Origin of the sequence: Selenomonas dianae (assembly GCF_030644225.1) — a bacterium.
Classification (GTDB): Bacteria; Bacillota; Negativicutes; order Selenomonadales; family Selenomonadaceae; genus Centipeda; species Centipeda dianae.
Genome location: NZ_CP128650.1, coordinates 435,344 through 492,548, shown reverse-complemented (window position 1 = coordinate 492,548; position 57,205 = coordinate 435,344). Strand labels below are relative to the sequence as shown.

Sequence of the window (57,205 nt, the reverse complement as noted above, 5' to 3'; positions counted from 1 at the left end):
TAGCCGAGCCCTATCACACATACATTTTTCATTTATTGTGCCTCTTCCCCTGCTTTCTCCTCAAATAATGCCTCAAACTGATCCACCACATGACGAATATCATATTGCTCTAAATCAACATGATATTGTGCACTGTAGTCCCCTTTCAGAAATGCTTGAAAGACTTCTGGTCGAAACGTCTGGCGGTTAAAGCTCAAGATAGGCCTCCGACTCATGGCATAGTCAATCAGCTTACTTGGTCGTTGTGTTGCATTATCATTATCAAAGTTAATGACGAAATCCATCTTTGCCATTGCGCGAATTAGATCTTCACGATCAACAGGAGGCATAACAATCAACCGATCTTTTAATCGCACCTGATATTTCACTAGTAGTGATTGTGTAAACGGCTCATCCAGCGCATATACAATAAAACGATAATCCCCCTGTATCATCATAAGATATTCGAAAAAAAACTCCGGATTACGTATCTGTTCATAAAAGACTCCCGCATAACAGAACGTTGGTATAAGATTTTCTTGATACATACCAACAGAAATATCGATCATATGAAAACCTTGAGGAATCACTCTAATCTTCCCTTGCGAAACAGCCTCTTGATATGCTTTCTGAGCATGCTCAAACGGAATAGTAACATAATCAAAAGACTTTAGCACCCACCGTTCAAACCACTTCAAATACAAAGCTTTTGCAAAGGAAGAATTATGATACAGGGGATCTCCACAGTCAGCAATGAGTCGAATTTCTAATGAAAACAGCTTCGCAAATAAGGAAACAGCAACCAAATTATAAAAGGGGTAGCTGATAACTACCACTGCATCGTAATGATTTAACATTCTCTTTTCCAATAGTAATCTAAACAAATATATTGAATAAAGAATATTGCTAGGTGAGTCGCCTAAAAAATAGCTTGATATTTTCCTGATATACTTTTTCAAGCGAGAATATTGTTTTGTACCAGCCTTTTTTTTATCATAATTCCCGCCATAGGATACAAGATGATACCCCCACAGATCGCTATCACTACATTTAATCCCCTCAGGAGCTACCAAATCTACGCATAAGCCTCTTTCACAGAATCCTCGCAACAGTTCATAAGAACGAAACGCTCTTGGATTTCGGAGAGGTGGATAGGACCTTGTTATCATTAAAATCTTCATCTGACATGACCATCTCTTGCTATAACACACCAAACAAAAGCAAAAAGCACCCAATAAGACATAAGTCGAAAAGCATCAATATTGAAGGCGAACAAACTCGTTCCAACCAAGGTCACAAAAAGATTCTTTTTGACAATCAGCTGAAAGGATAGTTTTTCTATCCCTACTGAACGTAAAAGACCAGAAAATAAAGAGATATAATATAGCACCCAAGCAAAAAAGCCAAGCAATCCTGTTTCAGCCAGTAGGCGAGAATACAGCCCATGTGTAGATACCAGTCCGCTCTGGGCAATATATTCCTGTATCCATATATGAATTTCAGGACTCGCATACGCCCATAGAGGGTAATAATTTACAAGATATAAGCCAGCCGTACCAAAACCAACTCCATAAACAGGATAGTCAAGAAAAAGCTGCAGGGCAGCAAACTGAGAACCTAATCGTGCATCATTTGAACTACTAAAACTCCCTGCATTTCCACCTAAAAGAGACCCAAAAACGGCAAAGATGTCAACATTGACAAAATCACCATAGATTACGCCCCCGCCCACCCCTAAAAGGATAAGGCTGCCCCCATAAAGAGCTATCCAAAAAAATTTTTTCTGAAGCTCTCTTCTAAACAACAATAAATAGACAATCATTTCAACAAGAAAGATAAAATAGGCTGTCCTTGATATGCTCATAATATTTAATAAAGTAAAGTAGATCCACCCAAGAACGACAAGAATTCTATACCGACTTTTCGCAAGAAAAATCAACGAAAACAACCATGGCATTAGAATCCCGGAATACATACCAAAATATGAAGCTTCAACAGCTACAGATCTCACGCGCCCATAAGTTAAAAGTATATTTTGACTATCACTTTCACGAAATAAGGAGTCCAAAAACGATAGAACATCACCAAAGACACTTTGTCCGACAAGACTTCCCAATTCAAATATAGAGTATATACCTGCAACAAAAAAAGACAATATCAGATACTTATACAAGAATCGAAACACGTCACCATCATAGCATCTAAGCCAATTATATGTATAGAGAGAAATAGCTACATAAACACAAATAGATACCATCTGCATAAACCATATATATACCCCTGTTCTGTCTCCATAGGTGATCCCCCATAACTCCACAAAGTTTAGCAATCCTGATAAAATAACAGCAAGCACAAAAAACCATAGACATACCACAGACCTGATACGAGGGATATATACTTTTCTTCCATAACAAAGACAACTAAGTCCCCAGATAAAGACTCCAGCCATAAGTGGATAAAAACTTAGTTCTTTTCCCAACCAACCTAAATTTGCTATTCCTTTAATCGATGTAATAAAGGGAAAGAAAAGTATCGCCATACCTATGCAGATAGAGTGATATCGAATTTCGATTTTATCCATTTATCCTCCTCTATTCACATAGTGTCAGCACTTTGATAGAAGTGCCTTTAACAAATGATATGGCGTGAAAGTGACAACTAATGCAGCCAATTTATCCTTTTTTCGCAAATCTGTACTTTGCATAATGTCACACAGATTTTTACTAATGAGATATCTTCCTTTTTCGTATAGGACTCTCCCTTCTGCATATAAAGAGAGCGCCATACACCCAACGAGAAGTGTTTTCCAATAACCAGCTTTAGAGCAAGCAATACCAGAGCGTAAAAAACGATTGTACCTTTTATGTGCAATAACAAAAGATTGTCTGATGAAAGCCGCCGGTTTTCTTTGATGCGTCAAGCTAGTTGATCGATATGCATAGTAATACAGACTATAAGGAATAAAATAAATCGTTTTTAGTTTGACAGAAAATCTCGTAAAAAAATCATAGTCCTCATAATACTTCAACGAAGAGCTAAACGGAACACTTTTGACTATTGAAGATTTAAGAATATGCGTACATAAATAACTTTTAATATATCGATCGCAAGAGAGTTCATATAGATATTTCTCTATTTTTATATAACCATCAAAGGGCAATGGTTGAGGAACAGGTTTTTCGTCAGTAATCTTGGTTAGCCCAATCACAACACAATCTGGCTCCGTAAACAGAGCCTCAAAGATCTTGTTTTTCCATCGCATATCAACGTAATCATCTGGGTCACACCATGCGATATAATCTCCGGAAGATTTCTGCAAGCCTAAACTTCTGGCTGAACCAACACCTCCGTTTTCCTTATGAAATACTTTAATTTCCTTATATTTTAAAGCATAATCATCACAAATTTTCCCGCTACCATCGGTGGATCCATCATCTATACAAATCAACTCCAGATCATCTAGGCCTTGTTGTATAAAAGAAATTAAGCAACGTTCAATATATGCTCTTACGTTATATACAGGAAGAATAACACTTATCTTAAGTTTCTTTTGTTGCTCGTTTTCCATTCCAAAACTTACGTTTGAGGAAAATACCACCTTTTTTCACCCAATTCTGTCGTTCCATAAAGCGCACTTGTACTTCTTCGTAAGGAATATTGTTTGTTTCAAGCCAAACATCTAAAAGAAGTTCAGACAAATACCCATATATTCTTGCCTCGACAGGATCATAATGTGAGATGTCTGTCCTCCGCTCAACTTCACTTAATATATGGAAGAGCCATCTGCAATACCCATCGAGCAAATCTTTTCTCATTACAAGCATATTGAACATATGCGCCCAAGTTCGTTCCATTACATTATTAAACGAAACGATATATTTCGGGTATAATTCAGTTATAACCATCTCTGTCATATATAAATCTTTAGCGTAATGTGAGTGATTATAATGACTACGAATCGTTTCGATATAGTAACGTCTTTTTCTCGGAACAAGCACGGGGTGCTGTACCAAGAGCTCTTCAAAATCTCTCTTTTTAAAAACAGCTTCTCGGGCATTCCCCCAACGGTTTTTTACAAAATATCTTCTATAATGACACAGACCAATATACTCTGCTGCTAGATTTTTCCATGCCCAATAGAGACCAGTGAGTTCACAATAATTTGCATTCTTTTGACTGATATTATCTCCCGTATCGTCACCTTGATAACCAAGATCTTCTTTTCCCGCATGACCTACATGAAGAGGCAAGTACACCTTATCATCCGGCATCCAATATTTTTTATGTGTAGCCACAATGATTTTTACATCCAATCTATTTCCCTCCGTACATGAATTGATTCAATACGCACCTTTTCCCGTAAACACAATCTTTGCCGTCTTAAATAAATACATCAAATCAAGCCAAATTGACCAGTTTCGCACATACCATGTATCCATAGCAACACGCCCCGCAAAGCTAACATCGTTGCGCCCACTCGTTTGCCAAAATCCAGTAATTCCAGGGACAGTAAGTGTAATTGTCGAGAGATATTCACCAATATCGTCTCTTTCCCTTGGAAGATAAGGGCGGGGACCGACAAGGCTCATATCCCCCTTGATCACATTCAGAATCTGTGGAAGTTCATCCAGACTATACTTACGAATCCATCTCCCGAGCTTCGTAACACGGGGATCATAGTCGCGAAGCTTTGCAAATGTATTCCACTCTTCTTGCGCTGCGGGATGCTCAGCAAGATACTCTCTCATAATCTCGCCGGCATTCGTATACATGGATCGAAACTTATAGCAAGTAAATGTTTTCCCATTCTTACCAATGCGTTGACCATTGAAAAACGCAGGACCCTTCGAATCAATCTTAATACAAATCGCAATAACAAGTAGAATGGGAAGAATAGGAATACACAGGAAGCCTCCCACAAAGGTATCAAAAACTCGTTTGAATGCTCGGTTTCTGCGACGTGCAAGGTTGTTTCGGAGGGACAACATCATAATCTGCTCATTGAACAATGTCTGTGCTTCCACGTTGTAGAGTGGAACACCGATGAGATCCGGAACGAAAATTATATCCCTTACATAAGGCTGTATGTTTTCTAAGAGTGCTTGGAGCTTCTCCTTTTCCATTCCCGGCACTGTGACGATGACAGTCTTAACATAGGTGTCACGCACAATTTTTGCCGCATCGTCCAATGTTCCCATCAGGAGAAATTTCCGAGGCAATATTTCTGAAATGGGGGCATCGTCCAATATGCCGACAATTTTATAGCGATAACCAAGATCAGAATTGAATGAACGGAGCACCAACTCCGCCGTCTTCCCCGCACCAATCAGGATAACAGGTTTCATCAGCAGATTTGTTGTCTTTAGAACCTTCAACAGGACATATCGAGCAGCATAAATATTAAACAGTGCAAGTACACCAAAGAGAACAACGTAGAGACGTGAGGCAAGCATGCTCGCCTCCATGAAGTAAAGAGCTAGGATACAAGTAATGAGCGCATAGAGCACTGCATAGAAGATCTGACGTACCGTCTCCAAAATCGGCTGCATCTTCGTATAGGTCTGTGAGATAGCAAGAAATGCAATGAAAACAAGGGGAATCCAAAAGTAAAGATAAGCGTCGGAAACGTGATAGGATGTCCCCATCAAGAGACCATAGATATCATGCAGACCAAATGCCATTTTCTCTGCGAGAAGTATGGCAAAATAGTCAAAACAGATAAAAAGGAGCGGTGCACATATTCTGCGTATGCGAGCCGAAATCCGAGTTTCCGTATGCATGAATATGCTCCCCTCCTTTTTGTATTATGCTTCGCGACGATAAGCAAGCAAACTGTACCCCATCGCAAGAAGGACACCTACCACTAAGCCGATTGCAGTAATCAGCTTCTTACGCGGGGCAACAGGCTTCTCGATATCGGGCAAATTTGCCGCATCGATGATCTGGATGTCCATACTCTCCATCGCCGCCTGAATCTTGTTCTGTTCATATTGCTTAACAAGATTCAGATAAACTTCATTCTTGATCTTCGAGTCACGGCTGAGACGCATATACTCCATGACATCATCCGGAAATGTACCAAGCTCCTCTTCCTTCTTCGCCTGCTGCTTTTTCAGAGCGCTCTCACTTGCCGTTGCAACAGCAAGGTTGACCGCAGCAAGCGCACGGTTGCTAAGAAGTTGCGATTGTGTCGGATTCAGCGTGGTCGCATTGGATTCAACACTTGCAATGACCTCGGCATTGAGACTGTTCTGCAACTGCTCAAGTTCCTTGCGTGCCTGTTGAACGCTGGGGTGAAGATCCGTATAGTTCTGTTCAAGGCCGACAATCTGAACACGCTTTGCAACAATCTGATCGCGAATCTTCTGCACGGTTGAATTGTCCGAGATACTATACGCCTTGCTTGCAGATTTTTGTTCACCAAGCTTCTCGTTCGCCGCATCAAGAGATGCTTGCGCCGTCTTCGCCGCCACCTCGACTTCGCCGATTGCCTTATCGTACGCCGCCATCTGCTCAATTGCCGCCTTCGCTTGATCATCAGGACTGTAGAGTTTGTGCTCGCGACTGAACTGTGCCAGCTTCGCTTCCGCATCCTCAGCCTCATGCTTGGCGGTTCCAATGCGATCATCGAGGAACTTCATGAGCAGAGACTGCGTCTGCTGGTTCATATCAGTCTGCATGAGAAGGAAATTGTCGACGACCGCCTGTGAGATGTACTGCGCTTCCTCAGGGCTTTTTCCGCGTGCGGCAACCTCAATCAGGTTTGTTCCCTTTGTATTGCGGATATCAAGATACCCCTTTACAAACTTCTTCGCATCAGGTTTCTGATCCTCTTCAAAATCAAGCGAATCAATGATTGGATCAAGTACGGTGCGCGTTTTCATCAACTCAATGTAATTCATTGTTGGCGAGGAAACATTCCCTCCACCTACTCCAAGTGCAGCCATAGCAGCGGCAGCTCCTGAAATGTCAACCTTTGTCGCACTTCGTGTCTGAACAAGGGTCGTGGACTCATACTGCTTCGGCAGAAGCAGGGAAATCACGAAAGCGACGATGGTACAAATACCGACAATGCTAAAAACGACAGGCTTGTGCTGTCCCATCACCCGAAAAAGGTGCGAGAGGTCGATTGAGTCCTCATTTCGTTCCATATTCTTCACTCTCCCACTTAGTTCGTCACAGCCTTATACATCGTCCACACGTTGATATACGGCAAAACATCTTCGTCAAACTTGATGCCATTCGAGCGCGGCACGTAGACGATGTCACCATCCTGCAAGACGACGTTCTGTGTGAGGTCATGTTTCTTAATGTAATTCTTGATATTGAGCTGCTTATAGTACATGGTATCACCTACGACGCGGAGCACTTGAACCTGTGTACTGCGTCCGCGTCGTGTCACACCGCCGGCAGAGGCGATCGCAGCATAAACGTTGAGATTATCGACCCCGAGATTATGGATGCCCGGTGTGCCAACCTCCCCCATGACATAGACCTTGCGCGGACCGTAGGCCTTCATCAGGAGTGACAGATCCGGAACGCGCAGATATTCGCTCATACGCTCGATGAGGACTTGCTTCGCCTCGTCAAGGGTCATTCCTGCGAGTTTCACCGAGCCGACGTAGGGCAGCTGGGCATAGCCGTCCGGACCGATCATAACATCGCTCATGCCGGCACCGCCCGGGAGTCCGATGACCTGAACGTCGATCACATCGTATTTGGTCAGACGGTAGGTCTCAAGCAGACGGTCGGGCTTGAGCGTCGCGACCTTGAAATCGCCGCCCTCGACCACATGTGTCGGCATATCGCTCGCCGCCTCTGTGCAGACAGGCGTATTGCCTGCAGCGTATGCGGGCATATCCGGCAGCCCTGCGCACCCGATCAGCGCACATACACCGACAGCCGCGAAACTTTTCTTCCCTATCATGAATGTCTGACTCCTTTTTTATAAGTTCATCCAAATTATACAAAAGCCAAAGTTCCTGTCAAGTTATACACCGTTCAAAAGAAAGCCATTGTCTTTAAGAGGAACACCCATCCAAAAATGGTGAAGCACGCAAGTGCGCTGCTGTAGACGACGCAGTTGCCCGCAAGTTCCGCATCCGCCTGCATCTGCTGCGCCATGGCAAAGCCGGCGACGGCACAGGGCGTGGCGAACACGGCGATGAGTGTCACGAGCTCGACACCGCGAAAGCCCAGCATGATCGCAAGCGAAAGCACGATGGCAGGCACAATGATGAGCCGCGAGGCGACCGAAAAGATGAGCTGGCGCAGATGTGCGTGATAGCTCCCACCGTGAAAGGATGCACCGAGGATGATGAGCGCAACGGGCGTAGTCGCCGCCGCAATCTGCGCGACGGGCTTCAGCACAGGCGCAGGAATCGGCAGCTCTACGAGACGGCACAGTGCCCCCGTAATCGCCCCTAGGATCATGGGATTCATAAGTACGCTGCGCAGGGTCGGCAGGAGGTCAAATCGTCCGCCGCGAAAGGTCTCAAGCACGAGTACGCCGAGTACATTGTAGAGCGGAACGATGGCAGCGATCATCATGGTCGGAATCGCAATCGCCGCATCACCGAAGATATTGCTGACGAGCGGGATGCCCATGAGGACGTAATTGCCGCGAAAGGCCGCCTGGATCATCGGACCACGCCGCGCATTGTCCGGCTCAATGCGGCAGACAATGCCCGTAAAGACAAGTGCTGTGAGCAGCACACCGCCCGCACCAAAGAGCATGAGCCCCGGCTGGAACGCCGTCCCCGGATCGGAGACGTAGATGTTGTAGAACATCATGAAGAAAAAGAACACCCGGAACACCATGCGGTTCATATGCCGAAGTTCTTCCTCACTGAGAAGACGCGAACGCTTCACAAACACGCCGACCGCCATCAGACAAAAGAGGGGAACGACGCCGCCGAGCGCGACAAAAAAATTGCTGAGCACAAAAAAAGCCTCCCCACCCATTCTTCTGTATTATAGCAGGAAAGAGGAGGAGAGGCAACGCATAAAAGCACTTGCACGAAAGTCGGTAAATTCGTTGTATTTTATTCACAGATCCGCATCTGCTGTTCACGAAATGTGACGATGGTGAGATCAAAAGCACGGGCGAGTTCGCGTGCACGGTCATAACGCTGACCGACTCCCTCGGGGACGTGTGCATCCGAGCCGATGGTGACACAGCTTCCACCGAGTTCGCGGTAGCGTCGGTAGATGGGGGCAAGTTCCTTGATGCCGCGCGGTGTGCCGAGGCGGCGCGTGTTGATCTCGATGGCGGTGTCCGTCTCAACGAGGGCACGCAGAACTGCATCAATATCCTCACTAAATTCACCGTACGAAAGCTCGGGATTGTCGAACGGCGCGTTGCGTGCGATGAAGTCAATATGTGCGAGCGTGTTGATGAACGGATGCGCATAGATCTCATCGCGCATGACAGTGAAGTATTCGTGATACATCTCCCGTTTCTCGCGCCCCTCGAACGTCTCGGGGTAGTAAAGATCCTTGTACTCCAAAAAGTGAATCGAACCGATCACTTGGTCAAACGGAACACGCCGCAGGAATGCGGCATTTTTTTCGCGTGCACTCGCCATCATCCCCATCTCGACACCGAGCGAGAGCTTTCCGCCCGCACGCAGCGGCTCATATGCCGCCCAATACGCTTCGGGGTCAAAGGTGAACTCCTCCACGCCGTCCACGACATAGTCATAGTCGAGATGCTCGGTAAAGACGAGCCCAAGCCCCTGCCGCCCCGCCTCACGCAGAGCATCCTGCGCCTTCATCTCCGAGTCGGCAGAGAACTCCGTGTGGATATGGCTGTCAAAGTACATCGTTATTCCTCCTGCCGCTCCAACGAGCCGACCGCATCGGACAGCCGCGCAAAATCCGCAAGCGAGAGCTGCTCGCCGCGCATATTCTCCGCGATGCTCGCCGCCAGAAGCCCCGCGCGGCTCATCTCCTTTGAAAGACCTGCCCCCGTGAGCGCGTTGAGCAGGGTCTTGCGCCGCTGACCGAACGCAGCACGGACGAGACGGAAGAAGAGCTTTTCGTCGGCGGGCTGAACCGTCGGCACATCCTGCACATGACAGGCGATGACGGCACTCGTCACCTCGGGCGCAGGCAGGAAGGAGCGCGGCGGCACATCCATCACCATGCGCGGCACGGTGAAATACTGCACAGCGACGGAGAGTGCTCCGTAGTCCTTCGAGCCGGGACGCGCCGTCATACGGACAGCGACTTCCTTTTGCACCATTGTCACCAGACGCTCAATTGGCAGTCTCTGCTCAAGCAGTGTCATGATGATCGGCGTTGTGATGTAGTAGGGCAGATTCGCAACGACCTTGAATCGCTCCCCCGCACGAAATCCGAGTGTTTCCATGATATTCAGCTTCAGGATGTCGCCTGGCACAATCGTTACATTGTCATAGCCCTTCAGCGTCTCGGCGAGTACGGCGGGCAGCTTCTTGTCCAGCTCGACGGCGACAACGCGTGCCCCCGTCTCGGCAAGCCCCTGCGTCAGCGTCCCGATGCCGGGTCCGATCTCAAGCACGGTATCGGCGGGCGAGAGTTCCGCCGCATCAACAATGCCCTGCACCACGCCCCTGTCCACGAGAAAGTTTTGCCCGAGACGCTTGCTTGCACGCAGGTGAAAGGCGTTCAGGATGTGGCGCGTGACCTTCGGATCGGCAATGACGGGAATACTTGCGTTCATCATAACTCCTCTATTGCGGATATAAATTCCTCGCGGGTAATCCCGTAGGTGTTCAGACGACGGAGAAATGTCTTCGCATTGGCAAATCCGAGCCCAAGGGAGCGTCCGAGGCGTGCACGCCGTGCGGCAGCATCCTCCGTGCCCGTCAGCCCGTGCGCCATCATATCCGCCATTGAGAAAATCTCTGCGGGAGTATCCATCGGTGTCCGCACCTTTTCCAGCGCGGCGCGGATCGCGGCAGGGCTTGCCTGCTCGATGCCGATGTCGCCATCGCCGAGATTCGTCGCATCCTCAACGGGAACAAAGGCGTGGCGCGCATGTGGGAACAGCTCCGTCAACCGTGCCCGAATGCGCTCCCCCACGGTATCGGGATCGGTGAGGATGATGATGCCGCGCTTCTCGTACGCGGCGCGGATGTTCTTGATCGCCGCACTGCGCAGGCGAAAGCCGTCCGTGATGATGCAGTCTGCTTCGACTGCCCGCCGTACCGCCCGCACATCCATCTTCCCCTCGACAATGATGACTTCTTTAATCACAGCCGTTTCACAACTTCCCCATACAGTTTCTCATGGATCTCCGCAATCGGCAGCGGCTCTCCATCCATACTTGACGGAATCCGCACCCAGCCGTATCGCTGCGCGAGAAGGACGTAGGCATCGTGGGCGCGTGCGAGATAGGCGGCATCACGCTCGTGGATGTCGGGCGTGCTTCCCTGCTCCTTCGCACGCAGGGCGATCAGCCGCTCCGCCGCACGCGGCTCCATATCGAGGAAGAACACGGCATCGGGCACGGGCAGCCCCATCTTGCGGAACTCAAGATCATAGAGCCAGTCGAGATAGGCGTCGCGTTCCACCGCATCCGTGAGCTTCACCGCCTGATGCACCATGTTCGACGTGGTGTAGCGGTCAGCAAGGATAACTGCCCCCGCCTCATAGTCCCGCCCCCACTTCATGCGGTAGGAAGCGTAACGGTCAACGGCAAAGAATGTCGATGCCGCGTAGGCATTCACATCGTCCACACGTGCGCCGAAGTCCCCGCGCAGATACATCCGCACGAGCATGGAGGAGTCCGCCGCGTAGTCGGGAAATGTGACAGGCACAACACGATGCCCCTCGCGCACAAGCCGCTCCGCGAGAAGCCGTGCCTGCGTCTCCTTGCCCGAGCCGTCCCCCGCCTCGATGATAAAGAGTTTTCCGTTTGCCATATCAGCCTTTCGCAATCACCATGAGTGTTCCGAGCGACGCATCCGCCGCCCCGACAACACGCGCCCCGACCGCCTTCATCGCACGCAGATACGCGAGCGTCGCGCCGTCGATCACATCGCCCGGTGCGAGCACGGGAATCCCCGGCGGGTAGAACACGATCGTTTCCGCTGCGACCCGTCCCTCAGCCGCCCCGAGATTGACATGCTCGCTGCGTGCAAAATACGCATCGCGCGGCGCGAGTGCCGTCTCCGGAATCGGAGGCAGTGTGAGAAACGTAGCCGCCCCGCGCGAAATGCACATCGGCGCATTTTCTTCTGCCATCCCCCGCAATGCCGCCAAAATCCGCGCCGTCTCCCGCTCCCCGTCCGCATAGGAGAGAAGCAGGAGCACATTCCGCGCGTCGGCAAGCTCGCACGCGATGTTACGCCGTCGCAGTTCCTCCTCCGCCGCAAAGCCCGAAAGCCCGAGTCCCGTCACCTGCACCGTAATCTTCAGCGGATCGAGTGCCGCCATCCCGTCCGCACCCATGTACTCTGCACCGAACGCCCAGAGCCCTTCGATCTCGTTGATCCTCGCCCGCAGTTCCTCTGCCGCACAGATGGCGGCGGAGAGGCGTTCCCGCCCCTCCGCCGCCATCTGCGCACGCGCGAGATCGAGCGAGGCGAGCAGGATCTCGTTTGGGCTGGTCGACTGAAGGATGCCCGATGCCGCACGTATCCGCGCTGTTGGCACACATCCGCCGCGTGCGAGCAGCATTGAGGTCTGTGTCAGCGAGCCGAGCAGCTTGTGTGTGCTCTCTGCCGAGAGATCCGCCCCCGCCGCCATCGCCGACGGCGGCAGTTCATCGGAAAACGCAAAGTGCGCCCCGTGCGCCGCATCCACGAGGAGGAGTTTCCCCTGTGCATGGAGGAAAGCCGCGATTGCCGCCAACTCCGCCGCGACGCCGTAGTACGTCGGATAGACGAGGAGCGCAGCGCGTGCCTCGGTGTGCTCGCACACGGCACGTTCCACGGTACGCAGTGACACCCCCATCGCAATCCCGAGCCGTGTGTCGATCTCCGGCTGCATATAGACGGGACGTACCCCCGTAAGAACCATCGCCCCCACAACCGAGCGATGTACATTGCGCGGCACAAGGATCACATCCCCCGGTGCAAGCGCAGCGAGCAGCATTGTGTGAACCGCTCCCGTCGTCCCATTCACCATGAAAAACGCCGCATCCGCGCCGTACGCCTCCGCCGCCCGTTCCTCCGCCGCGCGGATACAGCCCGTCGGCGCATGGAGATCGTCGAGCTCCGATGAGAGCGAGACATCCGCACGCAGCCCCTCCTCCGTAAAGAAGCGGTAGAGCAGAGGATACGCCCCGCGCCCGCCCTTGTGTCCCGGCGTGTGGCAGGGCAGCACGCCCAGCCCCGCATAGCGGAGCAGAGCCTCGGCGAGCGGCGCGTTCAATCCCCCTCCATCATGCGATTCTGCACGCGCAGATGCACCTTCGTCCCCTTGCCCGGCTCGGAGAGGATCTGGATCGCCGCGCCGATGATCTTCGCGCGCTCCTCCATGCCGATCACACCGAAGTGCCGCCCGCGCAGACGACGCTGCGTTTCCATATCGAGTGCATCCGGCTCCTCCTTTTCCTCCGGCACACGGTTCGTATCGAATCCGACGCCGTCGTCCGCAATGAGCACCGTCAGAGCCTGTGCCGTATAGTGCATACGCACGCGCACCTTGTCCGTCTTGGCATGTTGGACGACATTGTTCAACGCTTCCTGCACAATGCGGAAAATTGCAATTTCCACGTGTTTCGGCAGCGCATAATGCGTCCCCTCAAGGCTGAACGTCCCACGCAGCTTCCCGCGCTCACCAAACAGACGGATGAGCTGCTCCACCGCCTGCGGAAGCCCCAGATCATCCAGAGCCATCGGCCGCATATCAAAGATGATCTGCCGCACACTCGTCAGACATTTACGGATCTCGCCGCGCAGATCCACAAGCGTATGCTTTGCCTCCGCCATATCCGTATCCATCAGCCGCTCGGTGATCGTCGTCATAAAGAGTACATTTGCCAGATCCTGCGCAGGTCCATCGTGGATCTCGCGTGAGATGCGGTAGCGTTCCTCCTCGGTCGCCTTGATGATGCGCGCACCGACGAACTTGTCCTTCTGTACCGCCTCGATCTTCCAGAGTACGCCGCTGACCTGTGTACTGAGATAGCTGAGTACCGAGCCGATGGAGAGCGCCATATGCTCCGCGCGTGCCACAACATTGTAGAGATAGCGCAGACGGATCTCCAGCTTGTCGCGCTCCACGCGCATCGTCTGCTCCTTCTCGCGCTCGATCGCGAGGTTGATCTGGATGATGGATACCGCCTCATAGCTGGAACGGATCTCATCCTCCGTGTGCTCCATGAAGTTGCGGCTCACCTCCGCGAGCCGCTGCCGCGCCTTCTGCTCCTCTGCCTCAAGCGCATCTACACGGTCGATTGTTTCCATGACCTTCTTCTTCAACTCTGCCAGACGATCACGCGCATCGTCCACCTCCACGCGTGTATTCTGATAGATGTCAAAGATCTGCGTCTTGTTGTCCTCGATCGTATCAATTGTATTGGTCAGCAGCCTGCGCAGCTGCCCCTCCTCGAACCCCTCAATGATCTGTTCGTCCATCTGCCTGTCGCTCCGCCGCCGTCTCTCTACTGTCCGCATCCTGTCCTCCTGCATTGTATCCATGCTCATTGTACCCCATTTCAGGGCAAAAGTCACGCAGACTTGCATTTTCCGAAAAAAATCGGTAAAATGACCAAATGGAGAGTAATACAGTCCTACACAGATAAGACGAAAGCACAGGTGAACGCAATGAGCATCTTCTCACGCTTCCTGCCGAAGCGCAAACCGCCCGAGGTCAAGAACAACATCCCGAAGGAGAAAGAGAACATCCGCAAGACCTTCGGCATATACTGCAAGAAGCACCACAGCCCGAAGGAGGGCAAGCTCTGCCCCTCCTGCACGGCGCTCCTCGCAACTGTCTTTACCAAGATGGATCGCTGCCCCTACGGCATCACAAAGCCCATCTGTGACCGATGCGACCGTCCGTGCTTCGGTCCGAAGGCGACACAGGAGTTCCTCACCATCATGAACAGTACGCAGCGCGGCATGTTCCTGCGCCACCCGATCATGACGATCAAGCACAAGCTGGCGAGCATGGGGGTCGACTACGCGAAGTACCAACAGGAAAAAAAGGTCAGCGACAAGACAAAGGCGAAGGAAAAAGCGGCAAAGGCGCGCGCAAAGAACAAAGAGAAAAAGAAGTGACGACACAAAAAAACCTCTCGTATGAAACGGGAGGTTTTTTCATGTGCAAATTTATGCGAGACTCTTGACATAGTCCTTGAGCTCATCCGCTGCACGCGTCACGCGCGAGAGGTTCGCCGTGATCTCCTCGGTCGATGCCGCCTGTTCCTTGCTGATGGAGCCGGTCGTCTCAATGGACTTCGAGATGTCCTCAACGGCGCGGTTCATCTCGTTCAGCGTCACCTGAATGCGCTCCGTCGCCTCACGCGACTGCTCGGCGAGCTTGCGCACCTCCTCTGCGACAACAGCGAACCCGCGTCCCTGCTCACCTGCACGCGCCGCCTCAATCGCAGCGTTCAGCCCGAGCAGATTCGTCTGCCCCGCGATGTTCGTGATGAAGTCGATGACCTTGATCGTGTCGGCGTTGCGCTCCTGGAGAAACTTCGCCTGCTTGACGGACTCCTGTCCTGCGCTGGCAAGCTCCGTCGCGCTCTTTGCAACCTGCTCGATCGCCTCGTAGACCGTCTGCGTCGAAGTTGCAATCTGCTCAATCGCCGAGAGCAGCCGCTCGTGGTCAATCTTTGTGTCTTCTGCCATGTTTTCTTCCTCCCTGATCCATCCGGGTGTGAATAATTTCGTATGTGCTGTTCGCTATATTTCCTATTCAACGCCTCGGGAAAAAACCCTTCTTTCGATGAAAATTTTATCCCATCGAAATCACTTCTCCGGCATAAGAATGATGTTCACCGGCAGATTGGAGGCCCCGGGCGGCGAATACTCGAATGACACCGGCTGCGTCCCCGCATACGTCCCGAGATCGGCAAGCTCCGTGTACGGAGTCAGCAGCAGCATCCCCTCTGTACGCGCCTGTACGACGTTCGGCGTCTCCGGCGGCGTCTGATCGCCAAAGTAGGGGCGCACCGCAGGTGTCTGAATGAGCATCCGGCGCCCCCCGCTCTCCGCACGCACGGCACCCGCATAAACACCGCCCAGCGGGCTCAGGAAATACCGTGTGTTCCCACGTCCTGCCGTCGGGATAGACAGATGGTAGAGGATGCCGTAGTTGCCGTAGTTCACGACGGGTGTTCCATCCGTCGCATCGACACCACGCCGGTAGGTGTCATGAATGTTGTCACCGATGGGGAAGTAAACCGCGCCGTCCACGTCGGGACGATAGACTTTCTGTGACGTAACGACGCGGTTCATCCCGCGGAACGTCCCGCGCAGGGCAATCTCGTCACGCGGCAGGACATGGGCAATGCGCAGGAACGCAAAGGGATCGACATCCGCCCCGTACATGATGACCGAGACGCGCACGGGGGCATTCGCGTGAAAATCATAGACCCCGTACACCAGCTGTCCCGGCAGGAGCACCGTTTCGCTCATCGCGGGCACGAGGAGACGCGGACGCTCCTTCGTCACATAGATGCGCTCGTTCATCTCGCGCGTGTCAAAATAGCCGAGCTGCGTCTCCTTGCCGACATGCAGATAGTCCGTACTTGGCGCACCTGCCGCCCCGCGCGTCACCGTAACGGCAGCGAGATCCGCCGCCGTCTCAAGCACGACGGCGACCTTCTTCGGCTGCGCCGTATCGTTCAAGTGGTAGTAAAGAACACGAGCATCCCCCACCACGGTATCGCGGTAGAGAATGCCCGTCTCCTTGACGTACTCCGGGCTGTCCGAGAAGAGCAGCGTACCGCCCGTGTCGTAGGACTCCACCTCCCAGCGGCGCATAAGCTGTGATGTCCCATGTGAAAAGATGCGGTTTTTCGGCGGTTCTTCCGCACGGAGGATGTTTGCCACACGGGTGCGTATATCTGCCTGCGCCGCGCCGCGTTCCCGCACAATCGTTGTGCCGCCGTCATGCTTTGCCGCATACGTATGTCCTGCCGCACAGATGAGTGTGAGCGCTGCAGCCGCTATTTTCTGAAAGAATCCCATTTTCATATATGTTCGCTTACATTCCCTTCGATTTTATCCAATGGTGTGCAGCTTTGCCCGCAGCTGCGCGATTCCCTCCTGTACCCCCTCGGGCAGCTGCGCGAGGCGTGTTTCCAACCGTGCGGCAAGATCCGCCTTGAGGAGGCGCAACCGAAACTCTGTGATGCCGAAGTGCGGCGGCGGGATATTGACGCGGTGCAGGAGATATGGATTCGTTGTGAGCGTGTTCAGCCCCGCCTCCCCTGTCACCGCCGTCAGATAGTCCTCCTCGGCGAGCATGGCGACAACAGCGTCATCATAGGCGCCGTTCGGATAGGAGAAGCTGTAGATGGTCTTCATCCCGCGCCACTCCATGAGGAGCTTGGAAAGACGCAGCTCGTCGCGCTGCTCGTCGCGCGTGAGCGTCGTGAGCGGCAGATGGTTCGCCGTGTGGCTGCCGATCTCCATGCCGCTGTGCTCCAGATCAAACAGATCCTCCCATGTGAGATAGCCCGGTTTTCCAATGGCGTTCGTCACCATGTAGAACACAGCTTTCATGCCGCGCTCTTCGAGCATGGGCAAAACAACGCGCCGATTGTCCTCGTAGCCGTCGTCAAACGAGAGGATGATCGGCTTGTCGGGGAGCTGCTGCTTGCCCTTGCGCGCGCGTGCATAGTCCTGCGGCGTGATGGTCGTGTACCCCTCCTCCGCGAGGTAGTCCAACTGCTGTGCAAAATCGGCGGGCGGCACAACGTAGCGGTGCTCCTCCGGCGGCGCATCCTCCTTCACCATGTGATATTCCAAGATGGGAAACCCTGCAGACGGCTCCGCCGTCAAAATCCATCCGGCAACTGCCGCCGACAGGAGTATGGGCAGCGGCAGCCCCTTTGAGAGCCGCCGTGCAATTCCTCTGATCAAATCTCTATACCTCCTCTGCAACCCTGCAGATCTTCTTCAAACGATGACTCATACCCGACTTGCTGATGTGGCAAAGCGCGGCAAGCTCCGCCATGCTGATCTCCGGATGGGCGCAACGCATCTGCGCCGTTTCACGCAGATCAGCAGGCAGCGTGGCAAGCCGCCCCGCCGCCCGAAGGCGCTCGATCGCCGCCAGCTGATTTGCCGCCGCATCCACGGCGCGTTGGAGATTTGCCGTTTCCACGTTAACGATGCGGTTCACCTGTGCGCGCACCTCCTTGAGGTTGCGTGCGACCTCGATCTTCTCCGCCGCCTCCTCCGCGCCGATGAGCGCGAGGAAATCCATGACCGCATCCCCCTCCTTGAGATAGACGACATAGGTATCCCGTCGGTCGGTCAGACCGACGGGGAAGTGCAGACGGCGCAGGAGAGTATGGAGGGCGCGCCCCTGCTCCGGACGTTTTGCCGTGATCTCCAGATGACAGCTTGCCTCGGGGCGGTTGACACTCCCGCCGCTGAGGAACGCCCCGCGCAGATACGCCGCACGGCAGCACTTTTTCCGCAGGAGTGTCGGATCTGTCCCCACAGGCGCACCGCCCGCGAGCAGACCGAGACGCGTGAGGAGCGGCGCAACTCCCTCCCCCGCAGCGATGTTGACGATGTAGGTACGGCGGCGCAGCTGCGGCGTGCGCTCCATCGCGACCGAAGTTGCAAGCGATGCGTCCATCGCACGCAGGAGACGGATCACGCGGCGCGCAACTGCCGCACTCGCTGTCTCGAACCGCAGGCCCATGCCATGTTCACCGTCCGTAACCATGGACGCCCCCATACGCAGGAGTGCCGCGAGCTCCGCCGTCCGGCAGCAATCGCGCTCCGTGTCCGTACGCGAGAGCGCATTTTTCACATCCGAGGCAAACGAGGACATCTCATCGCACCCGAAAATCGTAAATCATGCGCATGATGTTGCGGCTGAGTTTGTCCGGATCGTGACGCACCGCATCGGTCTGGTTGATGATGTCCGCCGCGACGAAACCAATGCCGAGTGCGTTGATGGACTCCTCGTCCACCACGACAGGGGCAACCCCCTCTGCGGCATACTTTGCACGAAGTTTGTCCGAGATCGGTGCATTGTTGACGAGCATAAAGTCGATTGCCCCGCGACCCGCGTGTTTGATGATCGCCTCTGCGTGCATGGCGGCGGTATAGCCGTCCGTTTCGCCGGGCTGTGTCATCACATTACAGATGTAAATCTTGAGGGCGCGGCTTCGCCGAAGCTCCTCCGCGACGCCATTCACGAGAAGGTTCGGCATGATGCTCGTGTAGAGACTGCCGGGACCCAGGATGATCGCGTCCGCCGTACGGATCGCCTCCAATGCGGACGGCACAGGCACAACGTCCTGCGGATAAAGACGTACGCGGCGGATGCGCCCCGCCGCCTCCGGGATGCGCGACTCGCCCTCGACCACCGTACCATCCTCAAGAATCGCATCAAGCCGGACGGACTGCTTCGAGGCGGGGAGCACGCGTCCCTTGACGGCGAGTACCTTCGAGGACTCGCGTAGCGCCGTCTCCATATCGCCCGTAACCTCCGCCATCGCCGCAAGAAAGAGGTTTCCGAAACTGTGTCCCGCGAGGTTGCTCTGCCCCTCGAAGCGGTACTGGAAGAGCTTTTCCATCAGCGGCTCGGTATCGGCGAGTGCCACAAGACAGTTGCGCAGATCGCCCGGCGGGATGATGCCGAGCTCCGCACGCAACCGTCCCGACGAACCGCCGTCGTCCGCAACGGTCACCACCGCCGTCACATTGCTCGTCAGTTCCTTGATGCCGCGCAGGAGAACGGAAAGCCCATGTCCGCCGCCGATCACAGTGACGGCGGGGCCGCGGCTGAGGCGTGTCTTTTCATAGACGAGATCCACGAGGCGTGCCGATGTCCCCTCGGGCATGAGCGCCGTGATGACGGATCGGATGATGTGCCGCGTCGCCACGAGCATCAGCCCGCTGCCGAGAAGTGCGACCGCAACGCCCGCAATCACGGTAAAGCCGTAGTCATAGCTGCCCTGCCATGTATAGACGAAGCGAAAAATAGCCTCCTCGATGCTGTCAATGTATTTGTAATTGAAAATAAGTGCTACGCCAAGCCCGACACAGAGCGTTCCGACGGCAAAGACAAAGAGCCATCGCTTGAACCCCATGCCGGGATAGAGCCATTTCATGAGATGCATCCGCTATCCCTCACTCACGTGTTCCTGCACCTCGTTTTTCATGAGGTCGCGGTGCTCCAGATGTGCCTCATAGCCGCCCCTGATGCGGTCATAGAGATGCTTTGCGATGAATACGCTGCGGTGCATCCCGCCCGTACACCCAATGGCGATGACGAGCTGACTTTTGCCCTCCTTTACATACTGCGGCAGGAGGAAGTCGATCAGACCGTCGAGGTACTGCTCGAATTTCTGTGTCACGTCATACGACTCAATGTAGGACGCAACCTGCGGCACCGTTCCGCTCTTGCTGCGCAGGGCATCCACATAGAACGGATTCGGCAGAAAACGCACGTCAAAGACGAGATCGGCATCCAGCGGAATGCCGTACTTGAACCCGAATGAGAGGATGTTGACGTTCATCTCCGCATCCCCGCCCGGCGTGTCGTAGTGCTGTCGGATGATGTCGCGCAGCTCCGCCTTGCGCAGGTGCGAGGTGTCGATCAGCTGCGAGGCACGCGCACGCACAGGGGCAAGCTGCCGGCGTTCGCGCGTCACCCCCTCCGAGATGCGTGCGTCGGGTGCAAGCGGGTGCGGACGGCGCGTCTCCTTGTAGCGACGGATGATGACATCGTCGGATGCCTCGATGAAAAGCAGCTCGTAGGAGGCATTTCCCGCATCCAGTTCCCCGAGAATCCGTACGAAATCATCGAAGAACTCGCGGCTGCGCGTGTCCACCACAATCGCCGCGCGGCTGATCTGCCCGTGGGTCTCACGGCAGAGGTCAATGAACTTCGGGATAAAGACCGGCGGCAGATTATCCACACAGAAATACCCCAGATCCTCCATATAGCGTGCGGCAAGCGACTTGCCGCCGCCCGAGAGCCCCGTCACAATCACGGGGCGGAACTTCTCCGCCGACCGTTTCACATCAGCCATAGTGTCACCTCACAGTACAAATTTCTCGATCGCGAGCGCGATCCCGTTCGCATCGTTCGATGCCGTCACATAGCGGGCGCGCTCCTTTGCCTCCGGAAGCCCGTTCTCGGGAACGACAGAGAACGCTCCCATCTCCAGCATCTCAAAGTCATTGTCCGCATCTCCCGCCACCATCACCTCATCGAGGGTGAGCCCCATCGCGTCCGCGAGCGCCCGCACGCCGACCGCCTTGTTGATGCCGGGCGGATTGATGTCAACGCTCGTCCCCGTATTCTGCTGCGGGACAAGCTGACCGGCGAAGTGCTCCCGCACCTCACGCACATAGGATTCCACCCCGTTTGTCAGTTCACGCAGGACGAACTGCGGCACGTTCTCCGTATAGCGCAGGTAGTTGCCGCCGACCTCGTGTACCTGAAAATTTGCCGTCGTACGGTAGGCGGTAAAATACTCTGCGCGGTACTCCGGCGCATAGATGTCCGATCCTCTGTACCAGTTCACGTACCAGCCGCGCTCGTACGCAAACGTCAGAAACTCGGCGGTCAATGCAGGGTCGAAATAGCGGGCAAAGACAGGCTCTTCCTCCGCTGTCCCGACATAGCCGCCGTTGCAGCAGATCACGGGCGCATCCGAGGCGAGAAGGCGGGCGAAGTACAGCGCCGAGCGCAGCATACGCCCCGTCGCAATCGTCACCGTGACGCCACGTGCCATCGCACGCGCGATGATGTCCTTCGTGCGCGTTGTGATCTTCTTATCCGAAGTCAGAAGCGTCCCGTCCAGATCGAGCGCAATGAGTTTGATCGCCATTCCGTTCCCCCTTCATCGGCACGGGCGCATCCGCCCCCATGCCGAGCACATAGTGATAGATCGCTGCCGCAAGCCCGTTCTCCTCACAGGTCAGCGTCTCGTAGTCCGTCACCTCTTTCACCGCGGGGAACGCGTTGCCCATCGCGATGCTCCTGCCCGCCGCCTGCAGCATCGGCAGATCGTTGTACGCATCGCCGATTGCCATCGTCTCCTCGATTGCGATGCCGAGCTTTGCCGCGAGGGAGCGCAGTGCCGATGCCTTCGAGATTCCCTTCGGCACAACCTCAATCAGGCGCTCCGCCGAACGCATCACATCCACCTGCGTACCAAATGCCGTACGCACCGCCGCCACACGCTCCTCAGCGGACTCCCCCTCCGTCGTTATAAGGAGCAGCTTACAGTTGCCCGCCGTATGCACAAACAGCCCGTCCCATCCGACCGCCTTCCCCGCGAGCTTCTGAGAGTTCTCGTAAAAGCGGGACTCATCGCACGCCTCCACATAGCGCAGCACACCGCCGCTGTAGCTCTGGATGTACCAACCGCGCGCCTTGCAGAACGCGATGATGTCGTGCGCGAGCGCAGGATCGACCGTGTGCTCCTCGTAGACGCGTCCGCTCGGACTTTTAATCAGCCCACCATTGTACGAGATGATCGGCACATCCACGCCAAGTGCCTCGGCAACGGGCAGCGTCGCCTCGAACATGCGCCCCGTCGCGATTGTCACCGTAACGCCCGCCTCCACCGCGCAGCGCACAGCGGCGATATTCTCCGCCGAAACCACATTCCCATCCGGCAGCATCGTCCCGTCCAAATCCGATACGAATAATTTGATCGCCATATGATCCCCCTGTTTCCCAAAATGCTGACAAATCCCATTCCCCTATGTTATAATAGCCCGGAAAACACGATCGAAAGGAGGGGCATCTTGCAAAACGTATTCCGCAACTTTCTCATCCTCATCGGTATGCTCCTCATCCTCACGGGCATCTTCGGGCTCTCCTACACCTACCGGATCGACCATCGCACGGCACGCAGCCTCTCCGCGTATGCGCGCATCGACTTTCAGGCATCCTACACGGGCGAGGGACGACTTGAGGGGGCAACCCTCGCGCTGTGGGACTACCGCTTTGACGAGGCGAAGCTCCTGCCCGATGTCGTTCTCTACACGGACGGCGCCGCATGGGAGATGAAGGCGGCAGTCAAATATACGCCGCATCCCGTCCCCGATGCCGACAACCCCTACAAGAACGAAAACAAATTCTTCGTCGAGCTCCCGCGTGCGAGCCTTCCCGCCGTCCGCAAGGCGACGGGCATCCGCGTCCGCTTCTACTACGACAACGGTCAGACCATCGATCTGCCGCTCAGCGAACCCGACCTTGCCTACTGGCAGCGCGAACTCGGGAAAGGCATCTGACCGATGCATATGCATCTCTGCTTGAGACATTGTAACACCTCCACCGAAATTTTTCCAGTCACCGCATTCTTGATCTCACTCCCATTTCCGCTATGGCGAAATTCCCATATACACTTGAAATGCTTTTCTATCAATGCTATAATGATCATGAATCAGAGGTGCGCATGCGCCAACCAAATAGAAAAGCCTCGGGGAGTGATGACCCCGAGGCTTTTTTGTGCGCTGATGAGACGCACCCGGCTGATGCCACAGCGGAGGCTGCTTCTACCTCCTCAGCCTCTGCACAATCAGTGCGCCAAGAACACTCCCGACAACACTGATGAGCAGCGAAAGCAACAAATCAGAGATGTGCACGTCACCAACCTCCCTCCCGTGCCTGATTGACCGGATGAGAGCCGTGGCAAGGGGATTATATCACATAGGTAAAGGAAACATCAATGAAGAAAAACGACTTCGTCCTCATCGGCGCACTGCTCCTCCTCTGTGGGATCGGTGCCATATTTTTTTTCACACACACGGACAGTGACGTGCGTCATGCCGTTATCACACAGAACAATGTGCAGCTCTACGACATCCCGCTCACGGGACACACGGGTACGGAGAACATCGTCATTGCGAATGAGCACGGGGCGAACACGATCCGCATCGAGGATGAAAGCATTGCCGTCGTCGATGCGGACTGCCCCGACCTCGTCTGCGTCAAGACGGGCAAGGCATCAAAAAAAGGCGATGTGATCGCCTGTCTGCCGCACAAACTCCTGATCGAAGTAAAGTGATATGACGATACACCGCATGACGCGCATTGCGCTGCTTACCGCGCTCTCCCTCATCCTCTTTGTACTTGAGGGATTCCTCCCTCTGCCGCTGCCCGTCCCCGGCGCAAAGCTCGGGCTCGCCGCCATCGTCACACTCATCGCACTTCATCTCCTGCCGACGCGCGACGCTGCACTGATGCTCACGGTGCGCATCCTCCTCTCCTCGTTCTTCGGTGGAGGTATCGCGCCCATGCTCTACAGTCTCGCAGGTGGTGCGGCGAGTTTTGCCGCGATGGTGCTGCTGAAAAAATACACGCAGCTGTCCATCGTCGGCATCAGTGCAGCGGGCGGATTCCTGCACAACATGGCGCAGCTCCTCGTTGCCGCCGCCGTCATGCAGACCTCCGCCCTCTTTTCCTACGCTCCCGTACTCGGCTTCGTCGGTATTCTGACGGGCATCGGCATCGGCATCGCTGCACAGACAATTTTACGGAAGCACTGATAAATTCAGCCGCGCCATCTTGACGCATCTTTTTTGCCCGCACTGTGTCGGCAAATCCTCCACATAGCTTTGGCTATGCGTCCGGTTTGCCTCCTTGTTCGGACGAAAAATCTACGCCAATCTGACGGACTTCATTTTATCAGCGATTCCTTTACAGAAAATTTACGATAAATATTCTCAATTTCATGTTTTTATGCTATACTTCTATTAGCTGATTTTTCTTTCTTCTATGTCAATTTAAGGAGGACAATCCAAATGGAGTATCGTATCGAACACGATTCCCTCGGTGAGGTCAAAGTTCCGGCGGACAAGTACTGGGCGGCACAGACGGAGCGCAGCTTCGAGAACTTCCCCATCGGCATTGAGAAGATGCCCGCCGAGATCATCCACGCGTTCGGCATTCTGAAGAAATCCGCCGCGATTGCAAACAACAAACTCGGCAAGCTCGACGAAAAGCGGATGAATGCCATCAAGGCAGCATGCGATGAGATCATCGCCGGCAAGCTCGCAGAGCACTTCCCCCTCGCGGTCTGGCAAACGGGCAGCGGAACGCAGTCGAACATGAACGTCAACGAGGTGATCGCGAACCGCGGCAACGAAATCGCGGGAGAGAAGATCCTGCACCCGAACGATCACTCCAATATGTCGCAGAGCTCGAACGACACGTTCCCGACGGCGATGCACATCGCAGCGGTCATTGCCATTGAGGACGGGCTCTTTCCGAGCATCGACCTCCTCGCCGATACCTTCCGCCGCCTAATGAAGGAGAACGAGGGCATCGTCAAGACGGGGCGCACCCACCTGCAGGATGCCGTCCCCATCTCGTTTTCGCAGGAAATCAGCGGCTGGCTCGCGATGCTTGAGCAGTCGAAGAAGCAGCTGCAGGCGGCGCTGCCCTTCCTCCACGAGCTCGCCCTCGGCGGCACTGCTGTCGGCACGGGACTCAACACGCCGAAAGGCTTTGATGTCGCCGTCGCACAGGCGGCAAGCGAGCTGACGGGCAAAAGCTTCGTCACCGCCCCGAACAAGTTCCACGCGCTCACGAGCAAGGATGCGATCGTCTTTGCACACGGCGGTCTCAAGGGGCTCGCCGCAAACATGATGAAGATCGCGAATGACATCCGCTGGCTCGCCGCAGGTCCGCGCTGCGGTCTCGGCGAAATCACAATCCCCGCGAACGAGCCGGGCAGCTCCATCATGCCGGGCAAGGTCAACCCGACCCAGTGCGAATCCGTCACGATGGTTGCCGTACAGGTCATGGGCAACGATGCCGCCATCGGCATTGCCGCCTCACAGGGCAACTTCGAACTGAACGTGTTCATGCCCGTCATGATCTACGACTTCCTCCAGTCCGCACGCCTCCTCACCGACTCCCTCCGCTCGTTCAACGACCGCTGCGTCACGGGCATCACGGCGAACCGTGAGAAGATGCACGAGAACCTCCATCGCTCGCTGATGCTCGTCACGGCTCTGAACCCGTACATCGGCTACGAGAATGCGGCAAAGACCGCACACAAGGCATTCGACGAGAACATCAGCCTCAAGGAGGCGTGCGTCGCCCTCGGCTTCCTCACCGCCGAGAAATTCGACGAGGTATTCCATCCCGAACAGATGGTGTAAAGCCGACGTTCACTCATACTATAAAGGACTGCTGCAAAAAGCGGCAGTCCTTTATAGTTCTCTTAAACTGCTAAAAAGCCCGGATTGAAAATATTTCTTTCCATTGTCAAAAAATGTTATAATAACATCCATAAAACAGGTTTCAACAGAAATGGAGCATACCATGCAGAACACATCCTATCAAAACCTCATCATCGGCTTTGGCAAGGCGGGCAAGACGCTCGCGGGCTTTCTCGCGAAGAAGGGCGAGACGGTCGCCCTCGTCGAGCGGTCAAAAGAACGCTACGGCGGCACCTGCATCAACGTCGCCTGCATCCCATCGAAATCGCTGGAGTACAGTGCGCGGCTCTCGGCAACGGCGGGCGGCGACTTCGCGGCAAAGGCGGAGCGCTATCGTGTGGCGATTGCAGAGAAACGCCGCCTCACAGCGATGCTGCGTGAAAAGAACTACGCCAAGGTGACGGGTGCGGGTGCTGTCGTCATTGACGGGGAGGCATCGTTTGTCGATGCGCATACCGTACGCATTGTCGGCGCGGACGGAGAGCAGACCGTCACGGCGGAGCGCATTTTCATCAATACGGGTGCACTGCCCTTCATCCCATCAATCGAGGGTGTGGCAGAGAGCACGCACGTCTACACGAGCGAGACGATGATGGAGCTGGACGAGCTGCCCGAAAAGCTCGTCATCATCGGCGGCGGCTACATCGGGCTGGAGTTTGCGTCATACTACGCCAACTTCGGCTCGTCCGTCGCCGTCGTGCAGGACGGCGATGCCTTCATCCCGCGTGAAGACGCGGAGATCGCCGCACGCGTCCTACAGCATACAAATAATCGCGGCATCCATATCCTAATGGGGACGAAGGTACAGCGCATCGAGGACAGTGCCGGCGGTGCGAACGTCGTCGTGCAGACGGCGGACGGGGAGAAGCGGCTCGCAGCGAACGCCATCCTCATTGCAACGGGCCGCCGTCCGAACATCGAAGGGCTGAACCTTGCAGCGGCGGGCATTGCTGTGACGGAGCGCGGCGCGGTCGCCGTTGACGAGCACCTGCGCACGAACATACCGCACATATGGGCGATGGGCGATGTCGCGGGCGGCCTGCAGTTCACCTACATCTCCCTCGACGATTTCCGCATTGTAAAGGATCAGCTCGCGGGCAGCGGAACGCGCACAACAGCAAATCGCGGAGCCGTCCCCTACTCCGTCTTTCTCGATCCGCCGCTCTCGCGCGTCGGCATGACGGAGGCACAGGCGGAGGCGGCAGGCTTTGACGTACGCATCCTCCGCCTGGAGGTCGCCGCCATCCCAAAGGCACAGGTCTACAAGAAGCCCGCCGGCATTCTCAAGGCGGTTGTGGATGCAAAGACAGACACCATCCTCGGTGCTCATTTCTTCTGTCCCGAGTCGCAGGAGATGATCAACCTCATGAAAATGGCAATCGACCACGGCATCACTGCCGCCGTGCTCGGCTCTGCCATCTACACCCACCCGACCATGACCGAGGCACTCAACGATCTGTTCAGCTGAAAGGGAAACGACGATGACATTCGCGCATAAAACGGTACGGTATATGTTCGCCGTCCTATTCGTCCCGCTGCTCTTCCTCGGCGCGGTAGCCGAAGCTGCACCCGAGGCAGCCCCCATACATCCGACTGGAACCACCCCGTCCGAGCACACCGAAATTCAGCAGCTGATGATGGAGTTCCGCCACCCTGTCGCAGACGGCACACTCATGCGCATGATCTGGCGGATTGACGGTCTTGCCAAGGACGCGCTCTCGGCGGAGGAAATCGCAGAACAGGAACTCGATCCGAACGCGCTCATCCCATGCCTCGCGGAATTTGTCGCCAAGGAGTTCACAAACGGGCGCACATTGGACATCCGCGAGCATTATGTCCCGTGGACACCCGCACTGGAGGCGAGCCTCCGCGCACACATCGCCGAACAAAACCTCGCCGCCGAGAACGACTACGGCGCACGCGCGGAGACGGTGACGAATCCCGCCTACAACATCCGCATCGCCTATGCGGATGGACGCAGTCTCTATATCACCTCCGAGGGGCAGTCGGTGAACGAACATGAGGCGGGCATCGAGGACGCCCTGCTGAACTGGGCGGACGATGCCTTTGCCGAAAACAGAACATAGACACAGCAAAAAGAGGACTTGGACTTCTCCGACAGAGGAAATCCAAGCCCTCTTTTTAGGTTCTGCATCAAATGTTACGGAGATATGTGCTCCACGCAAACACTTAAGGAAGTGGTTGACCGTACGCCGCTCAGAACGCCCAGTTGATCGAAAGGCCGCCCGTAACGCCCTGCCGTTTGCCCTGCCATCCGGTGAGATTCAAATCACAGCGGAGGCGGCTGTTTGCCTTTGGCGTAAAGCGCCAGCCAAGCTCAAAGAGTGTACTGCCGCCCCGAAGCGACGGGCTCGGGGTGCTGTCCCCCTGCACGACTGCACGCGCATCGCCGTCAAACTCGTACTCCCACGCAAGCCCCGCATAGATCTGACGGTACGCCGCCGCGCCATGTGTGTAGCGCGTGCCGATGCGCAGACGGTGCGAGTTCACCGCATCGAAGTCATACGTCTCACCGGAGCTCAGATGTGCCGTTGTCCCCGCCGTATGTGTATACGCATAGCGCACATACGCGCTGACCGTATCCGCCGCGCGGACACGGAACTCCTTACCTGCGCCGACGTGTACGGCATAGTAGGCGTTCGACGTATCATAGGACGCAACGCCACGGTAGTCGCTCCGTGTCCTGCCAATGCGCAGCGATCCATCGATCCACCTGCCCGCCGCCATTTCGTATTTCGCCATGAGCCCCGTACCGAGGTAGCTCGTCCTGCCGCTGCCGTGCGTGCCGTCGTCGAGATAGGAGTCGTAGCTGCCGCGCCCGTATTCAATCAGAGGACCAAAGGTCAGCGTCCCCGTCCGCAGCGCATTCGCACGCGCCCAACCGAGACCGATATTCCAGCCTCTCATATCGACATGGGAGCCGGTGTTGTGACGAAGTGCGCCCGCGCCCGTGCCCGCCCAAAGTCCGTAGGGAGCTGCACCGGGCGTTGCCGCCGCGTGTGCCGCCTCCTTCTTCGCTGCATCCATGCCCGCTCCTGCGGCAAAATCTCCGCCGGCGTTCAAAAATGCACTTGCACCTGTACGTGTTTCGACAGGGGACTTGGACTGCTCGGTCATGCGTGTCTGCGCCACCGTGCCGACGAGCGCATTCCCCTCGGACACGACCTCAAACGTATAGCTGCGTGAGATGCCGTCCGTTCCCTGTAGTGTCACATGGTCACTGCCTGTAACCCTGCCGCTCATATTCTCCATGAGCGTAATCTTGTCCCCCGGCGCAAACTTCTTCGCCGCTCCGTCGCGGTGAAAATCAAGATCCATCCCCGCGATATTCTTGTCGCCCCCCACCGCCGTCAGGCGCAGCAAGGGATGTGCGCCGCGCGTCGGTGCGGACCCCGTGTCAAACCGGATTTTCTGAATACCGTCAAAGTCACCGATCTCCGTCGTCCGCGTGCCATAGGAAACAGCGAGAGTATTGCCTGTACCATGCGCCGTGCCGCCTGTGACCATGCCCGTGACCTTCGCATTGCGGAGGCTGACGGTGTTATCATTCGTCACCGCACCATATCCGCCCGTAACCGATCCTGTAACGGTCACATCGCTGAGAGAGACGGTGTTGTCCGTCGCCTTGCCGCCCGTGACATCCGTATAGCCGCCATAGACCGTGCCGCTGACGGCTGCACTGCCGCTGATCGCAACACTGTTTCGTGTGCTGTCGCCGCGCCGCTCAGCCGCAGCCGTCGAGCCCGCACCGCTCGTCCATCCACCGTAGATGTTCGTATGCGTGCCGCTGTCAATGGTGATGCGGTTCTCCGTCGTCGTATTGCCCGCACGGGAGATGCCGCCGTAGGCATCCGCTCCATCAAAGACGGGGGATGTAACCCCGGCAAACTGCCAGCCTTCGTAGCGGATGTCGGTGATCTTACTGCCGGTCTTATGAACAGAGATGTTCTTCTCCGTCGTCGCATCCGTCTCGGACTTCAATACACCGCCCGTATAGCCCGTGAGGTTGATGCCGTTCGCGTTCCTGAGGAGCGTCACACCGCCGCGGACGGTGCTGCCCGTCGCGTCGACAGCGCTCTTGTCGAGCGTCGTCGCCGCGCTGCCCGTGAGCTCCAGCATCGCTGCGCCCGCAGTGACGTTGGCGGCATCGAATTTGACTTTCTGGAAGCCCGCGATGTTCCGTGCCTTGTTCGTCCCCTTGACATTCAGCGTGTTGCCCGTGCCGTCCGCCGCTGTGCCGCCTGTGACTGCGCCGCTGACGGTCGCGCCGCCTGCGAGGTTGACGGTATTGTTATGCGTTGCCGCACCCGCGCCGCCCGTGACGGAGCTGACCGCAGCGTTGGCGAGGGTGACAATGTTCCCCGATGCCATGCCCGTGGATGCGCCGCCCGTAACATCACCCGCGTTCGCCCGAATGGTGACTATGTTGCCCGATGCTTCCCCTTCGGCCGCACCGCCGACGATGTACGCAGCAAGGTTTTTCTCGACGGTGACGCTGTTGCGCTCTGCTTTGCCGCCCGCGACACCCGTATAGCCGCCGTAGACCGTTCCGCTGACGTCTGCACTGCCATTCACCGTGACACTGTTCTGCGTGCTGTTGCCGCGCCGCTCTGCTGCAGCCGTCGAGCCCGAACCGCTCGTCCATCCGCCATAGATGTTCGTATGTGTGCCGCTGTCGATGGTGATACTGTTCTTCGCCGTTGTATTGCCGATCACAGAGCGTCCGCCCCATGTGTCCGTTCCTTCGGACTCAGCGACCGTCGCACCCTTGAAGATCAGCCGCGTATAGTCGAGTTTCTTCTCCGTGCTGTCCAGACGGAGCGTCATCTCTGCGGTATCGCCCGTTATTGTCGCGGATTTTATGCCGTCCTTGATGATAATTTTGCCGCGTTCTCTCTCGATCAGCGTCCCCGACTTCGTCTGCGGCGATCCATAGACCCCGATGTCGTTCAGGCTCGCTATCTTCAAATCCGTCGACTTGCGCAGGACGAGTTTCGGCTGAATCGCCTCCTTGAAATAGAAATTGAGCTTCTCGAAACCACCGACATAGTCCGCCTCTGCACGTGTCTTGACATTGAGCGTATTGCCGGACGAGGTCGCACCGTATTTTCCACGCGCCACCCAGACAAACTTGGAAACATTCACTGGCGCAGCATGTTCCCCGTCGCCGAGGTTGACCACGTTATTCGTCAGCACACTCCTGCTGTTCTCGGAGGAGAATGCGGCATATACCTCGCCCTCAATCGTGCCGCCCGCAATGGTGACAATGTTCCCTGTCAGCGTTCCTTTACCGCGCACAAAACCCCCGATGATGTTCTTTTTAATAATTCCACCGTTGATTGTAACGCGATTCCCCTCGACCCTGCCGGTGGAATTGCTTTTTTCAATTGCGCCGCCATAGACCGCGTCCTTGAGCGTTCCGTCGTTGATCGTAACCGTATTTTCCGTCACGTTGCCCGTCGATTTGACTTCGTCGATGACACCGCCCTTGATCTTGCCGTCAATCGTTCCCCCGTGGACGACGACTTCATTCTTGTGGACGTTCCCACGTGCCTTTGCTTTTTTGGAATATCCGCCGTAGATGTGCGATGTCGTTCCGCGATACACCGTGACGGAGTTCCCCTCCGCACTGCCCGTCTCGCTGCCAACAAAGCCGCCCGCCATCGTTGCACCGACCTCGCCCGAACGAAATACGAGCTTGTTGCGGTTTGCGTTGCCGCCGTTCTGTGCAACACCGCCATACCCCACCAGGACTTTGGAGTTCACGATCGTCAGTGTATTTCCTTCCGCATTTCCTGTACCGAGCGCAGCACCGCCATAGACAGCGTTGTTCTCATAATCATAGTTCTCGATGGTGAGCGTATTCCCCGACGCATCCGCGCTGCCTGTGCCAACATCGCCCGCAGCACCTGTGGTGAGCGGTCGCGGCACATTCTTGACCGGCGGATGTGCGGGGTCGATTGTCACATCCGCTGCATAGGTATACGGCGCGAACGCTCCGCCGACCAGTGCCATCGCAGCAAAGAATGCCAGTTTTTTGGATTTGTTCCCCTTGAACAACGAATCATCCTCCTATGTCCATTACAATAAGTGTTTTAGGACAATACTACCATATTTCTTGCAAAAAAGAAATATTTTTTCATAATGATAAGGGCATCACGTCCCAGCAGCGTGATGCCCTTATCATTATTTTCAATCATGCCTCTTTGCGGTCAAACGGCACCTGTCCGAGCATGAGATCGGGGTTGTTCTCGCGAATCCAGCCGAGCGCCCACTCGTTGCTCACGAGGAGGACGGGGTTGCCGCAGCGGTCGCGGACGAACATACCGCGATCCGCGCCGCGCAGATCGGCGGGCATGATCGTGCGCCCGTCGGGATACGCGAGCCAGCGTGCCGTCTCGAACGGCTGCATCTGCATCGTGATCTCGGTATTGTACTCGTTCCTCAGACGGTACTCAAGTACCTCGAACTGGAGCGTACCGACCGTGCCGACGATGTAGCTGTCGAGCCCCGCGCCGACCTGCTCAAAGAGCTGGATTGCGCCCTCCTGCGTGAGCTGTTCGATGCCCTTGACGAACTGCTTGCGCTTCATCGTGTCCTTCGCCGCAACGCGTGCGAAGCGTTCGGGCGGGAACACGGGGAAGTCCTCGAATTTGAACTTGTGCGCGGGGTCGCAGAGGGTATCCCCGATGCCGAACACCCCCGGGTCGAAGAGTCCGACGATGTCGCCGGGATACGCTGTGTCGATGATTTGGCGATCCTGCGCGAGGAACTGCTGCGGCTGCGCGAGCTTCACGAGCTTGCCCGTCGGCGCGTGCCACACACTCATGTTGCGGTCGAACTTGCCCGACGAGATGCGGATGAACGCAAGGCGGTCGCGGTGCGCGGGGTTCATATTCGCCTGTATCTTGAACACAAAACCCGAAAATTTTTCATCGTCCGGCTCGATCACACCGTCGGAGGACATACGTGGCGCAGGGGTTGGCGCGAGCCGAATGTACTCCTCAAGGAAGTTCTGCACGCCGAAGTTCGTCATCGCCGAGCCGAAGAACATAGGCGTGAGTTCGCCCGCATCCACCGCCGCACGGTCGAACACCTCGCCCGCGTCGCGCAGCAGCTCGATGTCGTCAAAGAGTGCGGCGGCAACGTCCTCCCCGACGCGCTCCTTCCATGCGGGATCGTCCGGCGCGAACACCTCGGAGACGCGCGTTTCCTGTCCGTGCGTCACATCCTCGGCAAAGAGTTCGATGCGGTTCTTCTCGCGGTCATACACGCCGCGATACGTCCCATCCGTGCCGATCGGCCAGTTCATCGGATAGGAACGGATGCCCAGAACATTTTCGAGCTCATCCATCAGATCGAGCGGTGCCTTGCCGAAGCGGTCAAGCTTGTTGACAAAGGTAAAGATGGGGATGCCGCGCTGCCGACAGACGCGGAACAGTTTGCGCGTCTGCGCCTCAACGCCCTTCGCCGCGTCGATGATCATGACAGCACTGTCCACCGCCATGAGCGTACGGTAGGTGTCCTCGCTGAAGTCCTGATGCCCGGGGGTATCAAGAATGTTGATGCGATAGCCGTCATAGTCGAACTGGAGCACGGAGGACGTGACGGAGATGCCGCGCTGCTTTTCGATCTCCATCCAGTCCGATACGGCGTGCCGCTGGGTCTTGCGCGACTTGATCGAGCCGGCGAGGTGAATCGCCCCGCCGTAGAGGAGCAATTTCTCGGTCAGCGTCGTCTTGCCCGCGTCCGGATGTGAGATGATGGCAAATGTGCGCCGTTTTGCGATTTCGCGCGCGAGTTCTGCTTTCAATTCTGCCATAGTCTCCCCTATTTCAACGTCAATGATACGGGGCAGTGATCGCTCCCGAATACATCTGCATGGATCTCTGCCGCCGCAATGCGATCCTTCAGCTCCTCCGAGACGAGGAAGTAGTCGATGCGCCATCCCGCGTTCGTCTCGCGCGCATGGCGCAGGTACGACCACCACGTATATGCGCCCGTCTTGTCCGGGTACAGTGCGCGGAAGGTATCGACAAATCCCGCGGCAAGGAGCTCCGTGAACTTGCCGCGTTCCTCGTCGGTAAAGCCCGCGTTCTTGCGGTTGCTCTTGGGGTTCTTGAGGTCGATCTCCGTGTGTGCGACGTTGAGGTCGCCGCAGACGACAACGGGTTTTTTCGCACGCAGATCAAGCAGGAACGCACGAAAGGCATCCTCCCAGACCATGCGGTAGTCGAGGCGTGCGAGCGCGTTCTTCGAGTTCGGCGTGTAGACGGTGACGAGATACAGATCCTCAAACTCCATCGTGATGACGCGCCCCTCGTGGTCGTGTTCCTCGGTGCCAATTCCATAGTTCACCGAGAGCGGCTTGATCCGCGTAAAGATCGCCGTGCCGGAGTATCCCTTTTTCTCCGCACTGTAAAAATACTGGTCGTAGCCGGGCAGATCGAGGATCGCCTGCCCCTCCTGCATCTTCGTTTCCTGCAAACAAAAGGCATCTGCGTCAAGCTGCCGAAAGGCGTCCATGAATCCTTTTTTGAGCGCAGCACGCAGTCCATTGACGTTCCATGATACAAAACGCATATTGTTCCTCCGTCAGAGCGTCTTATACTGTGAAATCGGCCAAAACACAAGGAGCGCCTTACCCTTGATGAGATCGTACGGCACAAAGCCGACATCGGCGAAGCGGCTGTCCTCGGAGTTGTTGCGGTTGTCACCCATGACGAAGATGCGTCCCTCGGGCACGGTCGATTTCGGGTACTCGCTGCGCGTCTTTTCGAGAATGTAGTCCTCCGTCAGAATCTGATCATTGACGAGCACGCGTCCCTCGCGGATCTCGACCGTATCGCCCGGCGTCGCGATCACGCGCTTGATAAAGTCGCGGCTCGGGTCGCGCGGGTACTGAAAGACAAGGACTTCCCCCTTCTCGGGCGGACGGAACCGATAGATGAATTTATTGACGACGAGACGCTCCTCCGATTCGAGCGTCGGGCGCATCGACGGGCCGTCCACAACGTAGAGTTCCACGATAAAGGTGCGAATGAACATGGCGAGCGCAACGGCAACGACGATGGAAACCACCCAATCCTTGATCTCCTCGGCGGTGGATCTTTCCTTTTCCATAAACTCCTCCTCTCATATGACGAATACAGCAAAAATAGGGACTGCCGCAGCAGTCCCTATCCATCGTACAGTTAGCGCTTTTCCCGAATACGAGCCGCCTTGCCCGTAAGTCCGCGCAGATAGTAGAGCTTCGCACGGCGGACGATACCGCGGCGCGTCACCTCAATCTTTGCAATGCGCGGGGAGTGTACGGGGAAGAGACGCTCCACGCCGACACCGGACGCGATGCGGCGCACCGTAAACGTCTCACGAACGCCCGACCCCTGACGCGCGATGACCACGCCCTCGAACACCTGAATGCGCTCACGCGTGCCCTCGACGATGCGCGCATGAACGCGAACCGTATCGCCCGGCGCAAACTTCGGGATGTCGGAGCGAAGCTGCTCCTTCTCAAGGATCTCGATGATATTCATATGTTTTCCTCCTTCGCTCGGACGTTCATAGCCGGCTCATGCCGCCCAGCGGACCATCCACACACATACCCAGTGACTATAGCATAAGATCACGCTTCGCGCAAGAAAAATTTTTCCTCAGCGCCCCCGAATCCCCGTCGCCGCATCCTCCGAGGTCTCACCCGCAAGCGGCTTTTCCTTCGGCTTCGGACGGCGCTTTGGCATATGTGCCTTCCAATCCGGCTCACAGGTGATGCGGTTGCGCCCGTTTTCCTTGGATCGGTAGAGCCCCGTGTCCGCACGCTTTACCATGTGCTCCGCCGTATCCGTTTCCGTGCCGTACCAGACCGCCACGCCGCCGCTGCACGTCACCTGATCCGAGGGGTGGATGTGCGCCTCGGACACCGCTTCGCGGATCTCGTTCGCGAACGCCTCCGCCTCCGCCCCGTCGTAGTGGAGGCAAAGCAGGATAAACTCCTCGCCGCCCCAACGGATGAGGACGTGACGGCGGTCGAGGAAGCTGTTGATCGTCTGTGCAAATCCGACGAGCACCACGTCGCCGACATCGTGTCCATAGGTATCGTTGATTTTCTTGAAATGGTCGATGTCAAACATGATGAGGGAGAACGGTTCCTTGATCTCAAGGGAGATCCGCATAAAGTCGCGCGTCGCTGCGGGGAATTTGTTGCGGTTGAACGCACCCGTGAGAGGATCGACCTCCATCTGCCGCGTCACCGCACTGACCTCATTTTCGAGACTGACGGAGAGCTCCGCGAGATAGCGCTCGTGCTCCGCACGCTCCAAGATCAGCTGAACAATAAAGAAACCGATCGTGTAGATGCCAAAGGGAACAAGATAGGTATGCCATGTGACGACGCGATACTGGAACGAAAATCCGTCGATTACGGCAAGCGCCGAGAGCGTTCCGAATGCGATGAGCAGCGGACGGCAGCGCGTATTCCCGCTTTTGTGGCATTCATAGAGCCAATACCCCACCATGAGACCGCAGACGAGCAGCGCCGGATAGAAGAAGAATCGCATCACATACAGACCGCTCTGTCCGGCGAACTCCAACAGGATGGCAAGCACAAAAATCCCAATGAAAACAAACGCCGTCTTTAGGACTTTCTTCTTGTACGCATCATCAATGACCCGATAGACGAGCGAGTATGATGTCACAGGAATAAGGTAGCAGGAAACAAGTTCCATATGCCACCAAAAAACAGGCCAATTCAGCCAAAGGAGGACGAGGCTCGATGAACTGAGCATCCAGACAAAGAAAACAACCAGAACGGCGATCAGACGCAGATAGACACCACGCAGTTCCTTCTCGGTAAAAAAGTAGACACCGAGCAGCATGATGAAGATCGCCAATGCTGTAATGCCGCTAACGTAGGGGAAGTCGTAGAGAAATACATCCTCGATCTGGTGGGCGGCACGATCCAGACGCACGCGGTCAAACTGGCCGAGCACCCAGATGTTGTCCGAGTGGATCTGCATATAGAGCTGCCGCCCGACCGCCCACGCGGGCAGGTCGACGAGGTGCCACTTGCGCCCGTAGGAATGACCGTGTACCGAGAGATCTCCGTAGCGATAGATGGAAACGCCGTCCAAAAAGATCTGCACGGACTGATCAATCGTCGAGAAAAACAGGCTCTCATCCACGCCCGTATCCGGCGGTATATAGACACGTACCCAGACATAGTGCGTCCCCTCGGGCGCGGAGACACCGAACTGCGGATTGAACCGCCGCCAACGCCCCTCATCCTTCGGAAAGTCGGGAACGGTCTTTTCCATCTTGGCATTCGGGTTTGGTACGTTCTCCTGCCAATATTCCCACGAGAGTGCCGTGTCTGCGGCAGCAACCGTATGTCCGGTACACAGGAGCAAGACAAAAATCATTGCCTGTATAAATATGCAAAATCGCCGATACATCATCCAACCACCCCCTTACATTCTTATTCGTTATAAAACAAATTATTCTTAAACAGTATCAGGAGGAAAGTCCTAGCAGTGTTTCTCGTACGACATCCTCCGGTACATCGCTGTGTACAGAAACTTTCCCGATGCCCTCGGCAAGCACCCAATGAATGCGCCCTCCCACTGTTTTTTTATCGTGAAAAAGATCCTCGTACATCGCATCCGGCGCCACGTCCTTGACCGTGTACGGCAGTCCCATCGTGCGAATCAGCCGTTCGATACGGCGACGATCCGCCCCCCCGAGCAGCCCCATCGCGACGCTGATATCCGCCGCACCGACCATGCCGATCGCGACCGCCTCGCCATGGCGATAGCGTGCGTAGCCCGTCTCCTTCTCAACGGCATGTGCAATCGTATGACCGAAGTTCAGGATGCGGCGCAACCCGCCCTCGCGCTCGTCCTGCCGCACGACATCCGCCTTGATCGCACAGGAGCGGGCAATCATGTGCATTGCCGCAGCAGGTTCGAGGGCGAGCACGTCCGCACATTGTTCCTCAAGCCACGCAAAGAAGTCCGCGTCGCAGATGATGCCGTACTTGATGATCTCACCGAGCCCCGTCGCAATCTCACGCGCCGGAAGGGTTTTGAGAACATCGAGATCCATAAAGACGGCATCCGGCTGATGGAATGCGCCGATGAGGTTCTTGCCGAGCGGATGGTTGACGGCGACCTTGCCGCCGACGCTCGAATCCACCTGCGCGAGCAGGCTCGTCGGCAGCTGAATGAAGGGGACGCCGCGCATATAGGTCGCCGCGACGAAGCCCGCAAGATCGCCGACCACCCCGCCGCCGAGCGCAATGATCGGAGATTTTCGATCGAGCCCCATCTCGATTGCTCGCGTAAAAAGCTCGTTCGCCTGTGTGAGGCTCTTTGCAGATTCGCCCGCAGGAACAGAAACGACCTCCGCCTCCACCCCCGCACGCGCGAGGAGCTCCGCCGTCTGTGCGGCATAGAGCGGGGCGATGTTGGTATCCGTAACGATCATGCCGCGCGCGGAGTATCCCGCCGCGCGGACGAACGAAGTAATATCGTCCGCAAGGCCACTGCCAATCACGATCCCATAGCTGCGATTCCCGAGCGCAACGTCCACCCTCTGCTTCATATCACTTTCTCCAGATCCGCAGTGTCTGCATAATATGCTCTGCCACCTCAAGCGGCGCGCGACCGCTCGTATCCACCGTGATGTCGGCGCTCTCGTAGAGGTGACGGCGTTCCTCCAGCAGACGCGCAACCGCAGCACGACGGTCACCCGCATCCGCACCGTCGAGCACGGGACGCTTGCCGCGCGTCTGCGTCCGCTGCAGGATGGTGTCAACGTCTGCGGCGAGAGCGACAAGGATGCCGTTTGCACGCAGCAGCGCCACGTTTTCCGCATCCTTGACCGTGCCGCCGCCCGTCGCGATGACGAGATTCGTCCGCGCCGAAGCCGCACGTACGGCATCCTTCTCGCACGCACGAAAATATGCCTCACCGTGCTGCGCAAACATCTCCGGGATGGACATGCCGTGCCGTTCCTCGATCTTTTTGTCCAAATCGTGAAACGCGCAGCCAAGACGTGTGGCAAGGAGCCGTCCGACGCTCGTCTTGCCCGTGCCCATGAAGCCGATCAAAACGACGTTCTTCATCGACTTGTCCACCGACTTTCCAGCCGCGCACGATAGGCGGAAAGCGAAGCGTGGAGGTCGGTCATGGAGTCCGCATGGAACTGCGCACAGATCGCATCGGCAAGGACAAAGGAGACCATCGCCTCGCCGACCACAGAGGCGGCGGGCACGGCACAGGCATCGCTGCGCTCCTTACTCGCCAAGACCTCCGCACCTGTTTCAAGATCGACCGTCTTCAGTGGTGTCATCAGCGTAGGGATGGGCTTCATCGCCGCGCGTACGACGATCGGCTCGCCGTTCGTCATGCCGCCCTCTATGCCTCCTGCACGGTTCGTCCTGCGGCGGGGCTGCCCATCCTCCCCGCGATCGATTTCATCGTGGATTGCGCTGCCGGGCAGATGCGCACACGCAAAACCCGCGCCGATCTCCACGCCCTTGATCGCCTGAATGGACATGAGCGCACCTGCGAGTTTTCCGTCAAGACGCGCATCCCACTGCGTATGAGAACCGAGACCGACGGGCAGTCCGCGCACAACGATCTCAAAGATGCCGCCGAGCGTATCCCCCGCCGCCTGTGCCTCGTCGATGCGGGCTTTCATCCGCATCTCTGCCGCAGGATCGCAGCAGTTCAAATCATCACTGTTCGTCACGCCGATGTCCGCGTCACTCATTGCCGCACGGTCAACCGTCACGCCGCCAATCTCCGTCACATGAGAGGCGATCGTCACGCCGAGTTCCGCAAGGAGCCGGCGGCAGACCGCGCCGACAGCGACACGCATCGCTGTCTCACGCGCACTCGAACGCTCCAGGATGTCACGTGCATCCTGACGGTCGTATTTGAGCACGCCCGCGAGATCGGCATGTCCCGGACGAACGGCAGTTACCTTTGCGCCCGTCGGTTCCCCAAAGGGATCCATGCGCTCCGTCCAGTTTGCAAAGTCGCGGTTCACCAATTGCAGCGTAATCGGCGCACCGAGCGTTTCCCCGAACCGCAGTCCCGAGAGGACGCTGATGCGATCCGTCTCGATCTTCATGCGGCCGCCGCGCCCATACCCCTTCTGTCGTCGCGCCAGCTGTTCGTCGATCGCCTCACGCGGGATGCGCAGCCCCGCCGGCATTCCGTCGAGAATCGCCGTGAGCGCTGCGCCGTGCGACTCGCCGCCCGTGACAAAACGCAGATGGCTCATCCAAATCCCCCTGTAAATTTATGTAATATTCCATCAAGAATCATTATCCCACTTGGATAATTTCGCTATTTTTCTTTCTTTTCCTGCCGGGCAGCATACGTTTATTTATCGTTGGATAGATCGTCCATATCTGCCTGCTGTTCCGCCCCCGCACGCGCTGCAATCTCGATACGAAAGACACCGTGAACCACATCCCCCTCTGTGGTCAGTGCAAAATCGCCGAAGCGAATCGCACGCGCCCCCTCCTGTATCCCATAAAGAAATGAAAGCACATCAAAATAATTGCCGTGCAGATGCAGTTCCATCGGCTGTACGACAAGCCCGTCCCTCTGCTCGAAGGGCATGGACGTGAGTCCGTCCATTGTCACCCCGCTGCGCCGCACAAGAGTCTCAACCGCATGGATAAAATCGCTCTGGTCGAGGTTCTTCGGGGTCGCGCGGGCAAGGCGCAGCTGACGCAGACGCAGTTTTTCCTCTGCCTGTGCATCGCGCAGCAGCATCTGATGATATGCGTCCACACGGGCACACTGCACCTGTGCCTCCATCCGCGCGGCATATGCCGCTCCGCGTACGGCTGAAAGATACGGCGCAGCTGCAAAAACGTAGAAAAGGCAGAGCCCCGCCGCCCAGATCAACGCAAGTGCCATGCGCCGACGTTCTGAAAATCGTCCCATCCATCCTCCTACCAGTCGCCGTGCAGCGTGAAACGGATGCCTGCTGCGGACGCTGCTTCACCTTCCCTTGCCGATGCCGCGCCGGTATGTGCGAGCGTGACCGCTGCGGGGAAAAAGGAATCCTCCTCCATGGTTTTCATGAATGCGGCGAGTACCGTATAGTCTGCCGCAATGCCGTCCATGCGGACAGACCGTCCCTCTGCCCGCACATCTGTAAAGCGAATGCCGTCCGTCGATACGCTGCCGAGATGTACGAGCAGCGCACGCAGCGGCAGAGATTCTGCGGCAAACGCACGCAACGCTTCCTCGCGCTGCGCGACATCCCCGCGCAGCGCGGCAAAGGCCTCCATATGACCGTGTTCGGACGTGTGCTGCTGCAACTCCTCCCCGGCACGTGCGGCAGCCTCCCGCGCCGTCATACAGGAGGCTATGTCGGCACTCACACAGGCGACAAAGACCACGCCCGCAAGGACAGCGATCAGCGGCGCAGCGACCGCACGAATGCGTTCGCGCAGCGGCTTTTCCTCTGTCCAGTAAAGATGTTCCGCCGTCCCCGTGCGCAGGAGCAGCCCTGCATAGACGGCAGGTGCAGCTTCGGAGCGTACGGTTTCCCATGACGTATGAGGCGCACGTGCCGCCGCGGTCATATCCGCATATACACCTTCCTCCTCCGGGCAGATCGTGAGGCGCCGCAGATCGAGCCCCAGCGCACGGAATGCGGCGAAATATCCCCGTACGCGCTCCTCCTCCATACACGCCGTCCAATAGCACGGCGACGGCTCGTCGGGCAGTGCCATACAGCAAAGGCACCGCTCACAGGACAGCTGCTCTCCCCGCTCGTCCGCCTCGGCACGCTCCGCCCAGAGGAGTGCCGCCCGCAGCTCCGCCCCCGCGAGCCGCACGGGCAGCTCCCGCTGTCCTGTCTTTGCCTCGGTGGCGGGAAGAGCGAGCGCAAGCGGCAGATTCTCCCACCCCGCACGCACGAGTTCCGTGCGCACGAACGCAGCAAGCGCACGCGCCTCCGAGGGTGCAGGGCAGCCGTGCGCCGGCGTGCGTGACTCCGTAACCTGCCACGCACCGTCCGCCGCTCCGACGGCATCCAGACGGACGAGCAGCAGCCCATGTACCGCAGGATACAGCCCTACCGCCACACACGGCGCACGCAGCCTAAAACCAACGCCGCCAAACATAGCGCTCCCCCTTTTTCTCCAAACGCGCACGAACGACCTTTGCACGCTGCCATGTCACGCCGTCCGACATCCGTGTGCTCACGTCGCGTGCTGCCGCAGCGACATCGAGCGTCCCCGCCGGCGCATTCTCCGACGGCGTTTCGATAAAGACGGACAGTTCAATGCCGTCTGCCATAGGGATACGATCTATCGTCACCTGCCTGTGCGCACCTTGATCGGGCGGTACACCGTAGGCGGACGCAGAGGCTTCGAGCCGTGCGGCAGCCGTCTCCACACCGCTCTCCGCCGCAAGCCGCAGCTGCATCTCACGCTCATACTCCGCTGCGACCGCACCGCCGCTGTGCACGAAATGTGCCAGGGCAAGACCGAACAGGAGCACCACCATGAGTACACAGAGTCCGACGAGGGAGACTACGCCGCGTTCATCGCTGCCGTCCACCCATATCCTCCCGCAGATAAACTGCCGTCGCAATGCTGTATGTACGCCCCGTCACCGTACTCTCCCCCCTCATCTCAATGTGATAGAGGCGCGGAACGTGCACGTCCTCCTCCACGGAAAACGCCGTAATGTGAACGCCCGCCCCCTCGAATGCCCCGGTGATTGGATTGGTGACCGCATTGAGCACCAAATTCTCGTCACTGAGCCAATATCGGTCAAGTGCCGCGCCCGTACGCGCCCACTGCCGCATCTCATAGATCCCGCGCTGCCGCTCGCCGATGTGATCGGACAGCAGGGCGGACTCCACAATCCGCGCCGCAGCGATCTGCATTTCCTGCTCCAGCTCGGCATCCGCCAACTCCTGCCGAAAGCTCCGCACACTCCACATGAGTGCAAATGCAAGAAACGTCAGGAGGAGTGCAAAGACCGACAGTGCGACGGCAAGCTCCGTGAGCAGGAAGCCCCGCACACAGTCATTACGTTCCGGACGTATCTTCCACGCGCACATGATGCCGCATCCTCCGCACAAAATCCACCGTTTCCGCGTGCCCCGCAATCTGCCACGAAAGCCGCAGCTGCACATCGTAAAAATCCTCTGTCCGTGTGACTGAGGTTTCGACCCGATAGATGCGCTCATTTGCACGGACTTCGGTCACGCCGCATGGGGGCGGCACCCCCGTATCCAGTGCCGCCTCCATGCGGGAAAACTGTGCGCGTGCGACAAGTGCCGCCTCCATACGCGCAGCGGCGTACTCCCGCAAAAGCGCGGTACGCGCGAAAATGCCGAGCGAAGCCGCTACCGCAAGTACAATCAGCCCGAGCAGAACAGCCTCAAGGAGAACGTGCCCCGCCTCGCCACACCTCGTTCGGTGCATACTACCTCCTCCGTTCCAGGCGGATTCGTGCCGCACCATCAATCACAACACGCAGAGCAACATCCTCACAGCCCACAGCATAGACGCGGATTGTCATATTGTGACTCTCCTCACCAACGCCGCCGTTGCGGTCAAACACGATGGGCATATTCTTCTTCGTTTCCTGCTCGAAACACACAAGCGGCAGCGGCGCGTGCGCATACACAATGCCATTGTACGGGTGACTGACCGTATAACCGTTGGGGTGAATCCGCAGGAGCGGCACGCGTTTCCACGCGATCTGTCCCTCAAACAGGGAGAGCGGCATTGCCGTCATGCGGCTGACCGCCTGTATGCGGCGCAGCTCCCCGACGAGCTGCACTGCCTCGTATTCCACTGCTGCCTGCGCATAGAGTCCGCGCACGACCGGAACGGCCGCCGAGAGGATCGTGCCGAAAGCCGCGAGTGCAATGAGCACAGAAAGAAGCGCCATACCGCGCATATTTCCCACTAGAGGAGCCCCATGTAAAGCCGCCAGAGCGCAGATCCGGCGACAAAGGCGACATACCCGCCCAGTGCGAGAAAAGGGCCGAACGGAATCCCGTCGCGCCGCCCTCTGCGCCGCGTGACAAGCAGAAAGAGCGCCGCAATGCCGCCGAGCAAAAAGGCAATCCAAACAGCGACCACCGCAGCCTCCCAACCGAGCCACACACCAAGCCCCACCGCAAATTTCACATCGCCGCCGCCAAGCCCGCCCCGCGCGGCAATATACAGGCAATAAAATAAGACGCCACAAAGCGTCCCACCAATTACCGCATTTGCCACGGGCACGGAAAAGCCCGCCAGAGAAAACAGAAGCCCCGCCGCCGCAAACGGCAAGGTAATCACGTCATAGAGCAGACCATCCCTCAGATCGAGAAAGGAAAGCCACAGCACAACAGCCGCAAAGAGCCCGCCGCACAGAGCGCGTACGCCAAAGCCGCAGACAAAGAGGATGCCGCCGACAGATACCATCCACAGCACAGACAGCAGAAGCAGAGGCCGACCTGCGGGAAAAAGCATCTGCGCCTCCTCCTGCATGGCATATACCTCCGTTTCTCTGACACAGTGTACCCCCTCCACGGGAACACCGATTATTCCTTCGGACGGAATGCCTCCGCCGTCTTTCCGTCACAGGTCGCGCGACAAATCTTCTTATCGTTTGTTGTAATCTCATAAGTTCGATTGGTCAAAGACGATTCCTTCCCATCGAGAATCACATTTCCCGAGGGCGGCTTTAGCGTTTCCGCATTGGTCACATACGGCTCCAAATCCGAGAGTTTTGTCGGGGCAGTCCCATGTGCCGTCTGATAGAGTACAATCGCCGTATCGAGCGCCGTGAGATCCGCCTGTATCCGCACGGTATTCGCCGTTGCAAGCGCAGATGAGAAGCGCGGCACGGCTATCGCAAGCACCACCGCGAGAATCATCACGGCAAGCAGGGTCGAGAGCAGGGAGAAGCCGTGCTCCCCCCTCCTGCACGCACGGGAAAAACGTCTACTTAAAGTCCACAAACTCATCAATGCGCGCACCGCCCTTTGTCATCGGCTCCACGAAACTGCGCCACACGTCCATCACGATCACGCGCGGGTGTGTTCTGTCCTCCAGTGCGCTCTTGAGCGCCGCTGCAAACTCCTCCTGCGTTGACACACCAACCGCCTTGATGCCGAAGCTCTCCACGTATTTCACATAGTCCATCTCGTGATCGAGCTCACAGGCGATATAGTGCTCATCGTAGAGCACCTTCTGCAGCTGTCGGATCATACCGAGGCTGCGGTTGTTCACAAGGATCGAGAGCACAGGCAACCCGAGACGCGCAATCGTATAGAACTCATTGCCCGTCATCTTGATACCGCCGTCGCCCGCGATGTGGATCACGCGGCGGCTGTCCCCCCATGCGAGCTGTGCGCCCATCGCAGCGGGCAGACCGTAGCCCATCGTGCCGAGACCGCCCGAGGTCAGCCACGTCCGCGGCTCCTCCACGCGCAGGTGGAGTGCCGCCCACATCTGGTGCTGCCCCACATCCGTCGCATAGGCATATGCCTTGCCCGTCGTGCTCTGCGCCACCTGATGCAGCGCCCACGGCACGGTCAGCCGTCCGACATGATAGTCGTAGTCATATGCCTCCTGCCATGTGCGTATCTGCTCCCACCATGCCGCGAGATCACTCTTTGGCGGCTGCCGCATGAGAAGCCCGAGGATCGTACGCATATCGCCCGCGAGACCAAGGCTGTTCTCGATGTTCTTGTCGATCTCGGCAGGGTCGATGTCGATGTGGATGAACTTGCGGTTTGCCGTATACTTGCTGAGGTTGCCCGTCTGGCGATCGGCAAAGCGACTGCCGATCGCAATGACGAGATCCGCCGCACCGATGGCATAGTTTGCCGCCTTCTCCCCATGCATCCCCGCAAACCCGAGCATCTGCGGATGCGTGCTCGGCACAGCCCCCATGCCCATGAGCGTATGCACGACGGGCAGATGATACTTTTCGATGAACGCCGTGACCTCCGCCGACGTTCCCGCAGAAACCACACCGCCGCCCACGATCACGAGCGGACGCGCGGAGGCGACAATCTCCGCCGCCGCCTCCGCCGCACAGATCATAAAGTCCGCGTCGGGACTCCCCGGCGTACGCACCTCCGGCTTCGCCGCCGTGTAGGAAACCTCCTCGAAGAAGAGGTTGCGCGGCACATCGAGAAGCACGGGTCCCGGCCGCCCACTGCGCGCAAGCGCGAACGCCTGACGAATCGTCGGCACGAGATCCGCCGCATTTTTAATTTTATAGTTGTGCTTCGTAACAGGCATCGTCACATCGAGGATGTCCGTCTCCTGAAAGGCATCGCGCCCGAGCAGGGCGATGTCCACCTGCCCCGTAATCGCAACCATCGGAATCGAGTCCATATACGCCGTCGCAAGTCCCGTCACGAGATTCGTCGCGCCCGGTCCCGACGTCGCAATGCAGACCCCGACGCGCCCCGTAGCACGCGCATAGCCATCCGCCGCATGGGCGGCATTCTGCTCGTGCGTCACAAGAATCTGGCGTATATCCTTCTGTGCATAGAGCGCATCATAAAGCGGCAGGATCATCCCGCCCGGGTAGCCGAACAATGTATCAACATCCTGCTCCCGCAGACACGCCAGAACCGCCTCCGCACCTCTCATACACGCACTCCTCAACAGCACGACACAATGATAAGAATATTATAGCATACGAAAGATAACTATAGCAAGCTGTGCATTCTGCCGATCTCCCGAATTTTTTCGACCGACATCTCCGACACACGTGCGATCATGTCGAGCGGAAGTTTTTCCTTCAGCATATTGAGGACAGCAGAGATACGCCCCTGCTCAAGTCCCTGCTCAAGTCCTTGTTCAAGACCGTCCTCAAATACGGCTTCGCGAAACAGCTTCTCATTCCACTCAAACCCGACCATGTTCATCACCTCGCGTTCATGTGCTTCCAAAAAATCTTTCATCACATCATGTGCTATGCAGTATCGAATTGCTTCACGAATTGCACTTTCCCGTGCCATTCCCTGTCGCATATTTTCCTTCACACACCATACCAAGAAGGCATAGTCATGAAGGGCATGGCTTTGATGTAGGAGCACCTTTGCCTTATCATAGGAAACATTGTGAAAACGAACCACAAGCTCCAAGTTGACGGCATCCCCCGCCGCGACATATGCATCCGAGAGTTTCATCTCATACGCTTCGGGCTCATTGTCCTCCCCCGTATAAAACACGTGAAACTCCGGCACTGGCAGCCGAATTTTCTTTTTTGCATAGAGTTCCTTGGGCGCAATGTCCTTCCGAAACTGCTCGCAGACATAATACAAGCAGCGCAGCGGCATATTTCCATTCGGCGTACTCTGATGCTCCAAAAACACAAGATAGCGATCCGCCAACACGAACGAAACATCATTTTTGATCTGTGACAGGAACGTGCCTTCGAGCGTTACAATCTCGATCCGCTCCTCCGGCGCATACACGCATCCATGCAGCGCACCCGCAAGCTCCCTCAACCGCTCCTCGTTGTTGAAATACATACGGAACACCGAGTCCTGATACTGCCGACCTCCTGCCGTACGCATCGGATCACCTGCCTCAATAGATCGTTTTTCGTTATTATACCACATCTTTACAGACAGACCAAAAGAAACATTTCCACAAAAAATCTGCCGCAGGAAAAAATTTCCCGCAGCAGATCATTCATTAAGGAATCGCTGATAAAATGAAGTCCGTCAGATTGGCGTAGATTTTTTCGTCCGAACAAGGAGACAAACCGGACACATAGCAAGGGCTATGTGGAGGATCGAGGGCGCAGTGCGGGCAAAAAAATACGTCAAGACGGCGTGGCTGAATTTATCAGCGTTTCCTTAAATCTTGCATTCGTATTTCCCGCAGAAGTGAAAGGCGGGCAGCTCCGCATTCGTGAGGAGGCAACGGTTCTTCATCTGCGGCTCATACTCCCACTGTCCAATGCGTGGCGCACGCGGACGGATCGCCGCATTCGTCGGGTCATACCAATGCTTGCAGAACCCACATTTACGGAACGATTTCCCGCTGATATTGACGAGTTCCATAACCGCCCCTCCCGTGCACCTTTAACGCTTCCATAAAGCGTATATTTTCTCTCCCACCCAAATGAGCACAAAGAGACCAATCAGTGTGAGAACAGCATCTTCCCATCCCCATCTTTCCACCATAATGAAAAAATCAATCACACCCTTGAGCATTTGTTTTCAACTCCTGCATTTGTGATACAGACGTCAATAAGATGTTCTCGGCGTTTCTACTTCGTTTCGTGCTTCAATATTGCTTCATCGACCATATTACTGATGTTCTTAGCAAAATTCAAGCCCGCCCAATGTGTGAATTTATACCCGCATATGAGACCTGCCACTATACCGATCGGTGCAGAAACAACTAATTCATCCAGAATGCTGACCACCTGCTTGATCAGAAACAAGGATGTCCCCAATTTGATAAATGACCACCGGGATGCAGAAACCGCCCTGCCTATCAGTGCGTCCAACTCCTGCATCACCTTAATATCAACGGCACCGCCCAAGCGACGATAGAGAACAATCATATTGATGGTCGTCAACACGCCATGCGTCGGTAGAGGCCCCACAGCCGCACCGATAAGTTTATGTTGGTTGACAATGGATGAAATTTTCCCTTTGACAGATTCGTTGTAAACAGACAGAAGTTCATCCCGTTCACGCGTCCCCTTTTCAATCTCCCCCGCCACCATATCCACAGCCTTGCCCATCGCCGCATCCTGAACTTTGCTCACCGGCAACATCGACATTTGAATCGCTCCCTTTAATTATACAGATCCTGCACAGCATACAAGAAGATCTTAGCTTACAGCTTTACCGCTGTCATATTACTGATCTTCACATTTCTAGAAACTCTCTGTTTCACTTTTGATTTCGCCTCCGCCATCGAAGACGCTTGCACCGTCGTCCCCTTTCGATTTGGATACTTAGCATTCGGCGAAAGTTCATCCCATAATACGCGAAATGTAGCCATAAAGGATGCCTCCTTTCTTATCATCAACTATTCTTGATGATCTTTTATGAGTATATTATTCCCCCCCCCGCGGATTTTCCTGCCCAAATTAAAAATTTTTCAGGAAAATCCGCAAAGAATTACAGTCATCTTTCCACCGTTATCCTTCTTCTCAAAATCATCTCTTTACACGCCCGCTCCATCTACGGTATAATTACCACGTATGATTTTATAGATTCCGCAGTTCATCAGCGAAACATCAACATCGGTTTTATAATCTTTTGGATGTTTTTCCCATATATTGCCCAAAGGAGAGGTGTACAGGGAGATGAAAGCGGAGGGAGAAAGGGGTAATGTTATGAAAGATGAGATCTTTAGTGTGCTCCAACGCGTCGGGCGCAGCTTCATGCTGCCCGTGGCGATTCTGCCGATCGCGGGCATTCTGCTCGGCATCGGTGCGTCGTTCACGAACCCGACGACGATTGAGACATACGGTCTCGGCGGCATCCTCGGTGCGGGCACGGCACTGAATGCACTGCTCACGATCATGGCGAGTGCAGGCAGCACAATCTTCGGCAATCTGCCGATCATCTTCGCGGTCGGTGTCGCCATTGGCATGGCAAAGGCGGAGAAGGAGGTCGCGGCGCTCTCGGCGATGATCGCGTTCTTCGTCATGCACACAGCGTGTAATGCGATGCTGAAACTCGGCGGGCAGATCCTGCCGGACGGCTCTGTCGCTCCGACAGTTCTTGAAGGGACGATTGCCGCTTCCTGCGGCATTATGTCGTTCCAGATGGGCGTGTTCGGCGGCATCATCGTCGGCATCGGTGTCGCATGGCTGCACAACAAGTATCACAAGATCGTCCTGCCGAATGCACTCTCCTTCTTCGGCGGTTCGCGCTTCGTTCCGATCATCTCGACGATTGTGTTCCTCTTTGTCGGGATTGCGATGTACTTCCTCTGGCCGCTCGCACAGCAGGGGATTTTCGCCCTTGGCAGCCTCGTCACAGGTACGGGCTACATCGGCACGCTGATCTTCGGTATCATCAAGCGCGCGCTCATCCCCTTCGGTCTGCACCACGTTTTCTACCTGCCGTTCTGGCAGACGGGCGTCGGCGGATCGATGATGATCGACGGTCAGCTCATCCAGGGCGGTCAGAACATCTTCTTCGCACAGCTCGCCTCGCCGAACGTCGCACATTTCAGTGCAGACGCGACGCGCTACTTCTCGGGTGAGTTCATCTTCATGATCTTCGGTCTGCCGGGCGCGGCACTCGCTATGTACCACTGTGCGCGTCCCGAGAAGAAGAAGGTCGCGGGGGGACTTCTCCTCTCGGCGGCGCTCACCTGTATGCTCACGGGTATCACGGAGCCGATCGAGTTCTCGTTCCTCTTCGTGGCTCCCGCGCTCTTCGCGGTGCAGGTCGCACTCGCAGGCGCGGCGTACATGATTGCACACATGCTGAACATCGCCGTGGGTCTTACGTTCTCCGGCGGTCTCCTCGACTTCTTCATCTTCGGTATTTTGCAGGGCGAGGCAAAGACGAACTGGATGTACGTCATCCCGGTCGGCGTGATCTACTTCTTCCTCTACTACTTCATCTTCCGCTGGATGATTCAGCACTTTGGCTTCAAGACGCCTGGCCGTGAGGACGACGACGAGGAAACGAAACTCTATACAAAGGCGGACTACAAGGCACGCGAGGGCGCAGGCGGCGCGTCGGGTGATGCAAAGAGCGCAGCGATTGCACGCGGACTCGGCAGCAAGCGTAACATCACGTCCGTTGACTGCTGCGCAACGCGTCTGCGCTGCTCGGTCGCAGACTCCTCGCTGGTAAATGAAAAGCTGCTCAAGGCGACGGGCGCGGTCGGCGTCATCGTCAAGGGCACAGGCGTACAGGTCATCTACGGTCCGCAGGTCGCCGTCATCAAGTCGAACCTTGAGACCTATCTTGAGACCGCACCCGAGGTTGAGCCGGAGGACAATGCACCTGCCGCAGCCCCCGTCGAGGAACGTCCCACCGCTGCGGAAACACCGGCAGCCGCAGCCTCCACAGGTGCGCGGCGCACACTCTGCAGCCCCGTCACAGGCACGGTACACCCGATCACGGAGGCACCCGACGAGGCGTTCGCAAGCAAGATGATGGGCGACGGCTTCTTCATCTACCCGAGCAAAGGCGAGGTCGTCGCGCCCGCCGACGGCGAGGTGGTCTTTGTCTTTGACACGAAGCACGCCATCGGCATGAAGAGCGCAGACGGCATGGAGTATCTGCTCCACATCGGTGTGGATACGGTCGCGCTCGGCGGACAGGGCTTCAATGTCTTTGTCGAATCGGGACAGCAGGTGAAGAAGGGCGACAAGCTCATGGAGTTCGACATCGACTACATTCGGAAGAATGCGAAATCCGATGCCTGTCTTGTAATCTTCACGGGTCTACCCGAAGGCACGAGCGTTGAGATGACCGCTACGGGCGAGGTCAAGGCACTCGATTCGGTCGCGACGGTATAACGTACAGATCACAACTCCCGCAGCAATTCCCATACAAAAAGAACGCCGCTCCCGATGATTTGGGAAGCGGCGTTCTTTTTGTATGCAGCGAACTGTTTTATGCCGATCAAATTTCCGTCCCGGCACGGATCTCCGTGATGACCTCGTTTGCATCGACGTAGAACACCATTTCTTGAATGCCGTGATACACGTCGTAAATATACATCTTGCGTCCATCCTGATCGACCTTCGTCATCGTCGCCTCGCCGAATTTCGCAACTACCGCAGAATACGGCATACGGACGGCAAGTCCGCTCGGTGTCTTAAGATATGCGTCCTTGCAGGAAAAGCCGTTGACGCGCAGATCACTCTCGGGTTGAACATCCTGCGCCCCTCCGACCGCTGTGATGGAGAAGGTCGGCGAATAGATGTAGGTTACTGAGCGGATGCCATCGCCCCTAAACTCCTTCTTATCTGCCGGCTCACCATAGACGCTCGCGACATAGCCGAGCGAGCAGCCGCGCCCGACGCCGCCGACATACATCTCATCGCGGGTCATCGTGTGGGCGAGTGCCGCCGTCTGACAGAGCAGAAAAATGGCAACACATAGAAATAGGATTCGTTTCATCGGAACAACCTCCATGCAGAAGGAAGCACTGCTCCCCTATTCTTTTACAATCTCGCCGTGCCAGTCCTTGATGCCGCCCATCTCGACGATGTTCGTATAGCCAAGACCCGCGAGCTTCTCCGATGCCTGCTGACTGCGTGCGCCGCTGCGGCAGTAGACAAAGATCCTCTGTGCCTTGTCGGGCAGTTCCTTGGGCGGTGCTCCCCCGATGGATTCGTTCGGGACATTGATGGCATTCGGAATATGCCCGTCAGCATATTCCTTCGCCGTCCGCACATCGACGATCAGATACCCGGACTCTGCCGCCATCATCTTCGCCGCCTCATCGGAGCCGACACGCTGAAATGCCGTCCCCTGCGCCTTTGCATCGGACGCAGCGACGGACTTCGGAGCGTCTGCCTGTTGCGCACTGCCGCATCCGCAGATCCCCAGTGACCACACACTCAGACAAAGCGCCATAACAAATTTACTCATACAAAACCTCACAATCAAAAAAATTATTTTTCAATCTCGCCATGCCAATCCTGAATACCGCCCATCTCGACAATGTTTCTGTACCCCATATGCGCAAGCCGATTGGCGACATTCATACTGCGGATCCCCTTGACGCAGTAAACGAAAATCGTCTGACTGCGATCGGGCAGCTGCCGCGGCGGATCTTCTCCAAACTGATCCATCGGGATATTGATCGCGTGCGGGATATGCCCCTCGGCGAATTCCTCGGGCGTGCGCACATCGAGAATCAGATAGTTCTCTGTCTTTGCCATCATCACCTGAGCCTCGTCGGCGGTAATGCGGCGATATTTCGCCTGTTCCTTATGATCTTCCTCCATCTCGCCGCAGCCGACAGCGGAGAAGGTCATCACGACCAACAGAAGACCTGCCAAAATCTTTCCCATAGATTTCCTCCCAAAAGCGATGCCGCAGTGCGGCAATCTATCGAAAGAATACCATAATCATCCCGCCCACCGTCGGCAATGCGACGATCCAAAAGCGCAGGACGGGCAGCGGCGCGAGATGGGTCAGCTTCGCCCCGACGTACGAGCCGAGCGAGAGCGCGAGGAGCGTTTGGATGAAGAGCCAAGGCTCAAGCTGTCCGTAGAGAATATAGCCGATGCCGCCGCTGACGGAGATCGGTACAATAATCATCATCGTCGTGCCGATCGCCTGTAAAAGAGGAACGCCAAAGATCACCATGAGCGCGATCTGAATGTACGCCGCCGAGCCGATGCCGAACGCACCGGAGAGCACGCCGCAGAGGAAGCCGACGGGCAGTCCGCAGAGATAGAGCCGGCGCCCCGTCAGCAGGGTCTCGCGCACAGGGATCTGACGCGCCAGCCACTGCGCCTGATAGATGCGCAGATAGAGAAGAAAGGCACTGGAGAGCAGCATAAGCCCCGTAAAAAGGCTGAGATCGGGCGCCTCCATGTGGTTCGACAGAACCGCGCCGATCAGTGCGCCGACGAGCCCCCCTGTACCGAGGACAGCGCCCGTCAGCGGCACAACCTCGCGCTCCCGATAGTGACTGATCGCGCCCGAGAGCGTGGTGAACGCCATCGAGCCGAGCGCGACGGCAAGAGCCTGATGGATGGGAACACCGAACCCTACCACGAGCAGTGTGATGATAACACCGCTGCCGCCCGCCCCAACGAAGCCGATGATCCCACCCATGAGGAGCATGGACAAAAAGAGCATGGCTTTCTCCTCCGGCGATGCAGGAAAGCCCGCATCGCCATAATATAAAAGGAGCTGCATAGCAGCTCCTATCTATTGCGATGGTGACGCCTATGGGATTCGAACCCATGAACCCGCCGTGAGAGGGCGGTGTCTTAACCACTTGACGAAGGCGCCGAGAATTGGTGACGCCTATGGGATTCGAACCCATGAACCCGCCGTGAGAGGGCGGTGTCTTAACCACTTGACGAAGGCGCCACATATGTTAACAGGAGGTACTATATCATAGTTTTACAAAAAACACAAGCATTTTTTTCGCAAACTTCACTGTCATGCCGAAAGATGCGAAAGTGCCGCACGCAGGCGTGCAAGCCCCGCCTCCCTGCCGAGGATGGCAAGCAGTTCCGTCGCCCCACCGGGGGTCACCGACTGTCCTGCCGCCGCGATGCGCAGCACCCACATGACCGTCCCTTTCTTCCACCCCTCACGCTCGATGCACTCTTCAAGCAGGGCATAGAGGAGATCGTTCTCCCAGTGCTCGGCGGGCAGTGCCGCGAGAATGTCGATGAGCGCGGGCAGGAGCTCCTTTGCCGTATCGGGTGTCACCTTGTTGCGCTTGTTCTCGTAGAGTGCCGCATCAAAGGGCGGTGTCTCAATGAGGAATGCGATGGAGGGGCGCACGTCGGAGAGCTTTGTCACGCGCGTACGCAGGAGGCGTGCAATCGCCGCCCACTGCTCCGCCAGCCGCGCGGGGAGTTCTCCCGCGAACGGACGCGCCGCCTCGGCGAACGCCTCATCCGTCATCGCCTTGAAATACTCCCCGCTCATCCAGCCGAGCTTGTCGTAGTCAAAGACGGCGGGCGATTTCGACAGTCCTTCGAGCGAGAACGCCTCGATCAGTTCGTCCATCGAAAAGACTTCCTGATTCGTCGTCTTCGGACTCCACCCGAGGAGTGCGACGTAGTTCACAATCGCCTCGGCAGGATAGCCCATCGCCACGAGATCGGCAAAACTCGTTGCACCGTGACGCTTTGAGAGCTTGCTCGTCCGGCCCGTCGCGTCGTCGCGTCCCATGACGGGTGCGAGATGGACGAATACAGGCGGTTCCCACCCGAACGCCTCATAGAGGAGAACGTGCTTCGGCGTCGATGTGATGAACTCCGTACCGCGGATGATGTGCGACACCCTCATGAGGTGATCGTCGATGACATTCGCGAAATTATACGTCGGCATCCCGTCACGCTTTAAGAGCACCTGATCTTCGAGCTCCGTATTCGGAATCGTGACATTTCCGTGGAGCACATCGTAGAATGTCGTCTCGCCGACGAGCGGCATCTTTTGACGAATGACGTATTCCTCACCACGCGTGAGACGTTCCTCCACCTCGGCGGGGCTGAGGTCGCGGCAGGTACGCAGATAGCCGCCGAACGACTTCTCACCGTCCGCAGGCTCCGCCTCTTCCGTATGATTGCAGAAGCAGCGGTAGGCGTGTCCGCTCGCGACGAGCCGCTCGGCGTATTCCTTGTAGATCGCCATGCGCTCGCTCTGAACGTAGGGACCGTAGTCGCCGCCGATCCCATCGGGGCCCTCGTCAGGCACGATCTTTGCCGCGTCAAGGGTGCGGCGGATGAAGTCCACGGCATCCGCAACGTAGCGGTTCCGATCCGTATCCTCAATGCGCAGGATAAATGTCCCGTCGTTTGCACGCGCAAAGAGATACGCATAGAGTGCCGTGCGCAGATTACCGATGTGCATATAGCCCGTCGGGCTCGGTGCAAAACGGGTGCGAATCTCCGTATTTGTCAACGTATTTCCTCCATTATCCAAAAATCAGCCGCGCAGATAGCTGCACAGAGCACGGAACATGATGAGCGAACTCATCGCACCGGGATCCTCGATGCCGATGCTGCGCGGTCCCACGAGTGCCGCACGTCCGCGGCGTGCCGCGATGGTCTTTGTGTACTCTGCGCCCGCGCGCCCCTCGTTCAGCGCATCCTCAAGGCACTCGCGCAGACTCTTGCCGTCCGCATTCTCCGCGCGGAACGCATCGCGGATCGGAATGAGCGTATCGAGCATGGTTTTGTCTCCGCGCTCGGCGCGTCCGCGCCGTTGGATCGCCGCAATTCCTGCCGTAAAGAGCTTCTCGAAGCTATGCACGTCCAGCCGCGTCTGATCGTTCACCGCCTCACTCGCACGCACGAAGGCGATCCCGTAGAGTGGTCCCGCCGCGCCGCCGACGTTCTCGATGAACGCGCGTCCGATGTGGTAGAGCACATCCTTGACCGGCGCATCGGGCGGCAGATCCGCCAGACGCTCCTCCGCCGCCGTAAAGCCGCGCGCCATATTCAGACCGTGATCCCCGTCTCCGGTCCTCGCGTCCACCGCCGTCAAATAATCCTTCTGTGCCATAATCGCGGTGATGACTGCATTCACCGCATCCCTTACATTTGCCATCTCCATCGCCCCATCTTTCCCGAAATGAAGGAAGAACCGATCAATTCAGCGATTCCTTAGAGTTTTCCATATTCTCACATATATTATTATAGCACGGGATTTTCGATAGGAAAAGAGCATTCACACATTTCAAGCAGGTTTTCGAAAAGACAGATTTCAAATTGTTGGTACAAATTGCAATTCCCGTGTTTGTCAAGTCTTGCGGCTCACTTTTTTTTATGCTATCATAATGCACAAGAAGGTGAGCCTTAGGTGTGCGTATGCCTTAGCAATGTCTAACCTACAGATTATTTAGGGAATCCGAATTGATTCCGGTGAATGCGATACTCCTTCGGAGGACGCGGTAGTCGGACTTAGGGTACCCACCTGCTTTACGCAGGTATAGACATATAAGTCATACGGCATTTCAGACCCCTCTCTTGCGGTCAGAGTGGAACTGCCCCTGCGGCGGCTCTGTTCTGACCTTTTTGTATGCGCAGTGCGGCAGGATTTTTTTGAAAAGAACCGAATACATATAATGTTATACATGAACTCACACAGGATCAGGAGAGATCGACATGACGGATCCGGATAAGACAAAGGAAGAGATGAACGGGAGCACGCCGGCAAAGCGGCGCGGTCGTCCGAAAAAACGC

61 protein-coding genes, 2 tRNA genes and 1 other RNA gene (2 of these 64 cut by a window edge) are annotated in these 57,205 nt (G+C 56.4%); 10 read left to right on the top strand and 54 right to left on the bottom strand.

Annotation, left to right across the window (positions count from 1 at the left end; genetic code table 11):
- From wecC to QU667_RS02375, 15 genes are all read right to left on the bottom strand, one after another.
- On the bottom strand, positions 1–32 hold the start of the coding sequence (gene wecC, locus QU667_RS02445) for a UDP-N-acetyl-D-mannosamine dehydrogenase (RefSeq protein WP_304987754.1). The gene continues 1,186 nt to the left of window position 1, outside the view; 32 of the gene's 1,218 nt are visible here — the first part of the coding sequence; its start codon is at positions 30–32; its stop codon lies off the left edge, out of view.
- Positions 33–1,160: a glycosyltransferase family protein gene (locus QU667_RS02440; protein WP_304987753.1), complete on the bottom strand. Its 1,128-nt coding sequence runs from the start codon at positions 1,158–1,160 to the stop codon at positions 33–35.
- Complete coding sequence (locus QU667_RS02435) at positions 1,157–2,560, bottom strand: O-antigen ligase family protein (protein ID WP_304987752.1); 1,404 nt, start codon at positions 2,558–2,560, stop codon at positions 1,157–1,159. Before QU667_RS02435 ends, QU667_RS02440 begins: the two co-directional genes overlap by 4 nt.
- A 24-nt stretch (positions 2,561–2,584) precedes the next feature.
- Entirely contained in the window at positions 2,585–3,547 is a 963-nt protein-coding gene (locus QU667_RS02430) for a glycosyltransferase family 2 protein (RefSeq protein WP_304987751.1), read from the bottom strand.
- Positions 3,519–4,292 carry a DUF4422 domain-containing protein gene (locus QU667_RS02425; protein ID WP_304987750.1) on the bottom strand — a complete coding sequence of 258 codons (774 nt, stop codon included), beginning with the start codon at positions 4,290–4,292 and terminating at the stop codon, positions 3,519–3,521. The genes QU667_RS02430 and QU667_RS02425 overlap by 29 nt, the downstream gene beginning before the upstream one ends.
- A 27-nt stretch (positions 4,293–4,319) precedes the next feature.
- Positions 4,320–5,759, bottom strand: coding sequence for an undecaprenyl-phosphate galactose phosphotransferase WbaP (gene wbaP, locus QU667_RS02420; protein ID WP_304987749.1), 1,440 nt, complete (start codon positions 5,757–5,759; stop codon positions 4,320–4,322).
- 24 nt (positions 5,760–5,783) lie between these two features.
- Positions 5,784–7,130 (bottom strand): GumC family protein, encoded by a 1,347-nt coding sequence (locus QU667_RS02415; RefSeq protein WP_304987748.1) that lies wholly within the window; start codon positions 7,128–7,130, stop codon positions 5,784–5,786.
- 17 nt (positions 7,131–7,147) lie between these two features.
- Positions 7,148–7,906, bottom strand: a complete 759-nt coding sequence (locus QU667_RS02410) for a polysaccharide biosynthesis/export family protein (RefSeq protein WP_304987747.1) — start codon at positions 7,904–7,906, stop codon at positions 7,148–7,150.
- Positions 7,907–7,980: 74 nt separating this feature from the next.
- Positions 7,981–8,922, bottom strand: coding sequence for an AEC family transporter (locus QU667_RS02405; protein WP_304987746.1), 942 nt, complete (start codon positions 8,920–8,922; stop codon positions 7,981–7,983).
- A 101-nt stretch (positions 8,923–9,023) separates the two neighbouring features.
- Positions 9,024–9,803 carry a histidinol-phosphatase HisJ family protein gene (locus QU667_RS02400; RefSeq protein ID WP_304987745.1) on the bottom strand — a complete coding sequence of 260 codons (780 nt, stop codon included), beginning with the start codon at positions 9,801–9,803 and terminating at the stop codon, positions 9,024–9,026.
- A 2-nt stretch (positions 9,804–9,805) separates the two neighbouring features.
- Entirely contained in the window at positions 9,806–10,684 is an 879-nt protein-coding gene (rsmA, locus tag QU667_RS02395) for a 16S rRNA (adenine(1518)-N(6)/adenine(1519)-N(6))-dimethyltransferase RsmA (RefSeq protein WP_304987744.1), read from the bottom strand.
- Complete coding sequence (gene rnmV, locus QU667_RS02390; RefSeq protein WP_304987743.1) at positions 10,684–11,220, bottom strand: ribonuclease M5; 537 nt, start codon at positions 11,218–11,220, stop codon at positions 10,684–10,686. The genes rsmA and rnmV overlap by 1 nt, the downstream gene beginning before the upstream one ends.
- Complete coding sequence (locus tag QU667_RS02385; RefSeq protein WP_304987742.1) at positions 11,217–11,888, bottom strand: dTMP kinase; 672 nt, start codon at positions 11,886–11,888, stop codon at positions 11,217–11,219. The genes rnmV and QU667_RS02385 overlap by 4 nt, the downstream gene beginning before the upstream one ends.
- A gap of 1 nt (position 11,889) precedes the next feature.
- The gene (locus QU667_RS02380) at positions 11,890–13,341 is read right to left on the bottom strand and encodes an aminotransferase class I/II-fold pyridoxal phosphate-dependent enzyme (RefSeq protein ID WP_304987741.1); all 1,452 of its coding nucleotides are present in this window, start codon (positions 13,339–13,341) and stop codon (positions 11,890–11,892) included.
- A complete protein-coding gene (locus QU667_RS02375; RefSeq protein ID WP_304987740.1) occupies positions 13,338–14,588 on the bottom strand; it encodes a sensor histidine kinase in 1,251 nt (416 codons plus the stop codon). The genes QU667_RS02380 and QU667_RS02375 overlap by 4 nt, the downstream gene beginning before the upstream one ends.
- Before the next feature lie 150 nt (positions 14,589–14,738).
- On the opposite strand from QU667_RS02375, the gene QU667_RS02370 reads away from it, so the two are divergent.
- Positions 14,739–15,194, top strand: a complete 456-nt coding sequence (locus tag QU667_RS02370) for a nitrous oxide-stimulated promoter family protein (protein WP_304988383.1) — start codon at positions 14,739–14,741, stop codon at positions 15,192–15,194.
- Between the two features lie 51 nt (positions 15,195–15,245).
- On the opposite strand, the gene QU667_RS02365 is transcribed toward QU667_RS02370, so the two are convergent.
- The 8 genes from QU667_RS02365 to QU667_RS02330 all read right to left on the bottom strand — a co-directional run bounded on the left by QU667_RS02365 (position 15,246) and on the right by QU667_RS02330 (position 22,790).
- On the bottom strand, positions 15,246–15,770 hold the full coding sequence (locus QU667_RS02365) for a methyl-accepting chemotaxis protein (RefSeq protein ID WP_304987739.1): 525 nt from the start codon (positions 15,768–15,770) through the stop codon (positions 15,246–15,248).
- 120 nt (positions 15,771–15,890) lie between these two features.
- Entirely contained in the window at positions 15,891–17,120 is a 1,230-nt protein-coding gene (locus QU667_RS02360) for a copper amine oxidase (RefSeq protein ID WP_304987738.1), read from the bottom strand.
- A gap of 27 nt (positions 17,121–17,147) precedes the next feature.
- Complete coding sequence (locus QU667_RS02355) at positions 17,148–18,011, bottom strand: polysaccharide deacetylase family protein (protein WP_304987737.1); 864 nt, start codon at positions 18,009–18,011, stop codon at positions 17,148–17,150.
- 4 nt (positions 18,012–18,015) lie between these two features.
- On the bottom strand, positions 18,016–18,936 hold the full coding sequence (gene whiA / locus QU667_RS02350) for a DNA-binding protein WhiA (RefSeq protein WP_304987736.1): 921 nt from the start codon (positions 18,934–18,936) through the stop codon (positions 18,016–18,018).
- Between the two features lies 1 nt (position 18,937).
- Positions 18,938–20,233: a gluconeogenesis morphogenetic factor MgfK gene (mgfK, locus tag QU667_RS02345; protein ID WP_304987735.1), complete on the bottom strand. Its 1,296-nt coding sequence runs from the start codon at positions 20,231–20,233 to the stop codon at positions 18,938–18,940.
- A gap of 3 nt (positions 20,234–20,236) precedes the next feature.
- On the bottom strand, positions 20,237–21,148 hold the full coding sequence (rapZ, locus tag QU667_RS02340; protein WP_304987734.1) for an RNase adapter RapZ: 912 nt from the start codon (positions 21,146–21,148) through the stop codon (positions 20,237–20,239).
- 9 nt (positions 21,149–21,157) lie between these two features.
- Entirely contained in the window at positions 21,158–21,952 is a 795-nt protein-coding gene (locus QU667_RS02335) for an HAD family hydrolase (RefSeq protein ID WP_304987733.1), read from the bottom strand.
- Positions 21,897–22,790, bottom strand: a complete 894-nt coding sequence (locus QU667_RS02330) for a Cof-type HAD-IIB family hydrolase (RefSeq protein WP_304987732.1) — start codon at positions 22,788–22,790, stop codon at positions 21,897–21,899. Before QU667_RS02330 ends, QU667_RS02335 begins: the two co-directional genes overlap by 56 nt.
- A 126-nt stretch (positions 22,791–22,916) precedes the next feature.
- On the opposite strand from QU667_RS02330, the gene QU667_RS02325 reads away from it, so the two are divergent.
- From QU667_RS02325 to QU667_RS02315, 3 genes are all read left to right on the top strand, one after another.
- Positions 22,917–23,366: a hypothetical protein gene (locus tag QU667_RS02325; protein WP_425541873.1), complete on the top strand. Its 450-nt coding sequence runs from the start codon at positions 22,917–22,919 to the stop codon at positions 23,364–23,366.
- A 437-nt stretch (positions 23,367–23,803) separates the two neighbouring features.
- Positions 23,804–24,142: a NusG domain II-containing protein gene (locus QU667_RS02320; RefSeq protein WP_304987730.1), complete on the top strand. Its 339-nt coding sequence runs from the start codon at positions 23,804–23,806 to the stop codon at positions 24,140–24,142.
- Between the two features lies 1 nt (position 24,143).
- On the top strand, positions 24,144–24,623 hold the full coding sequence (locus tag QU667_RS02315) for a Gx transporter family protein (protein WP_304987729.1): 480 nt from the start codon (positions 24,144–24,146) through the stop codon (positions 24,621–24,623).
- Here QU667_RS02315 and QU667_RS02310 read toward each other — a convergent pair.
- Positions 24,609–24,734, bottom strand: a complete 126-nt coding sequence (locus QU667_RS02310) for a secretion protein HlyD (protein WP_071985983.1) — start codon at positions 24,732–24,734, stop codon at positions 24,609–24,611. The two genes, QU667_RS02315 and QU667_RS02310, sit on opposite strands and share 15 nt — an antisense overlap.
- Positions 24,735–24,878: 144 nt before the next feature.
- On the opposite strand from QU667_RS02310, the gene fumC reads away from it, so the two are divergent.
- The 3 genes from fumC (at position 24,879) to QU667_RS02295 (ending at position 28,390) form a co-directional block, all read left to right on the top strand.
- Positions 24,879–26,243 carry a class II fumarate hydratase gene (gene fumC / locus QU667_RS02305; RefSeq protein WP_304987728.1) on the top strand — a complete coding sequence of 455 codons (1,365 nt, stop codon included), beginning with the start codon at positions 24,879–24,881 and terminating at the stop codon, positions 26,241–26,243.
- Between the two features lie 163 nt (positions 26,244–26,406).
- Positions 26,407–27,771 carry an FAD-dependent oxidoreductase gene (locus tag QU667_RS02300; protein WP_304987727.1) on the top strand — a complete coding sequence of 455 codons (1,365 nt, stop codon included), beginning with the start codon at positions 26,407–26,409 and terminating at the stop codon, positions 27,769–27,771.
- 43 nt (positions 27,772–27,814) lie between these two features.
- Positions 27,815–28,390: a hypothetical protein gene (locus tag QU667_RS02295; RefSeq protein WP_425541861.1), complete on the top strand. Its 576-nt coding sequence runs from the start codon at positions 27,815–27,817 to the stop codon at positions 28,388–28,390.
- A 130-nt stretch (positions 28,391–28,520) separates the two neighbouring features.
- Here QU667_RS02295 and QU667_RS02290 read toward each other — a convergent pair whose 3' ends face one another.
- The 22 genes from QU667_RS02290 to QU667_RS02185 form a co-directional block, all read right to left on the bottom strand.
- Positions 28,521–32,384, bottom strand: coding sequence for an autotransporter subunit beta (locus tag QU667_RS02290; protein ID WP_304987725.1), 3,864 nt, complete (start codon positions 32,382–32,384; stop codon positions 28,521–28,523).
- A 136-nt stretch (positions 32,385–32,520) separates the two neighbouring features.
- Positions 32,521–34,146, bottom strand: a complete 1,626-nt coding sequence (locus tag QU667_RS02285) for a peptide chain release factor 3 (RefSeq protein WP_304987724.1) — start codon at positions 34,144–34,146, stop codon at positions 32,521–32,523.
- Between the two features lie 8 nt (positions 34,147–34,154).
- On the bottom strand, positions 34,155–34,907 hold the full coding sequence (locus QU667_RS02280) for an exodeoxyribonuclease III (protein WP_304987723.1): 753 nt from the start codon (positions 34,905–34,907) through the stop codon (positions 34,155–34,157).
- 12 nt (positions 34,908–34,919) lie between these two features.
- Positions 34,920–35,447 carry a signal peptidase I gene (gene lepB / locus QU667_RS02275; RefSeq protein WP_304987722.1) on the bottom strand — a complete coding sequence of 176 codons (528 nt, stop codon included), beginning with the start codon at positions 35,445–35,447 and terminating at the stop codon, positions 34,920–34,922.
- Between the two features lie 71 nt (positions 35,448–35,518).
- Entirely contained in the window at positions 35,519–35,860 is a 342-nt protein-coding gene (gene rplS / locus QU667_RS02270) for a 50S ribosomal protein L19 (protein WP_021685579.1), read from the bottom strand.
- Positions 35,861–35,977: 117 nt separating this feature from the next.
- Positions 35,978–37,774: a GGDEF domain-containing protein gene (locus QU667_RS02265; protein WP_304988382.1), complete on the bottom strand. Its 1,797-nt coding sequence runs from the start codon at positions 37,772–37,774 to the stop codon at positions 35,978–35,980.
- Between the two features lie 58 nt (positions 37,775–37,832).
- Positions 37,833–38,921, bottom strand: a complete 1,089-nt coding sequence (gene aroB / locus QU667_RS02260) for a 3-dehydroquinate synthase (protein WP_304987721.1) — start codon at positions 38,919–38,921, stop codon at positions 37,833–37,835.
- A gap of 1 nt (position 38,922) precedes the next feature.
- A complete protein-coding gene (locus tag QU667_RS02255; protein WP_304987720.1) occupies positions 38,923–39,444 on the bottom strand; it encodes a shikimate kinase in 522 nt (173 codons plus the stop codon).
- Entirely contained in the window at positions 39,441–40,610 is a 1,170-nt protein-coding gene (gene aroC, locus QU667_RS02250; RefSeq protein WP_304987719.1) for a chorismate synthase, read from the bottom strand. The genes QU667_RS02255 and aroC overlap by 4 nt, the downstream gene beginning before the upstream one ends.
- Positions 40,611–40,711: 101 nt before the next feature.
- The gene (locus QU667_RS02245) at positions 40,712–41,284 is read right to left on the bottom strand and encodes a type 4a pilus biogenesis protein PilO (RefSeq protein ID WP_304987718.1); all 573 of its coding nucleotides are present in this window, start codon (positions 41,282–41,284) and stop codon (positions 40,712–40,714) included.
- 8 nt (positions 41,285–41,292) lie between these two features.
- Positions 41,293–42,474 carry a PilN domain-containing protein gene (locus tag QU667_RS02240; protein WP_304987717.1) on the bottom strand — a complete coding sequence of 394 codons (1,182 nt, stop codon included), beginning with the start codon at positions 42,472–42,474 and terminating at the stop codon, positions 41,293–41,295.
- Entirely contained in the window at positions 42,452–42,913 is a 462-nt protein-coding gene (locus QU667_RS02235) for a hypothetical protein (protein WP_304987716.1), read from the bottom strand. Before QU667_RS02235 ends, QU667_RS02240 begins: the two co-directional genes overlap by 23 nt.
- Positions 42,897–43,421, bottom strand: coding sequence for a prepilin-type cleavage/methylation protein (locus QU667_RS02230; RefSeq protein WP_304987715.1), 525 nt, complete (start codon positions 43,419–43,421; stop codon positions 42,897–42,899). The genes QU667_RS02235 and QU667_RS02230 overlap by 17 nt, the downstream gene beginning before the upstream one ends.
- Positions 43,390–43,788 (bottom strand): type II secretion system protein, encoded by a 399-nt coding sequence (locus tag QU667_RS02225; protein WP_304987714.1) that lies wholly within the window; start codon positions 43,786–43,788, stop codon positions 43,390–43,392. Before QU667_RS02225 ends, QU667_RS02230 begins: the two co-directional genes overlap by 32 nt.
- A 1-nt stretch (position 43,789) precedes the next feature.
- Positions 43,790–44,260 (bottom strand): prepilin-type cleavage/methylation domain-containing protein, encoded by a 471-nt coding sequence (locus QU667_RS02220; protein ID WP_314806500.1) that lies wholly within the window; start codon positions 44,258–44,260, stop codon positions 43,790–43,792.
- A gap of 17 nt (positions 44,261–44,277) precedes the next feature.
- Positions 44,278–44,847 (bottom strand): prepilin peptidase, encoded by a 570-nt coding sequence (locus QU667_RS02215; RefSeq protein ID WP_304987713.1) that lies wholly within the window; start codon positions 44,845–44,847, stop codon positions 44,278–44,280.
- Positions 44,848–44,900: 53 nt separating this feature from the next.
- The gene (locus tag QU667_RS02210) at positions 44,901–45,326 is read right to left on the bottom strand and encodes a competence type IV pilus major pilin ComGC (RefSeq protein ID WP_304987712.1); all 426 of its coding nucleotides are present in this window, start codon (positions 45,324–45,326) and stop codon (positions 44,901–44,903) included.
- Entirely contained in the window at positions 45,304–46,968 is a 1,665-nt protein-coding gene (ilvB, locus tag QU667_RS02205; protein WP_304987711.1) for a biosynthetic-type acetolactate synthase large subunit, read from the bottom strand. Before ilvB ends, QU667_RS02210 begins: the two co-directional genes overlap by 23 nt.
- Positions 46,969–47,027: 59 nt before the next feature.
- A complete protein-coding gene (locus tag QU667_RS02200; RefSeq protein ID WP_304987710.1) occupies positions 47,028–47,945 on the bottom strand; it encodes an RpnC/YadD family protein in 918 nt (305 codons plus the stop codon).
- A 240-nt stretch (positions 47,946–48,185) separates the two neighbouring features.
- Entirely contained in the window at positions 48,186–48,392 is a 207-nt protein-coding gene (locus QU667_RS02195) for a hypothetical protein (protein WP_304987709.1), read from the bottom strand.
- Between the two features lie 209 nt (positions 48,393–48,601).
- A complete protein-coding gene (locus QU667_RS02190; protein ID WP_304987708.1) occupies positions 48,602–49,123 on the bottom strand; it encodes a hypothetical protein in 522 nt (173 codons plus the stop codon).
- 56 nt (positions 49,124–49,179) lie between these two features.
- Positions 49,180–49,347, bottom strand: coding sequence for a hypothetical protein (locus QU667_RS02185; protein ID WP_304987707.1), 168 nt, complete (start codon positions 49,345–49,347; stop codon positions 49,180–49,182).
- A gap of 337 nt (positions 49,348–49,684) precedes the next feature.
- Here QU667_RS02185 and QU667_RS02180 point away from each other — a divergent pair, with 337 nt between their 5' ends.
- The gene (locus tag QU667_RS02180) at positions 49,685–51,835 is read left to right on the top strand and encodes a PTS sugar transporter subunit IIABC (protein ID WP_304987706.1); all 2,151 of its coding nucleotides are present in this window, start codon (positions 49,685–49,687) and stop codon (positions 51,833–51,835) included.
- 106 nt (positions 51,836–51,941) lie between these two features.
- Here QU667_RS02180 and QU667_RS02175 read toward each other — a convergent pair whose 3' ends face one another.
- The 8 genes from QU667_RS02175 to dhaL form a co-directional block, all read right to left on the bottom strand.
- Entirely contained in the window at positions 51,942–52,442 is a 501-nt protein-coding gene (locus tag QU667_RS02175) for a hypothetical protein (RefSeq protein WP_304987705.1), read from the bottom strand.
- A gap of 36 nt (positions 52,443–52,478) precedes the next feature.
- A complete protein-coding gene (locus QU667_RS02170) occupies positions 52,479–52,916 on the bottom strand; it encodes a rhodanese-like domain-containing protein (protein ID WP_304987704.1) in 438 nt (145 codons plus the stop codon).
- Between the two features lie 23 nt (positions 52,917–52,939).
- Positions 52,940–53,341, bottom strand: coding sequence for a rhodanese-like domain-containing protein (locus QU667_RS02165; RefSeq protein ID WP_304987703.1), 402 nt, complete (start codon positions 53,339–53,341; stop codon positions 52,940–52,942).
- Positions 53,342–53,378: 37 nt separating this feature from the next.
- Complete coding sequence (locus QU667_RS02160) at positions 53,379–54,137, bottom strand: sulfite exporter TauE/SafE family protein (RefSeq protein ID WP_304988380.1); 759 nt, start codon at positions 54,135–54,137, stop codon at positions 53,379–53,381.
- A gap of 81 nt (positions 54,138–54,218) precedes the next feature.
- Positions 54,219–54,293, bottom strand: a tRNA-Glu gene (locus tag QU667_RS02155).
- Between the two features lie 6 nt (positions 54,294–54,299).
- Positions 54,300–54,374 (bottom strand) — tRNA-Glu (locus tag QU667_RS02150).
- Between the two features lie 72 nt (positions 54,375–54,446).
- The gene (gltX, locus tag QU667_RS02145; protein WP_304988379.1) at positions 54,447–55,871 is read right to left on the bottom strand and encodes a glutamate--tRNA ligase; all 1,425 of its coding nucleotides are present in this window, start codon (positions 55,869–55,871) and stop codon (positions 54,447–54,449) included.
- 75 nt (positions 55,872–55,946) lie between these two features.
- Positions 55,947–56,570, bottom strand: a complete 624-nt coding sequence (gene dhaL / locus QU667_RS02140) for a dihydroxyacetone kinase subunit DhaL (RefSeq protein WP_304987702.1) — start codon at positions 56,568–56,570, stop codon at positions 55,947–55,949.
- Positions 56,571–56,811: 241 nt separating this feature from the next.
- On the opposite strand from dhaL, the gene ssrS reads away from it, so the two are divergent.
- Together ssrS and QU667_RS02130 are read left to right on the top strand one after the other, a co-directional pair.
- Positions 56,812–56,987: non-coding RNA, 6S RNA (gene ssrS / locus QU667_RS02135), on the top strand.
- A 140-nt stretch (positions 56,988–57,127) separates the two neighbouring features.
- Positions 57,128–57,205, top strand: partial view of a cell division FtsA domain-containing protein gene (locus QU667_RS02130; protein ID WP_304987701.1) — the beginning only. The gene runs 2,421 nt beyond the window's last position; only the first 78 of its 2,499 coding nucleotides appear in the window; the start codon lies at positions 57,128–57,130; the stop codon falls past the right edge of the window.

Bases quoted from the DNA above. Each gene is read 5' to 3' on its own strand.
- QU667_RS02440 (WP_304987753.1), bottom strand. From the start codon at position 1,160: ATGAAGATTTTAATGATAACAAGGTCCTATCCACCTCTCCGAAATCCA.
- QU667_RS02435 (WP_304987752.1), bottom strand. From the start codon at position 2,560: ATGGATAAAATCGAAATTCGATATCACTCTATCTGCATAGGTATGGCG.
- QU667_RS02430 (WP_304987751.1), bottom strand. From the start codon at position 3,547: ATGGAAAACGAGCAACAAAAGAAACTTAAGATAAGTGTTATTCTTCCT.
- wbaP (WP_304987749.1), bottom strand. From the start codon at position 5,759: ATGCATACGGAAACTCGGATTTCGGCTCGCATACGCAGAATATGTGCA.
- QU667_RS02415 (WP_304987748.1), bottom strand. From the start codon at position 7,130: ATGGAACGAAATGAGGACTCAATCGACCTCTCGCACCTTTTTCGGGTG.
- QU667_RS02410 (WP_304987747.1), bottom strand. From the start codon at position 7,906: ATGATAGGGAAGAAAAGTTTCGCGGCTGTCGGTGTATGTGCGCTGATC.
- QU667_RS02400 (WP_304987745.1), bottom strand. From the start codon at position 9,803: ATGTACTTTGACAGCCATATCCACACGGAGTTCTCTGCCGACTCGGAG.
- rsmA (WP_304987744.1), bottom strand. From the start codon at position 10,684: ATGAACGCAAGTATTCCCGTCATTGCCGATCCGAAGGTCACGCGCCAC.
- QU667_RS02385 (WP_304987742.1), bottom strand. From the start codon at position 11,888: ATGGCAAACGGAAAACTCTTTATCATCGAGGCGGGGGACGGCTCGGGC.
- QU667_RS02375 (WP_304987740.1), bottom strand. From the start codon at position 14,588: ATGCGGACAGTAGAGAGACGGCGGCGGAGCGACAGGCAGATGGACGAA.
- QU667_RS02370 (WP_304988383.1), top strand. From the start codon at position 14,739: ATGAGCATCTTCTCACGCTTCCTGCCGAAGCGCAAACCGCCCGAGGTC.
- QU667_RS02365 (WP_304987739.1), bottom strand. From the start codon at position 15,770: ATGGCAGAAGACACAAAGATTGACCACGAGCGGCTGCTCTCGGCGATT.
- QU667_RS02360 (WP_304987738.1), bottom strand. From the start codon at position 17,120: ATGAAAATGGGATTCTTTCAGAAAATAGCGGCTGCAGCGCTCACACTC.
- whiA (WP_304987736.1), bottom strand. From the start codon at position 18,936: ATGTCCTCGTTTGCCTCGGATGTGAAAAATGCGCTCTCGCGTACGGAC.
- mgfK (WP_304987735.1), bottom strand. From the start codon at position 20,233: ATGCATCTCATGAAATGGCTCTATCCCGGCATGGGGTTCAAGCGATGG.
- rapZ (WP_304987734.1), bottom strand. From the start codon at position 21,148: ATGGCTGATGTGAAACGGTCGGCGGAGAAGTTCCGCCCCGTGATTGTG.
- QU667_RS02335 (WP_304987733.1), bottom strand. From the start codon at position 21,952: ATGGCGATCAAACTCATTGCGCTCGATCTGGACGGGACGCTTCTGACT.
- QU667_RS02330 (WP_304987732.1), bottom strand. From the start codon at position 22,790: ATGGCGATCAAATTATTCGTATCGGATTTGGACGGGACGATGCTGCCG.
- QU667_RS02325 (WP_425541873.1), top strand. From the start codon at position 22,917: ATGCTCCTCATCCTCACGGGCATCTTCGGGCTCTCCTACACCTACCGG.
- QU667_RS02320 (WP_304987730.1), top strand. From the start codon at position 23,804: ATGAAGAAAAACGACTTCGTCCTCATCGGCGCACTGCTCCTCCTCTGT.
- QU667_RS02315 (WP_304987729.1), top strand. From the start codon at position 24,144: ATGACGATACACCGCATGACGCGCATTGCGCTGCTTACCGCGCTCTCC.
- fumC (WP_304987728.1), top strand. From the start codon at position 24,879: ATGGAGTATCGTATCGAACACGATTCCCTCGGTGAGGTCAAAGTTCCG.
- QU667_RS02300 (WP_304987727.1), top strand. From the start codon at position 26,407: ATGCAGAACACATCCTATCAAAACCTCATCATCGGCTTTGGCAAGGCG.
- QU667_RS02295 (WP_425541861.1), top strand. From the start codon at position 27,815: ATGTTCGCCGTCCTATTCGTCCCGCTGCTCTTCCTCGGCGCGGTAGCC.
- QU667_RS02285 (WP_304987724.1), bottom strand. From the start codon at position 34,146: ATGGCAGAATTGAAAGCAGAACTCGCGCGCGAAATCGCAAAACGGCGC.
- QU667_RS02280 (WP_304987723.1), bottom strand. From the start codon at position 34,907: ATGCGTTTTGTATCATGGAACGTCAATGGACTGCGTGCTGCGCTCAAA.
- lepB (WP_304987722.1), bottom strand. From the start codon at position 35,447: ATGGAAAAGGAAAGATCCACCGCCGAGGAGATCAAGGATTGGGTGGTT.
- rplS (WP_021685579.1), bottom strand. From the start codon at position 35,860: ATGAATATCATCGAGATCCTTGAGAAGGAGCAGCTTCGCTCCGACATC.
- QU667_RS02265 (WP_304988382.1), bottom strand. From the start codon at position 37,774: ATGTATCGGCGATTTTGCATATTTATACAGGCAATGATTTTTGTCTTG.
- aroB (WP_304987721.1), bottom strand. From the start codon at position 38,921: ATGAAGCAGAGGGTGGACGTTGCGCTCGGGAATCGCAGCTATGGGATC.
- QU667_RS02255 (WP_304987720.1), bottom strand. From the start codon at position 39,444: ATGAAGAACGTCGTTTTGATCGGCTTCATGGGCACGGGCAAGACGAGC.
- aroC (WP_304987719.1), bottom strand. From the start codon at position 40,610: ATGAGCCATCTGCGTTTTGTCACGGGCGGCGAGTCGCACGGCGCAGCG.
- QU667_RS02245 (WP_304987718.1), bottom strand. From the start codon at position 41,284: ATGGGACGATTTTCAGAACGTCGGCGCATGGCACTTGCGTTGATCTGG.
- QU667_RS02240 (WP_304987717.1), bottom strand. From the start codon at position 42,474: ATGTTTGGCGGCGTTGGTTTTAGGCTGCGTGCGCCGTGTGTGGCGGTA.
- QU667_RS02230 (WP_304987715.1), bottom strand. From the start codon at position 43,421: ATGTGCGCGTGGAAGATACGTCCGGAACGTAATGACTGTGTGCGGGGC.
- QU667_RS02225 (WP_304987714.1), bottom strand. From the start codon at position 43,788: ATGCACCGAACGAGGTGTGGCGAGGCGGGGCACGTTCTCCTTGAGGCT.
- QU667_RS02220 (WP_314806500.1), bottom strand. From the start codon at position 44,260: ATGGCGCTTCTTTCTGTGCTCATTGCACTCGCGGCTTTCGGCACGATC.
- QU667_RS02215 (WP_304987713.1), bottom strand. From the start codon at position 44,847: ATGCAGGAGGAGGCGCAGATGCTTTTTCCCGCAGGTCGGCCTCTGCTT.
- QU667_RS02210 (WP_304987712.1), bottom strand. From the start codon at position 45,326: ATGAGTTTGTGGACTTTAAGTAGACGTTTTTCCCGTGCGTGCAGGAGG.
- ilvB (WP_304987711.1), bottom strand. From the start codon at position 46,968: ATGAGAGGTGCGGAGGCGGTTCTGGCGTGTCTGCGGGAGCAGGATGTT.
- QU667_RS02200 (WP_304987710.1), bottom strand. From the start codon at position 47,945: ATGTGGTATAATAACGAAAAACGATCTATTGAGGCAGGTGATCCGATG.
- QU667_RS02195 (WP_304987709.1), bottom strand. From the start codon at position 48,392: ATGGAACTCGTCAATATCAGCGGGAAATCGTTCCGTAAATGTGGGTTC.
- QU667_RS02190 (WP_304987708.1), bottom strand. From the start codon at position 49,123: ATGTCGATGTTGCCGGTGAGCAAAGTTCAGGATGCGGCGATGGGCAAG.
- QU667_RS02185 (WP_304987707.1), bottom strand. From the start codon at position 49,347: ATGGCTACATTTCGCGTATTATGGGATGAACTTTCGCCGAATGCTAAG.
- QU667_RS02180 (WP_304987706.1), top strand. From the start codon at position 49,685: ATGAAAGATGAGATCTTTAGTGTGCTCCAACGCGTCGGGCGCAGCTTC.
- QU667_RS02175 (WP_304987705.1), bottom strand. From the start codon at position 52,442: ATGAAACGAATCCTATTTCTATGTGTTGCCATTTTTCTGCTCTGTCAG.
- QU667_RS02170 (WP_304987704.1), bottom strand. From the start codon at position 52,916: ATGAGTAAATTTGTTATGGCGCTTTGTCTGAGTGTGTGGTCACTGGGG.
- QU667_RS02165 (WP_304987703.1), bottom strand. From the start codon at position 53,341: ATGGGAAAGATTTTGGCAGGTCTTCTGTTGGTCGTGATGACCTTCTCC.
- QU667_RS02160 (WP_304988380.1), bottom strand. From the start codon at position 54,137: ATGCTCTTTTTGTCCATGCTCCTCATGGGTGGGATCATCGGCTTCGTT.
- gltX (WP_304988379.1), bottom strand. From the start codon at position 55,871: ATGCACATCGGTAATCTGCGCACGGCACTCTATGCGTATCTCTTTGCG.
- dhaL (WP_304987702.1), bottom strand. From the start codon at position 56,570: ATGGCAAATGTAAGGGATGCGGTGAATGCAGTCATCACCGCGATTATG.